Origin of the sequence: Halobaculum saliterrae, assembly GCF_009831625.1 — an archaeon.
GTDB lineage: Archaea > Halobacteriota > Halobacteria > Halobacteriales > Haloferacaceae > Halobaculum > Halobaculum saliterrae.
This window is the reverse complement of the sequence record NZ_WUUS01000002.1, coordinates 403,701-454,224: the sequence shown is the minus strand read 5'-3', so window position 1 is coordinate 454,224 and position 50,524 is coordinate 403,701. Positions and strand designations below refer to the sequence as shown.

Here is a 50,524-nt window from a genome sequence, read left to right as displayed (position 1 = left end):
CCGACGCCGCCGGGGCGCCCGCCGGGCGCCTCCTCCGGCCGGTCCGGACCGCCACCGGGGGCGGACGAGGGCACCTCGACGTCGTCCGGGTCCTCGCCGCGAGCGGCCGCCAGCGCGCGCTTGGCGGCCCGGACGACGTCCTCGCTGCGGTCGGTGATGCCCTGCGACTCCAGCGCCTCCTCCGCACGGTCGGTGCCGAGGTCGCCCAGCGCGGTCGCGGCGCCAGCCCGGACGAACGCCTCCGGGTCGCGCGCGAGCACTGCCGCGAGGACGGTCACGGTCTCGGACTCCTCGCCGGGGAACGTCGCGAGGTACTTCGCGGCGTACTCGCGCACGCCGGCGTGCGGGTCCTCCTTCAGTCGCTCCCGCAGCGTCCCCGCGTCGGCGGCGCCGGTCTTCGCCAGCGCGATGACGGCGTTGCGGCGGACGAACCCGGAGTCGTCCGCGAGGGCGTCCCGCAGTCCCTCGCCGGCCTCGTCGGGCGCCGCCCGCGCCAGCGCCACCACGGCCTCCGCGCGGACCCACTCGTTCGAGTCGTCGAACGCGGGCACGATCGCGGACTCGTCGGCTCCCGCAGCGCCGAGCGCCTCGACGGCGAACTGCCGCACGTCCGGGTCGCCGTCGCGTTCGACGCGCTCGGCGAGCCGCGAGGCGGTCTCCCCGGCCAGTCCGTCGGCGGCCGCGTCGACCAGCCCGAGCGCGGCGTCGCGGCGCGTCGCTGCCTCGGGCGCGCGCAACGCCGTTCGGAGCCCCTGTTCGTCCTCCGCCGGCGCCCGTCCCCGGGCGCTCCAGTTCGCGTAGTCGTCTGATTGCATGGGTGGTGGTGTCAGGACCGCCGTCTGATCGACCGGTACGCGACGAGGTACGTGACGACGACGACGCCGACCACGCCGGCGAGCCCGTTGCCGAAGCTCCGGGTGATCCAGAGTCCGTCACCCCCGTCGTCGCTCGCGGTCTGTTCGCCCTCCCCGCCCGCGGCGTCACCGCTCGAACCGCCGGAGTCGCCGGAGGAGTCGGACGGCACCGACAGCTGGTCGCTCTGCAGTTGGCTGAACCGGAGCGTGATCGACTTCTTGCCGTTCACCTCGTCGGCGCTTCCGTTCCACACGGCGAACGCCAGGTGGACCGGCTCGCCGGACGAAAGCCCGGCGTCGTGGGGGCCGTCGACCGTCCGCTCGCGGACGAACACGACCTGCCAGCCGTCGTCCGTCCGCCGACCGGACGCCCGGACGGGCTGGGTCTCCGCGTAGCTCAGCGAACCGTACCCCTTCGCGTAGTAGTTCTGGCCGTAGTCCGAGTAGCGCTGCTTCGACAGCGGGTTGCCGGCCGCCAGCCCGGGCTTGGTCTCGGCGTCTGGGTGCGGGTACGCGTACATGTCGCCGCCGACGGAGTCGTTCTCCTGCCAGCTCGCGCGCCAGTACCAGATGTTCACGGGCGCGTCACCGCCGCCCATCATGATCGGCGGCTGCTCGCCGCGACGCAGCATGATCGCCGCCGCGTCGCTGTAGGCCCCCGGCTCGGAGATGTTCGTGTCCGCCGTCGGGTCCTCCCACGTCAGCCTGAAGGCGACATGCGAGTCGTTCGCGGCCGTCTCGACGGCGAGTTGGCCGACGGTGCCGCCGCCGTACGGGAGCGCCATCTGCTGGGGGTTGAGCTGGACCGACCGCTCGGTGGCGTTCTCCCACGCGACCGCCCCGGGCTCCGTCGGTGCCGTGTCGACGGCGGCGACCGGCTGACTCCCGCTCGTCACGGCCGCGCCCATCGCCGCCTGCGCCGACAGGAGCAGCGCCAGCACGACGGCCGTCACCGCCGTCGCGCCCAGCGCCGCGGAGGTGTCGACGCGTTCGGCCACGAACCGTCTCGCGTCGCCCGCTCCGGTGCTCACGCCGGCTCACCCCCGAGTCCGGTGTCGGTCTCCGGCGGCTCCGGGTGTCGCGCCCGGTCGCGCTCGATCAGTTCCGTCGCGAGGTCCGCGGCGGCGACGTACACGTCGGCGGCGGCCTCGGGCACGTCCTCGTCGTCGACGGCCGCGCCCAGATCGTGTGCGAGGCCGGGGAGGAAGTCTGCCAGGTGCGTCTCCAGCACGGTCGCCTCCGCGAGTTCGAGCGAGCGGGCGTCGTCCGCGCCGTCGGTGTCGGCCTCCGCGACGGCGCGCCGCGCCGCGAGCACCTGCATGACCTCGAGTTCGACGGCGACGTGGTCGTGGCGGTCGTGGAACTCGTCGCCGCGGTCGAGGTCGAGCGCGTCGAGCAGCCCGGAGACGGTCGCGATCCGGCGCTGCTTCGCGCTCAGGTCGTCGCGAACGGTGTATGACGCCTCATAGGGGACGACTGGGTACTCGCCCTCGTCGCCCGGGAGTCCGAACAGCGCGTTGTAGCCCTCCGCGAGGGTCTCCGCGTCCAGTTCGGGGGCCTCAAGCGCGGCCGCGAGGTCGGCTGCCGCGTCGCCGCAGCCGAGCCGCTCGGCGGCCTCCCGCAGCCCCTCGATCGCCTCGGGGGCGGTCAGTTCCGCGAACCGATCCGCCTCCGGGTAGCAGAACGCCCCGGCGACGACGGCGTACAGCGCCGCCCGGCCGCCGTGGCGCCGCTTCACCTCCTCGAACTCCTCCGGTGTGGTGGGTGTCTCGGTCATTGCGATCACCTCACGGCTGGTTGGTCCACTGTTCGCCCTCTCGGACCTCCATGGGCTCCTCGATGGGCATGTCGACGACCTTCTTCCCCTTGCGGTCCCAGCCCTTCACGCGGTTCTCCTTGACGTTGTACGTCTCGATGAGCCGGGTGGTCGCGCCGAACAGCTGGAGGATGCCGAGCACGTGGTGGCTCGGGTCGCGGGCGCGCTGCTGGACGATCTTCACCGACTCCTCGTAGGTGGAGCCGGGCCAGTCGTTGCGCTTCTCCTCGACGTTCGGCGTGAACATCTGCGTGAGGAACTCCGGCGGCACGTGGTACGGCGGCATGTAGAACACCTGCGGCCGGGTGCCGAACTGCGGGTACAGCGGGAGCGCGATCTTCTCGTCGGACTTGACGAGGTAGTTGATCGGCGAGCGCCCGTCCGCGGCCGAGGAGACGCCGCCCGGGTGGCCCGCGTCCGGCCCGCGGTTGATGTTGCCGTGCAGGCGCGTCTTCCCGATGCACGAGGAGACGCACCGCGGGACGTTGCCGTCCTCGATGCGGGGGAAGCAGCCGACGGGCTTCTCGGAGATTCCCGTCTCGGGGTTGTACATCGGCTTGTGGTACGGGCACCCCTTCACACAGCGGCGGTAGCCCCGGCACCGCTCCTGGTCGAGCAGGACGATGCCGTCCTCCTCGCGCTTGTAGATGGCCTGTCGCGGACACGCCGCGAGACAGGCGGGGTTCTTGCAGTGGTTACAGAGTCGCGGCAGGTAGAACTGCCACATGTCGTGGTACTGCTCCTCGTGGGGGTCGGACTCGACGACCTCGCCCGTCGGGTACTCCCCGTGGGACTGGTCGTCGCCGAGGGCGGGGTACTCCCACTCCTCCTTCTCGGCGACGTAGCCGCGGACCTGCTCGCCGTCCTCGGCGGCCTCGAAGATCGTCTCGTCGGGGCCCAGGTCGTCGAGCAGGCGCATGTCCCAGCCCATCGGGTAGCCGCCGTACGGCTCCGTCTCGACGTTCATCCACCACATGTACTCCTCGCCCTCGCCGCTGGTCCACGTGGACTTGCAGGCGAACGAGCAGGTGTTGCAGTTGATACACCGGTTCGTGTTGATCACCATCCCCCAGTGCCAGTCGCGCTCCTCCTCGCGGTGCTCGTAGGGGTAGCTCTGCTCGCGGCCGAGTTGCGGGTTGTAGGTCTGAGGCATCAGGAGTCACCACCGTCAGTGCCGCCGTCGGTCTGCAGACTGCCGTCGATGTAGTCGCTCACCAGATCGTCCTTCCGGGCGTCGCCCGGCCACCAGTCCGCCTCCTCGTACTTCTCGACGTCGACGAGGTCGTCGCGGTTCGTCCCCGTCGGCGCCCACACGGTCTCCTCGTACCCCGCCTCCAGCGTGGCGCCGTGCCACGCGAGGTCCTCCTCGACCTCGTCGGAGATGTTGGGGTCGCCGAAGACGCCCTTGTGGACCAGGTCGTCCGTCTCCTGACCGGGGTCCAGCCAGATGTTCGTCGTGACGTTGTACCCCTTGATCGAGTCGTCGTTCTCCTCGTCGTCGGGGAAGTGCTGGGGCCACCAACCGTGCCAGATAGTGAGTTGGCCCATGTCGCCGGCCGAGCGGGGTCGCTGTCGCTCGCTCACCATCACGCGGACCACGAGATCGCCCCGTTTGCCGGAGATCCGGACGTAATCGCCGTTCTCGACGTCGATGTTCGCGGCGTCCTCGGGGTGCATCTCGACGAACGCCTCACCCAGCGGCGGCGAGTCGTTCGTCTCCCCGTCGCCGGTCGGGAACGAGAAGTCGTCGACAAGGCGCTCGGTTCCCTCTGGGTCGGCGTTGGTCGACCCGAAGTCCCGCGAGGACCAGATGAGGTTCCAGTCGGTCATCCCCCACGACGAGTGGGTACGGTACTTCGGATGAGGCGTGTTGTAGTAGAACTGGTAGCCCTCGTCGTGGTAGAGCGGGTTCTCCTCGTCCTTTGCCTCCTCCCACTTCGCGTTCGTCCCGTAGGGAGTCCCCTCCGGGCTCTCGAAGTGGTCCAGGTCGGACCGGCCGAGCTCGAGGAAGCGGTCCTCCTCCTTGTGGAACTCCATCCGGCCCGTCTTGGTGTAGAAGGGCCGGTCCTCGTTGATCTGCGAGTAGAACGGCACCCGCGGATACGTCTTGAGCTGGAGCCGTTCGGGACCGTCCTCGATGTCCTCGACGTCGATGTCGCGGGTGGTCATCCCGGCGTCGAGCGCCTCCTGGATGTAGTTGCGCACGTCCCCGTCGTCGTCGAGGAACTCCGCGAAGTACTCGCGGTAGGAGTCGACCTTCCGCTCCTCGGGCGGGATCTTCTCGTCGAGCTTCTCGGCGACGAGCGCGCAGATCTCCCCGTCCTGTTTGGTGTCGTAGATGGGGTCCATCACCCCGCTGTCCATGTGCAGGAAGGGGTTCTCCGGGCCGACGGTGATGTCGGGGTAGTCACACTCCAGCCACGACGGCACCGGCAGGACGATGTCGGCGTGCCGGGCGGAGTACGTCATGTGCATGTCCGACACGATGAACAGCTCGTTGCCCGTGTCGGGGTGTTTCACGAAGTTCTCGATGACGTGCTCCTGATGTTTCGTCTGGTTCAGGAGGTTGCAGTTCATCGTCCACAGCACCGCCGGCCGCGACATCGTGTACGAATCGGCGCCCTCGGGCATCACCGGCTCGTCGGCGTCCCCCTGTGGCACGAGGTCGAGGTCGCGGTCGAAGTCGCCGCGGATGTCGTGCGGGTCGAGCTGCTCGCCCCCGAAGAACGCGAACGCGTAGCCGGGGTACATCCCGTGGGCCGAGTGGCCGTCCGGGTTGACGTAGGCCGGGTAGCCGTCGAGCAGTTCGATCTTGTACTGCCCGGAGTAGTTGTAGTAGCCGGCGCCGCGTTCCCCGATGTTCCCCAGCATCGACTGGATGAAGAAGATCGTCCGCTGGAGCGAGTCGTTTGAGTGGAACCAGTGGTTGATCCCCTCGCCGGTGAACCACTGCCCCTTCTCGGCGGCGGCGAACTCCCGGGCGGTCTTCCGGAGCGCGTCGGCCGGGATCGTCGTGATGTCCTCGACCGTCTCGGGGTCGTAGCTGTCGAGGATGTTCGCCTTCTGCCGGGCGAAGTCTGTACGGACCGCGACCGAGGAGCCGTCCGCCAGCGTCACCTCGGTGTCGACGTCCAGACGCGTATCGGCGGGCGTCTCACCCCCGACCTCCTCGCGGGTGACGGCCGTCAGATCGCCGTCGGCGTCGACGGCGACGAAGTCGCCCCAGTCGTCGCCGCCGCCGTGGTGGGCGAGCCCCTCCTGGCCCTCCGTGCCGCCCTCGGGCGGGTCGTGGTCCTCGAACACCTCGTGGGCGCGGAGGTACTTGCCCGTGTCCTCGCGCACGAGCAGCGGGAGGCTCGTGAACTTCCGCATGAAGTCGGGGTCGTACAGCTCCTCGTCGATGATGACGTGCGCGACGCCGAGCGCGAACGCGGCGTCGCTGCCGGGGCGGACCGGGAGCCAGCGGTCGCACTTCTGGACGGTCGGGGAGTAGTCGGGGTAGACGCCGACCATCTTCCCGCCGCGCTCGCGGGTCTCCTGGAGCCAGTGGTTGTCCGCGAGCTTGTTGTGGATGAGGTTCTTCCCCTGCATGATCGTGTAGTCCGCCTGCCGCCAGGCGGACGCGTCGGCGTCGGACGTCTGGTATCCCGTCGTGATCACGTGACCCGGCGGGAGGTCGGCGTACCAGTCGTACTCGGTCCACTCGCAGCCGCCGAAGATGGAAGCCAGCCGGCGGCCGGCGCCGTGACGGGTGATCAGCCCGTCGGACTTGATGGCGTTGAACACGTGGAAGCGCTTCTGGTCCTCCAGGTTCGCCATCTTCTCGGCGATGAGGTCGATCGCCTCGTCCCAGGAGACGCGCTCGAACTCGTCCTCGCCGCGGCCCTCGGGGCTGGGGTCCTCGGGGTCCCACCCCTTTCGCACGAGGGGGTACTTGATCCGGCTCGGCTCGAACGTCCGCCGGTGGAGCGTGAGCCCCTTCATGCACCCGCGGGGGTTCCAGTGGCGGCTGACGCCGGCCTCCTCGTATCCGCCGGGGCTCCCCGGACCGGGGCTTCCCTCCTCCTCGTGGTAGATCTGCTCGGCGCGGATCGGCACGCCGTTCTTCATGTAGAAGTTCAGCGCGCACGACTGCGTGCAGTTGGGGTGACAGACGGTCCAGTCGACGCTGTCGTAGGCGTAGATGTCGTGATACACCTCCTCCCAGTCCCTGTTGGGGTAGGACTTGAGGGGGTTGTCGACCGAGGTCACCGGGTCGACGGACTGGGTGGCCGCCCATCCGCTGGAGACGAGCGTCGAGACGGTTCCCGCGGCTGCCGCCTTCACGAAGTCGCGGCGGTTCAGTTTCACGTCGGTCCACCTCCGTGCGAGCTCGAACGCATAGCCGCCCCTTACGCCCGACCCACCACAATCACTACTCAGGTTCCGACCGACTGGGGACGGCGACGAACACCTTCGCGGGAGGAATAAAAACGGGCGACGGCGTCGCCGCCGACCGGGAGTCGATTGTCGTCGGTGGGGTCCCGCTGGAGGGAGTGAAGGGGTGGTTCGGTTCAGCAGCAGTACATGAACGGGTACATCAGCGCGACGCGGTCCCCGTCCTCCAACTCGGTGTCGAACCCACCGAGGTGTTCGTTGAATCGCCCGTTGATCGCGATCCGCGCATACGCACGCGTACGGTCGCCCTCTGGGTTGGCCGTGAAGTCGTCGGGAAGTTCGTCCGGAGCGGGCGCCCAGCCGTGGGCGACCTCCTCCTCGGGCGTCTCGGCGATGAGGAACTCCGCCACGTCGTGCTCGTCGAGGAAGGCCTCCAGGAACTCCCGCAGCGTCGTTCCCTCGAAGGAGTACTCGAACCGGTGCTCCGGCAGCGCGTCGTACAGCCGGCCGGTTCCCTTCACTTCGACGGTGGTGATCGCACGCTCGTCCTCGCGCTCGACGGTCTCTGTATCGACGGCGCTCATACGGGACTATTGGGAACAACTCACCCTCAGCGTCGCCCCGAACACGTTCGATCCCCTCCGACCGACGCTCGCCGGACGCCTCAGTCGGCGGAAGGCGACGGCGAGCCCGCAGCTCCCGCCGCGTCCCCCGCACGCTCCGCGGGCGTGAGGTAACACTGCGGGTCGCGGGCGCCGAACTCGCCCTCGACCGTGAGCGCGCGCAGTCGCGAGGCCCCGCGGCAGATGTCGCTGTACGTGCAGGACCGACACTTCTCGCCGAGGCTGTCCGGGCGATCGCGCAGACGGTCCAGCAGGGGGTTCGACTCGTCATCCCAGATGTCGCCGAACGGGCGATCGCGGACGTTCCCGAGCGAGTACGACTGCCAGAACTGCGTGGCGTGGACGTTCCCCTGATAGTCGATGTCCGCGACGCGCTCGCCGGCGGGGTCGCCGCCGTTGGTCTCGAGGTATCGCCGGACCCGCTCGGCGTGTTCGGCCCCGAACTCGCGGCGGGCGTACTCGACGAGGTAGGCGGCGTCACAGTAGTTGCCCACGAGCAGCGTCTCGATCTCCTCGCCGTCCTCGTGGTACTCTCGCGTGAGGTCGACCAGCCGCTTGACCGCCTCCCGGCGCGCGTCGGGCGTGATGTCGGCGTCGGGAACGCCCCGCCCGCCGTACGCGAGGTGGTAGAAGCAGAACCGGTCCACGCCGACGTCGGTCAGCAGGTCCACAACGTCCTCCATGTCCGGGACGGTGTCCTCGGTGACGGTGTAGCGCAGTCCGGTTTTCAGTCCCACGTCGAGACACGCCTCGATGCCGTCGACGGCGGCGTCGAAGGCGCCCTCCTGCCCGCGGAAGGCGTCGTTCACCTCGCGGCGACCGTCCACGGAGATGCCGGCGTACGCGAGGCCGGCGTCGCGAAGCTCGCGGGCGCGGTCGCGGGTGAGCAGCGTCCCGTTGGTCGAGAGGACCGGACGGATCCCGGCGTCGCTCGCGTGAGCGACGAGTTCCGGGAGGTCCTCGCGGACGAGTGGCTCGCCGCCGGAGAACAACACGACGGGGACACCGTAGTCCGCGAGCTCGTCGAGCATCCCCTTCGCCTCCGCGGTCGAGAGCTCGCCGGCCGCGGCGCCCACGTCTGCGCCCGCATAACAGTGAGCACACGAGAGGTTGCACCGCTTGGTCCCGTTCCAGACGACGACCGGCCGCTCCTGTTTGCGCTCGCGGATCTGCTCCGCCGTGGAGTCGGCGTCGCCGTATCGGAGCCCGTCGCCCTCGGCGTCGAGGTCGTACAGCAGCTTGCTGACTGAGATCACGACTCGACACCCCCGTCGAGGTCGCCGCCCTCGGCGACAGTGTCCGCGGTGTCGCCGGCGTCGGCCGACCCGTACTCTGCACCGAGATCGCGGTCGCTGAATCGGGCGACGCGGTCGCTGCGTGCCAGCCACAGCGTCGACGCGTCCGGGAAGAGCGTGCTCGCCTGTTCGTGCGCCACGTCGGACGAGGGCGCGGTGACGCTGCCCGCGTGTCGGAGCGGATCAGCCGCCGACTCGCGGAGGAACACCTCCCACTCCGGGGAGTCGTCCGCCCGTGGTTGGCTCACCGGCGTGCGCTGGTCGGAGTCTGCCATCACTCTCGTCACCGACGTGGAGCACCTACGTCGTTCACGCCGACTCCCAGCAACTGGGAAACGGGGAGAACCGCTTATTCACACCCCAATTACGAGGGAGTGATGTCTGATCGATCACTCGACCGGCGAACGGTACTGCGCGCGACCGGACTGGCGGCTGTCGGCGGTCTCACCGGGCTGGCCGGCTGTTCCGGGGGCGGCAGCTCCGACGGCGGGTCGGGAGACGACGCGGAGACCGAGGAGCCGACACCGACGCCGACCGAGGGCGGCGGCGACTCCGGCGGGTCCGGATCCGCCTCCTTCGACGGCTGGTTCGACGACGTGGACAACTACGACGGGGTCGTCGACGAGACGGGCTCGGACTCGGTGACAGTCGAGGTCGGCGTGGAGGCGAACGGCGGGGCGTACGGGTTCGGCCCCGCGGCGGTGCGCGTGTCCTCCGGAACGACCGTCACCTGGGAGTGGACCGGCCAGGGGTCGAGCCACAACGTCGCCGCCGACGACGGCTCCTTCGAGTCCGAGCTCGTCGCGGAGGAGGGACACACCTTCGAGCAGACGTTCGAATCCACCGGCACGACCAAGTACGTCTGCACCCCGCACGAGTCGCTGGGCATGAAGGGCGTCGTCGTGGTCGAGTGATCGAGGGACCGAGCACACACGACAGTCACGACGCCCACGCACTCGACAATGTTCGACACGAGCCAGCGCCCGATCGTCCTCGTGTGGGAGGCCTCACGCGCGTGCGATCTGGCCTGTGATCACTGCCGCGCGGAGGCGACGCCCGGACGCCACCCCGACGAGCTGACGACCGCCGAGGGCAAGCGCCTGCTGGAGTCCGCGAGCGAGTTCGGCGACGGACAGGTGGTGGTCCTCTCGGGCGGCGATCCGCTCAAGCGGGACGACCTCGCGGAGTTGATCGCGTACGGCGACGAGATCGGTCTCCGGATGGCGCTCACGCCCAGCGGGACCGCGTCGCTGACGCGCGAGCGCATCGAGCGCCTCGCGGACGCCGGTCTCCGCCGGGTCGCGCTCAGCATCGACGCGGGCGACCCCGCGGTCCACGACGGGTACCGCGGCGAGCCGGGCGTCTTCGAGGAGACGCTGCGGGCGGCCCGCTGGATCCGCGAGTCCGACCTCGGGCTGCAGATCAACACGACGGTCTGTGACCGAACCGTCGACGAACTCCCCGGCGTTCGCGAGCTGGTGGACGACCTCGACGCGGTGCGCTGGAGCGTGTTCTTCCTCGTCCCGGTCGGACGGGGAGCGATGCTCGATCCCGTCTCGCCGGAGCGGGCGGACGCGGTCATGGACTGGCTCCACAGCGTCGACGACGACTCCTCGTTCGCGATCAAGACGACCGAGGCGCCACAACACACCCGCGTCGGTCTCGAACGACGCGGCGTCGACCCCGACGAGATGGCTCCGGGGCGGGGCGCGCCCGCGACCCGGCCGAACGTCCGTGCCGGCGACGGGTTCGCGTTCGTGAACCACGTCGGCGACGTGACCCCCTCGGGCTTCCTTCCGGAGCCGGCTGGCAACGTCCGCGAGGACGACCTCGTGGACCTGTATCGGAACGCGGAACTGTTCGAGCGCCTTCGCGACCGTGACGCGCTCACCGGACGGTGCGGGGCCTGCGAGTTCCGCGACGTCTGCGGCGGGTCGCGCTCGCGGGCGTACGCGGCCACCGGCGACCCGCTCGCGTCCGACCCGCTGTGTCCATACGTTCCCGAGGGATACGACGGACCCGCCCCCGACCGCGTGGGCGACGTCTGAGTCGGCAGCCCGACCCGCGTCCGAGTACAGCCCGATTCGCTCCGCGGGCTACTTCTCCCGACGGCCGCCCCCGACGAGGCGCTTCAGGATCGACCGGTCGGAGGGCCGCTCGGCCAACAGCAGCGAGCCGTCCACGTCGTCGGCGATGTTCATGTGGAGGGAGTCGCTGACGAGCCGCGAGAGCAGCCCCTGCTCGGTGGCGCCGATGAGGATGAGGGTGTTGTCCTCGGCCGCGCGCTCGATCGATTCCTCCACGTCGCCGGACTCGTCGACGATCCGCTCGGCGTCCTCGAGGTCGTTCTCGACGGCCCAGTCCGCAAGGAACGCCTCCCCGCGATCGCGGTCGCCAGGACCGTCAGCGACGTGGAGCAGCGAGATCTCCGCGTCGAGGGCCTCCCTGAGTCCACGGGCGACCTCGGCGCTCAACACGGAGTTCGGACCGCCCGCCGTCGGGAGGAGCACGCGCGAGCAGTCGAGTCCGCGGTCCTTGACGACGAGGAAGTCACACGGCAGGCGGTTCGTCAGTTCGTCGATGGGTCGCTCTGCGCGGGCCGAGGCCCACACGCCGTCGTCGGCCCAGCCCATCATCACCAGATCGGGGCGGGTGCGGTTCGCGCGGTCGAAGACGTCCTCGAACGAGCGGTGGGTGACGAGCGTCGACGTCTCCAGGTCCGCATCGTAGCGCTCGCCGATACTCCGCACGTCGGAGAGCAGCTTCGACGACTCGGCGGTGATCCGGTCGTGGTCGGTTCGGCGGTTCCCCTGGCTGGGTCCCGAGGGGATCTGCACCACGTGAACCACGTGGACGACCCCCTTCTCCCGGGTCGACGCGAGCGCGCACGCCATCTCGACGAGCCGTGACTCCGTTCGGGGGTTCGTGATCGGGACGAGGATCCGGAAGGAGTCGGGGTCGCGAACGAACTCCTCGACGGTGTCGAACAGCGGCACGTACGACCGGCCCGCGAGGCCCCCGAGCAGCGTCTCGCGGATCGACAGCCTGCGAACGTTCTCGAAGCGCGCCGTCTCCAGTCGCTGTTCGGTGGTCTGGTAGTAGTTGACGATCGTGACGAGCACCACCCCGCCGACGGTGTTGCCGACCAACACCGGGATCACGAAGTCGGTCATCGCCAGCACGAACCCCAGGTCGCCGACGATCATGAGGTACACCGCCTCGGTGAACGAGACGACGCTGTGATAGAGGTTCCCCAGCGGGATAGTGAGGAACGCGAGGTAGACGATGACGAGTCGCGAGATGGTGTCCTGAGCGGCGAAGTTCATCCAGACGACGCCCGCGACGATCAGCCCGGCGAACGCCCCCTTGAAGAACAGCTCCCAGGGGGTGGTCTCGTACACGCCCGTCGCCGCCAGATCCGCGGCCACGGCGGCCGCCTCCGGGGAGAACACGCCGCCGTACGCGAGCACGACCGCGCCGATCGCGCCGCCGGTGAAGTTCCCGAGCGCGACGATGGTCCAGTGGCGCAACAGCGCCGGCACCGACGCCAGTCGCTCAAGGGTCAACGCGACGGGCGGAAGGGTGTTCTCGGTGTACAGTTGGTAGCCGCCGATGATGATGTAGATGAAGCCGATCGGGTACAGCATCGCCGCGACGACGCTGCTGTCCGTCTGGGGGTACATCGACGCGTACACCAACAGCGTGATCGTGATGGCGAACCCGCCCGCCAGCGCCGCGAAGAACAGTTCGCGCGCGCCCGAGGTTATCTCGTGGTCCGCGTCGGCGACGATCCGCTGGAACACCTCGTCGGAGGAGAAGCGGTCCGGAACGACCGACCCCGACTCCGGAACGCCGTTGTGGTCCGTGTGTTCCCGACCGTCGCCGTCGTCGGACGGCGGGTCGTCGTACGGAGTGTTCATTGTCGGTCCCACCGCCACCTGGACAAAGAAGCTTGGTTTCCCCGAACGATCCGCGCCCATGTCACTGATCCGAACAGTAGACACTCCGACCACGACCGCGGCGGGTGCCGCGTCCGGACGATCACTCGACCTCGCGGGACAGTCCGGCGTCAGTCCGCCAGCAGCCGACGGAGCCTCCCCCGGCGTTCGTCCTCACGGACGGCCTCGGCCGTGTGTTCTCCGCTGATCAGACACATCGGCACACCGATCCCAGGCGTCGTGTCGGAGCCGACGAGGTAGAACCCGTCCGGGCCCGCCCGGTGGCTCGGTCTGAGGGGACCAGTCTGCCGGAGGGTGTGCGCCAGCCCCAACGCCGTCCCCTCGGGTCGAGCGTAGCGCGCCGCGAACTCTGAGACACAGGCCTCCTCCTCGACCACGATCCGGTCCCTGAGGTCGACGCCGGCGTGCTCGGCGAGGTCCGCGAGGATCCGGTCGCGGAACCGAGCGCGCGCCTCCGCGTCGTCCCGGAGCCCCGGGGCGACGGGGACGAGCACGACCACCGTGTTGTGGCCCTCGGGGGCGACCGTGTCGTCGGTCACGGAGGGCGCGTTGACGTAGTAGGCCGGCTCGTCGGGCCAGCGCGAGTCCTCGAAGATCGCCTCGAAGTGGTCGTCCCAGTCAGTCGGGAGCACATGTGAGTGGTGCGCCAGCGGATCCACGTCGCCCTCGATCCCGAGGTACAGGAGGTACGCCGAGGGGGCATACGTCGCCGACTCCCAGCCGTCGGCGTCGCGGACCCGGTCGCCCGGGAGGAGCAGGTCGCGGTCGGCCGCCGCCGGCGGCACGTCACAGACGACGAGGTCGGCGCCCGCGTCGCGAGCGCCGTCCAGGGAGAGCGTGAAGCTCCCCCGGCGGCCGGTCACGCCGGTCACCTCGGTCCCCGTGCGGTAGTCGACGCCGAGCGAGGACCCGAGGTCCCGCAGCCCCTCGACGACGCTGTACATTCCCCCCTCCGGATAGCGGACGCCGAGGCCGTGGTCGGCCCACGAGAGCATGCTGTAGAGCGCGGGCGTGTTGTACGGCGACCCGCCGAGGAACACGAGCGTGTACTCCAACAGTTGTCGGAGCTTCGGGTGGTCGACGTACCGTTCGACGTGCTGGTCCATCGTCCGCAACAGCGGGAGCGCGCGACCCGATCGGAGCACGTCCACGTCGAGCATGTCCCGGAGTCGCGTGCGGTCCGTGTAGACGAACCGCTCCATCCCGAGCTCGTAGGACTCGCGAGCACGCTCGAGGTAGGCGTCGAACGCCTCGCCCGCGCCGTCCTCGTACGACTCGAACAGCGCCCGGACCGCCTCGCGGTCGTCCGGAACGGTCGCCCGGTCGCCGTCCGTCCAGAACACGCGGTACTTGGGGTCGAGCTCGACGAGGTCGTAGTAGTCGGAGGGCTCGCGCCCGAAGTGTCCGAAGAACCGCTCGAACACCTCCGGCTGGAGGTACCACGACGGCCCGGTGTCGAACGCGAAGCCGTCCCGCTCGATCCGGCCGGCGACGCCGCCGACCCGGTCGTTGCGTTCGTACACCGTCACGTCCGCCCCGTCGTCCGCCAAATAACAGGCCGTCGAGAGGCCGCCGACGCCGGCGCCGACCACGGCGACTGACTGCCCCGAGAGCGGCGCCTCCGGTTCGCGTGTCATCGCATATAAGCACGGAACGAGTTCGGGAAGGACCGACCCCGATTCCCAGCCGCTGGGAAGCGCGAGCCGACATTACGTCAGTGAACGACCCTATCGAACCTACGTATGTCGACCGGACTGGGCTCGTCGGTTCGGACGTGGCTCGCCGGCCCTCCGTCCGACGATGGGGAAGTGGAGCGGGGAGAACAGAGCGACGAGCTCGTCGCCGGGACCGCCCTGGCGCGGCGGGCCGTCCTCGGCTCGTGGGTCGTGTTCGCGGGACTGACCGTCGCGTTCGCCGCGTTCGCGGCGGCCGATGTGGCGGTCCCGCTTCGCTATCGTGCGCTGGCGTACCTCGGGCTGATGGGGACGATCAGCCTCTATCACGGCGGCTTCGAGCACGTCGTGAACCTCCGCGGTCGCGGCCAGGGGTTCCGGTTCCGCTACCTCCTCGCGTATCTCGCGCTCATCGTGATCGCGTACGACCTGTTCGTCCTCTCGCCCGTCGTCGGGCTGGCACTTGCGCTCTCGATCACGGCGCTGAAGGCCGGGCACGGCGGTCTCGCAGTCCTCGACGCCGTCGTCGGGACCGACCACCTCCGATCGCGGGTCCAGCGCGCGCTCGCGGTGGCCGTCCGCGGCGGCGCCGTCCTGATCCCGGCGTACGTCGTCGACCCCGGCCTGTACGCGATGTACGGCGGCTACATGGTGAACGTGTTCGAGCCGGGAGCGCTGCAACCGTTCCTGTGGCTGTTCGCCGACCCGACCGTCTCCCTGGTGGGCGGCGTGTACGCCGGTGCCGTGGGTGCACACCTGTCGCTCGGGGGGCTCCGCGGCCGCTTCAGTCGGTCGTGGCGCGTCGACGCCGGCGAGACGCTCCTGCTCGTCGCCTTCTTCCTCACCGTTCCGCCCGCGCTTGCCATCGGGGTGTACTTCCCCTGCTGGTACGCCGCCCGCGGCACCGCCCGCCTGACGGCCGGCGACGACGGGCCGTCGACCGCGCGGGCCGTCATCGGCCGCGTCGCACGCGGCGGGGCGCTCCCGTGGGTCGGGGCGCTCGTCCTGTTCGGCTTGGGCGCGGCGTTCCTGGCACGGACCCCCAGTTCGGCCGCCGGCTGGGTCGGCTTCTACAGCGTCGCGATCTCCGTCATCGCGGTCCCACACGTCGTCGTCGGCGCGTATCTCGACCGGAAGCGAGGTATCTGGTCGATCTGAACGGGAGTAGATCCGAGCGGCGGGCCGGTCGACACGAGTGACGGGGTCGTCGAGGTCCCCACGAGGACTCGGCGATCAGTTCTCGTCCTCGTCGTCGCCCTCGTCGGGCGGGGTGAGCGGCCGGATCGAGAGCGCGTCGATCCGGCTGTCGTCCATCGCGGTGACCTCGACGGTGTGGCCGTCCACCTCGAGCGAATCGCCCACTTCCGGAACCCTGTCGAGGCGATCCAGCACCAGTCCCGCGAGCGTCTCGAACTCGTCGCTGTGGAACGACGTGCCGAGAGCGTCGTTGACCGTCCGCAGGGCGACCGCGCCGTCGGCCCCGTACCCGCCGTCGGCGCGTCGGCGGATCGACGCCTCGCCGTCGTCGGCATCGAACTCGTCGCGGAGGTCGCCGACGACCGCCTCGACGACGTCCTCGACGGTCGCGATCCCCTCGAGACTCCCCCACTCGTCCACGACGCCGGCCATCTGCTGACGCTCGTCTCGGAACTGCAACAGCAGGTCGTCGACCGACGTCGTCTCCGGGACGACGAGCACGTCGCGCGCGATGTCGGCGGCGGTCGTCTCTGCCGCCGACTCCGACTCCTCGGCACGCATCACGTCCTTGAGGTCCACGAAACCGACGATCCGGTCGGCGTCGTCGGCGTCGACGACGGGATATCGAGTGTGCTCGGCCGACAGCGCGGTCGACCTGATATCCGCGAGCGTCGCGTCGGCGGGGATCGCTACCACGTCCGGACGCGGCACCATCACCTCCCTAATGACGGTGTCGTCGAGGTCGAACACTCGCTCGATCATCTCGACTTCGTTGGCGTCGACGTTGCCTTCCTCCCCCGCTCGCGACAGCACCATCCGGATCTCGCGTTCCTCCAGCGTCTCGTCCGTCTCGGAGGCAGGGGGGATGCCGATCAGGCTGGTGAAGGCGTTCGCCGTCCCGTTGAACAGGACGAGCCCCGGATAGAACACGTAGTAGAACAGCTTCAGCGGCGGCGCGACCAACAGGGCGATCCGCTCGGCTCGGGCGATTGCGATCGTCTTCGGCGCGAGCTCGCCGAAGACGACGTGCAGGAACGTGATGAAGGTGAACCCGAGCGCGAACGAGACGAGATGGAGGATATCGGGCGGAAGAACCGGCCCGAGAACCGGCTCGATGAGCGACGCCACCGCGGGCTCGCCGGCCCATCCCAGTCCGAGCGAGGCGAGGGTGATCCCGAGCTGCGTCACGGCGAGATAGTCGTCCAGCGACCCCATCGCCTGCTGGAGCGTGTCCGCGCCGGCGCGGCCCTCCTCGGCGAGCTGGTCGACGGAGGTGGATCGGACGCGGACGAGGGCGAACTCCGCGGCGACGAAGAAGCCGTTCAACACCACGAGCACCAGCGCCAGAAGCAGGCGACCGGCGGCGAAGACGACGTCTACCATCCGCCACCTCGGTGGCGCCGGAGACCGTGCGTGCCCGCGAGGACGGGGAGAGGAACTGACATACCACACCTCCACCACCGAGGCACTTAATTGCTCGATCCCCCGCGACGCCGTCTCCGTGATCCGGACGATGGAGGGCCTCAGCCCTCGTAGCCGGCGTAGTCCATCAGCGACGCGAAGATGTCGGTGTCCATCGCCTCCTCGTAGACGATCCCGGTGAGCATCCCGCCGGGGTAGCTGGTGCCGTTCATCACGTGGTTCACCTTGTGACAGTGCATGAGGTAGATCCCCGGCTCCGCGTCGGCGGTGAACTCGATGGTGTGGCGTTCCGCGGGCGCGATGTCGGTGATGTCCATCTCGTGGCGGGCCGCCTCGGGGATGGTACCGCCGTCCTTCTCGACGAGCTGGAACCGGTGGTTGTGGACGTGCAGCGGGTGGTTCATGTATCCGCCGTTGACGTAGTGGACGCGGACCGTGTCCCCCTGCGAGACGATCATCGGCGAGCCGTCCTCCGGGTGAAGCGTCCGCGGGGCTGCCTTCCCGTTGACCGTGAACACGTCGGGGTGGCGCGAGCGCGGCGAGTAGTCGGCGTCCTCGCCGGCCATCATCCGGGGCAGGCGCGAGTCCCAGTCCTTCACCGTCATGAAGTACTCACGGTCGGCCGGCTCGTAGCCCTCGGGGTCGACACGGAAGATGCCGTACATCCCCATGTCGATGTGGCGGTGGGTCTGGTAGTGGCAGTGGTAGACGTGCGTTCCGGGCACGTTCGCGGGGATCTCGTACTCGTGTTTCTCCCCGGGGTTGACCGTGATCCCGGTCGTCGTGGGGACGCCGTCGTTCTCCCACGTCTTCTGGGCGCCGTGGAAGTGGAGCGTGTGCGGCCGCTGGCCGTCGGTGTTGTCGAGGACGACCGTCATGTCCTCGCCCTCGGTCGTGCGGAGGATCGGTCCGGGCACCGAGGGGTCGCGGTCGTCGGCCTGGAACGCCCACACCTGCGGGAACTCGATGGGGCCGCCCATCGCCTCGCCCGGGTGAACGTCGTGGCGCGCCGGGAGCGTCTTCATCGTCACCGATCCGCCCTGCTCGTCGACGTTGACGACCTCGGGCGGCGAGGTGGTCGGAAGGTCCGAGTCGGTCTGCGGTGAAGCCGCGTCGGTCCCGACCGCCGTCCGTCCGCCAGCGGAGGTCGGTGCGTTACACCCCGCGAACGCCGCCGACGCGCCCGTCGCGCCGGTGGCCGCCAGGAACTCGCGTCGACTCATCTCGGATCCGGGTGCGCCGATATTCACCATGTACTTCGACGGTATGGGGGGAATATGTTAGGGGGTACTGCTGGTTTCCAATTACTGGGATTCGCGTGACCGAACCAAGCAACCTATACCACAGACCGAGTAACTCGCCCGTATGGTGCGCGACTCTCGGCCGGGGGCCGAACCCGGGCCGAACCTCCAGTCGGTCCTCGACGCGCTCGACGACGAGGACTGTCGGACGATTATCGAGCACCTAGAGGAACCCTTGACCGCGGGGGAGGTGTCAGAGGAGTGTGAGATACCCATGTCGACGACATACCGAAAGCTGGACCTGCTTTCCGAGGCACAGTTGTTAGCAGAGGGCGTTGAGGTCAGGCAGGACGGCCACCACGCGACCCGCTATCGAACGGACTTCAACGAGGTGATCGTCGCGCTCGCCGAGGACCGAAGCCTCGACGTGGAGATCGAACGCCCGGCCGAGGACGCCGCCGATCGCCTCGCGAGCATGTGGGGAGAGGTCCGCAGGGGTGCGGACCAATGAGCCACCTCACCATCGCCATCGCGGCGACCAAGACGCTGACGTTCGTCTTCGGCGCGACGATCACGTATCTCTCGTGGACCGCCTACCGTCGGACGGGCGCCGCGGAACTCCGCTCGCTGGCGCTGGGGTTCGCGATCGTCACTGCCGGAAGTATCCTGGGCGGCGGGGTCGACCTCGTGGGCGATCTGCTCCCCCTGAGCCCCTCGCAGCCGGTCATCCTCTATGGGGTGTTGGTCCAGAGCGCCCTCACCATGCTCGGGTTCGGGTTCATCACATACTCGCTGTACCGGGAGTGAGGTTCCCGAGGGCCGGTCGGCCGGCCGATCCCTGCGTCAGGTTCCATTCGCTCGTTCGACCCGTCCGATCCGACCGACACGTTTTCGAGCGTCCGGCTCACTCGCCGGCGACAGACGGCTCGAGGCGGATCTCCGTCGCCTCCACGTCCTCGACGAAGGCGCCCTTCCCGCCGACGGAGATCCGCTCGTCGTCGACCTCGATCGTCAGCGAGTGCTGGACCGGGAACTCGTTGTTCGCGGGCGAGACGAGTCCCTGACTGACCTCGACGACCTCGCCGCTCGTCTCGACGGGGTCGCCGCTGTCCGTTCGGCGGCCCGAGACGTGCGCGGCGACGGCGTCCGACGACCGACGGTGTAGCTCCGCCTGCAACACGGCGTGTCGGAAGTTCGTGTACGTCGCCGGCAGCGGCGCGGGCTCCGTCACGACCGCCTCGGCGGCAGCCGGCCAGTAGTTGCCCAGGAACGAGCCGACGATGACCGGACCGAGCTGCTGTTGGGTGAAGACGATGGCCTGCGTGCCGCTGTTCGTTCGTGCGACCATCTCCGCAGGGGCGACGACCCCCGTCCGCCCGTCGACGGTGAGCATCGACGGCATGGGCTGTCCCCACGTCCGAGCCGCGGTGGCGACGCCGGAGAGGCGTTCCCCGAGGTCGGCTTCGCCCTCGTCGGCGCCCGTGAGCAGTAACAACACCAGCACGCCCCGGTCGACGGCGTCCCGGAGGTCGTCGGTGACCTCGTCGAGGCGGTCCAGCGGGAACGACAGCGTCACCTCCTCGCTCGCCTCGGCGATGGCCCGACGGATCCGCTTGACGACCGTGACGCGGGACTTGACCACCTCGAACGGCTCGGTGGCGGCCTCCTCCCGGGAGAACCGGGCCTCCAGCGCCGGCCGCATCGACTTGGCGTCGTTCGCGAGGCGGTCGACGACCTCTCCGGGCGGGTTCGCGCGGATGGTTGTCGGCGTGACGTGGTCGTTGACGGTGACGAACCCCCGGGCCTCCAGCTCCTCGCTGGCGCTGTACACGTACCGCTTCGAGACGCCGGCCGCCTCCGCGACGGTGCTGGCCTTCGCCTCCCCGTGCTCGAGGAGCGTCAGATACGTGTCGATCTCCTTGTCGGAGAGTCCGAACCGCTTCAACAGCGCCTCCACGTCGACGTCGCCTGCCGCGTTCGCGCCGGAGAGGTCGCCGGGGCCCGTGGTCATAGCCCACACAGGCCGACGGGGAACCGTATAACTCCCGGTCCGTGCGCCCGCCCGCGTCGGCGTGTCCGCGCTATGGACTGGCGACTGTCTCCCCACAACGGTTCGGGTCTCACGGTCGTGGACGGCGAAGAGGACCGCGTGCGCTGACGCGGTTCGGAGCCACACGTGCCCCCGGGACCCGGTCAGTCCTCGCCGTTCTCGGCGGCGACCTCGGCCAGCGTCTCCCGTTCCTCGAAGTACGCGGGCGCGTCCCGTTCGACCTCGAAGGAGACGACTCGCGAGACGGCCTCGTCGGGGTCGGCGTCCCCCGACTCCAACGACTCGATCAGGTCCTCGGCGAGTTCGAGGTAGGCGGTCGACAGCTCCTGAAACAGCCGCATCCGCGACTCGGTCGCCTCGACCATCGCCTGTTTGCGCTGGAGGTCGGACTCCGCGTCCGCCAGCGCCGCCGCCATGTCCCCGTCGTCGCCGCCCGATCCGATCTCGCTCCCGTCTCCGTCGCCGCCGGCGACACCGTCGGAGACGTCACCGTCCGCCGCATCGAGATCCTCACGGAGGGCCGCGATCTCCTCGTCGATCTCGTCGATCCGGTCGGTCGCCTCCTCGGCCATCGTCTCGACGCGGCCCGCGAGCAGTCCGGCCTGAAGCCGACAGTACTCGACGAGTTCCCCGACGGTTCGGGCCGGCTCGTCCGGCCGCCCCTCCTCGCCATCGTCGGTGACTCGTGAGTCATCGACCGTGTCGATCGCGTCAGCCGTGTCTATCGCGTCGCCCGTGTCGACCGGGTCTGCCGCGTCCTCCCGATCGTCCGCCGGGTCGTTCATGGGGTCGACTTCGGCCCGACGGGGAAAAGGGAGTTCGGTCGGCGCCCCGGTCGGGAAGTTCCGTGTTCAACGGAGCCGGCACACGACGACGTCGTCGACGCGGACGACACGGGTCGAACCACCCTCGACACCGTCCTCGGAGCCGTCGTCACCGTCGGCACCCACGTCGTGTCCCGTGATGAGGTCGGTCGGATCGACCGGGTCCGCGAGCTCGACGGTCGCCTCCCCGGCGCCGAAGTTGATCGCGACTGCGAGTCGCTCCTCGCTCGACTCACGAACGTACGCGGTGACCGCCTCCGCGCCGGCGCCGCCGGCTCCGGCGCTCCCATCGTCGCCGCCGACGATCCCGAGGGCGCCGCCGGTTCCGTTCCCTGCTCCGACGTCGTCGCCACGGACCTCGTAGCCGATCCGGGCGACCGTCCCGGCGCGCAACGCGTCGTGCTCGCGGCGGGCAGCCGCCAGCCTGCGGTGGTAGTCGGTGAGTTCGGTGTCGCCGTCGTGCCACGACATCTCGCCGCGGTAGTCGGTCATTCCGCGCTCCTGTCCGTAGTACACCATCGGCGCGCCCGGGAGCGTGAACGTCGCCGCCGCAGCCGCCCGGAGCGCCTCGGTTCCGCACTCCGCGCGATACCGGTCCTCGTCGTGGTTCTCGACGTAGCGCATCTGGACGGCCGCACGCGGGAAGCCCTGCACCGCGGAGGCGTCGATCGCGTCGAGGACGGCGTCGGCGTCGACGTCGCCCGAGCCGATCCGGCGGAGCGTGTCGTACAGGGTCGTGTCGTAGTGCATGTCGAACTCCGCCTCGTGCATGAACGGATCCCGCGGGATCGTCTCGTCGAGCAGGAGGAACTCGGGGCTGCGCCTGCGAAGGCGCTCGGCGACCTCCTTCCAGAAGCCGTGCGGGACGCCCCACGCCACGTCGCACCGGAAGCCGTCGACCACGTCGGCCCACTCGTCGACGACCGACAGCATCCACGCGCGGACTGTCGGCGAGTCGTAGTTCAGGTCGGGGATCCGCTCCCAGTTGAAGCGGAACGAGGGCGTCCCCTCCCCGGCCCACTCCACGTCGGAGGGGTTCTCCGCGGCCGGGCGACGGGGGTACTGTTCGGCGAACGCGTCGACGCCGGCCGAGTGGAGCTGGAACGCGGGATGGTCCCGCGAGGTGTGGTTGATCACAAGGTCGAACACCACCCGGATCCCGTGGTCGTGACACGTCTCGACCAACGACTCGAACTCCGCGCGCGTGCCGAGGTCGTCGGCCGTCCGGGAGAAGTCCGTGATGTGGTAGCCGTGGGTCGTCGGGCTCTGGAGCACCGGCGTGAGCCACAGCACGTCGACGTGGAGGGAATCGATGTACGGCACTCGCCGCTCGATCTCCCGGAACGTCGTGTCGGGCGTCTCACCCGCGAACGACCGGACGAACACCTCGTAGATCGTCGGCGACGACGCCCACTCCGGCGGGTCGTTGGGTCGGACCGCCGTCGTCGAGTCATCCCCGTGGGATCCGCCGTCCGTCGCGGAGAGTTCGACGGTGTCCATCACGCCGTACCGGTCGGCGACGGGCACGGCATGGACCCGCGCGACGCCGTCGGCGGGGAGCGCCGTCCGGTCGATGCGCACCGTGTCGCCGTCGATAGTGACCGACTCGTGGTCGGCCGAGAGGCCGTCACGACCGTCGAACAGCCATTCGACGGTCGGCTGCTCGCCTTCGGGGGTCGCCGCCGGATCGGGACCGCCGGGCGCCGCCTCCGCGTCCGCGGAGACGACGACCTCGTCGCCCTCGTCCGCGGCGTCGAGGTGGAGTCTGGGACGGCCGGGACCGGGGACGGCGTGTTCGCCCATCACGCCGTCCGCGAGCCGGTCGTCCAGCGCGAACGAGTAGAGGTGCTCTCCCGGCGGGAGGCGCACGTCGATCGCGAGGAACTCGCCGTCGTCGTACGGCCGGATCTCGGCGACGTTCCAGTCGTTGAACGGCCCGGCGACAGAGACCCGATCCGGGGTCACGCGCGCCGTCGGCGCGTCGAAGTCGCCTTTCCCGACGCGCAGCGTCGCGTCCGCCCGCTCGTCCGGGTACGCACGGACCGTCTGTTCGTGGGCGCCGTCGGGAGCGGTCAACTCGACCCGGTAGGTGCCGGGAACGTCCGGCGCGAAGTGAGTCACGGCGCTGTCACCGGCGGCCTGGCCGGATGTGTCGGCGGGGTCGAGTGACGCATCGCTGTCGGCCGGCGCGTCGACGATGACCCACGAGAACCGCCCGTGTCCGTCGTTCTCGGTCGCCGCCCCGTCCGGCCCGACGTCGACGACGGCGTCGAGGTTCCGCGGCGCGAGCTCGATCGACTCGCCCACGCTGGTCGTGCGCGGCGGCCCGGGATGGTGCGTCGGGTCGTCTGGGGCTGGGCTCGGACCCCCTCCGTCGCGTGCGGCGGAGTCGGCGTGTTCGGTCATGGCCGTGTGCGCTTCCCCGTGGTGCTTGAGCGTTCCGGAATCGTGAACGATTGAAATAGGATTACAACAAGTATTATGACCCGGGACCCACCCGATCGCAACATGCGACTACGTGACGCACTCGACGACCACAAACGCAACCGGGATCACCCGACCCGGTTCCCCGGCGAGCGGCGTACCACCGCCGGGCTGTTCTCGGGCGCCGGCGGCCGCCTGCTCCACGTCGCGCCCGACGGGGGGGTCCGCGACTTCGGGTACCCGCTGTCCGGGCGCTTCGGCCTCGCCGACTCCCGGTTCGCGCTCCGGATCGATGACCCGCCCGCGGATCTCGACTGGGACGACGACGCGGTTCGGCGCGCCGACGACGGGACCGCCGTTATCGAACCCGGCGAGGGCGAGCAGTCGTATCACGCGTCGACGACGCTGGTCGAGACCGTTCACGAGACGCCGGTCGGCGGCGTCCGTCGGTTCGACCTCGCAGTCGAGACGGACGCGGGCGAGGCCCACGTGACGCGCGTCGCGTTCGACGACGCCGAACTCGCGGACAGCCTCGACGCGTCGCTGCTCGTCGGCTGTACGTTCGCCCCCGAGGGCCGCGACGCGCGAGTAGGGCAGCTCCATCACTCGCGCGCGGTGGAGGTGTTCCACGACCGCGAGCGCGACTTCCTCGCGGCACCAGACCTCGACGTGATCGGCGGCGGGCTCCCGGCCGGCCCCGACGCCGTGCTCGCCCCCGAGCCACACGAACGTGGCGCCGACTCCCTCGGCGATCGACGCGAGGAGGACCACCTCGGCGGCCACGTCGTCGCGTCGACGGGGTTCGCCGACGGCGTCGCCGCGGTCGCGACGCTGCTCACCGACGGCGTTGAGACCGACCGCGAGGCGGCACTCGAGACCGTGGACGACCTGGTCGAGGACGTCGCCGACGTGCAGAAGCTCCGAGACCTCGCAGTCGACGGCGACGCCGCAGTGACGGTCCCGTCGGGCGTACCGCGCACGAACGCGGCCGTCGACGACCTCCGCGTGCTGTCGCTGCTGTCGGCGCCGACCGGGATGCGGATCGCCGGCCCCGACTTCGATCCGCACTACGTCCACTCGGGCGGGTACGGCTACACCTGGTTCCGGGACGACGCCGAGATATCCGGGTTCCTGCTGGACGCCGACGCGGCGTTCGACCTCGGCCTCGAGGACTGGCACCGCCGGAGCGCGCGAGCGTATCTCGACACGCAGCTCCCCGACGGCACCTGGCCCCACCGCGTGTGGCCACGCAACGGCGCGCTGGCGCCGGGGTGGGCGAACGCCCGGATGGAGGCCGGCGAGAACGTGGAGTACCAGGCGGACCAGACAGCGAGCGTCGTCGCGTTCCTCGCTCGACTGCTCGACCGCCTGCCGGAGGACGACCCGCTCGCCGGGGAGATCGCCGGGGCCATCGACGACGGTCTCGACGGACTGATCGCGTCGGTGGCCGACGACCACCGCCCGGTCGCCTGTCAGAACGCCTGGGAGGACGCGGGGGGCCGGTTCACCCACACCGCCGCGCGCTTCCTCGCCGCGTTCTCCGCGGTCGCGGCGCTGGGGGCGGAACGGTTCGGGCGGGCGGTCGAGGCGGCCGATCGCGCGGCGCTGCTGTACGACTCCCTCGACGACCTGTGGGTTCCCGACCGCGGCGCGTTCGCGGTGCGCGAGCGCGACGACGGCAGCCTCGACGGACGCTACGATTCGGCGACGTTCGCGCTCGCCGACGCCCACCGCGCGTACGCCGCGATCGGCGATGTCGACGACGTCCGTCGCGACCGACTCGTCTCGCACGTCGACGCGACGGTCGACGGCCTGTTCCACGATCCCGACGCGAGCGACGTCGCCGGGTTGGTCCGCTACGAGGGCGACGGCTGGCGCCAGCGCGGTCAGGGGCACGAGAAGATCTGGACCGTCTCGACGGCGTGGGGCGCGAACGCCGCCGCGGAGGTCGCCGCGCTCCTCGCCGACGCCGACGACGCCAGATCCGAGGCGTTCGTCGACCGGTCGCGCGAACTGCTCGATCTCGTCGGGCCGGACGGCCCGCTCACGGTTCCCGGCGGGTTCCTCCCCGAGCAGTTCTTCGACGACGGGACCCCCGACAGCGCGACGCCGCTGGGCTGGCCTCACGCGATCAGGCTGGCGTCGACGGCGCTGTTGAACGATCTCGGCGCGTTCGCGGACCGCGACGAGGACCCGGTTCCGGCCGACGACTGAACCGGCCGCTCGGGACCCACGGGCCGCGCCTCTCAGAACGGAGGGAGGAATCGAGTCGGTCTATTCAGTACCCGAGCTGCTCGCGGACGAGCACCACTGTCGTCCGGTCCTGCTCGAGTTCCTGCCGGAAGATGAGCTGTTTCGCGATCTCGGACTCGACGCCGTACGCCTCCTTCGCACGTTCGTTCTCCAGCGGATACGCAACCGACTCCAGTCGGTCGAGGGCGTCGTCGAGCGTCGGCACGATCTTGTTGACGCCGCTGACGATGAGGACGTTCCCCGCGGCGAAGGGGTACGCGCCGATCCGGCTTCCGGAGCGGTCCGCAGCGACGAGCTCGCCGGTCCGGGCGATCGCGTTGATGCCGCCGAGGAAGTAGTCCGCCGTCTGGGACTTCCGTCGGGCGGCCTGCCGCTCCTCGTCGTCGTCGATGCCCCAGATCTCGTCGGCGAGGCTCTCCCACTCGTGGTCGCCCTCCGAGAGGTACTCGGCGAAGCCGACCTCCTCGAGCGTCGTCGAGTGCCCGTTCATCACGGAAGCGCCGGCGGGGATCCGTGACTGGATCGTCTCCAGGGCCTCGTCTGCGGAGTCCACGACCACGACCTCGAACCCGTTGGCTCGGAGGTTGTCGGCGGTCTCCTCGATCGTCCCCTCGTCCGGGAGTTCGTCGAGCGTCGCGTCGAGGTCGGTGTCGTCAGCGTAGTCGGATTTCTCTTGAGACATGGTCGAAATCGGCTGTGTACGCGTAGCGTCGAGACCGGCATAAGCGCTCGCGGACATCGATGACAGGCGGTAACTCCGGTGTCACTCATCGGATCGGCTGACAGGTCGATCGTGGAGAGGCCTGTCGCTGTCCACGGAGACTCGGTAGCCGCCGCCGAACGGTCGGAGCCGTCAGTCCGCGGTCGGCTCGGCCTCGGCGGGCGTGCTGGCGTCCGAGCCCGCGACGGCGACGCCGTGAGTGAGCGACTTCCCGGTGCTCGGGTCGAAGAGGTGGACGTCGGTCTCGTCGAACGTGATCTCGATCCCCTCGCCGGCGTCGGGCGTGATCCCGCTGGCGACGCGGGCGATGAACTCCGGGCCGAGGTCGAGGTAGAGGTAGTTGTCGGAGCCGATCGGCTCGACCACGTCGACGGTCGTGGCGATGCTGGCGTCGCCCGCCTCCGCGACGCGGATGTCCTCCGGACGGATGCCCATCCGAACCTCCTCGACACCCTCGAGGACGTCCGCGAACTCGGGGGAGAGGTCGTAGGCGAAGTCGGCGGAGACGCCGCGGATGGTGACCCCGGCGTCGGTGTTGTCGACGACGGCGTCGAGCACGTTCATCGACGGCGACCCGACGAAGCCGCCGACGAACTCGTTGGTGGGGTCGTCGTACACGTCGGTCGGGCGGCCGGTCTGTTGGAGTTCGCCGTCGTCGAGGATAGCGATCTTGTCGCCCATCGTCATCGCCTCCTCCTGATCGTGGGTGACGTAGATCGCCGTGATGTCCAGTTCGTCCTGGAGGCGCTGGATCTCGGTGCGCATCGAGGTTCGGAGCTTCGCGTCGAGGTTCGACAGCGGCTCGTCGAACAGGAAGACGTCCGGCTCGCGGACGATGGCGCGCCCGAGCGCGACGCGCTGTTTCTGCCCACCGGAGAGCTCGCTCGGCTTGTCCTCCAGCAGCTCCTCGATGTCCATCATCTCGGCCGTCTCGCGGACCCGCTCGCGACGGTCCTCCTTCGAGAGGTCGGTGCTCATCCGGAGCCCGAACTCCATGTTCCCCATGACCGTCTTGTGGGGGTACAGCGCGTAGTTCTGGAACACCATCGCCACGTCTCGCTTGCGCGCGTGCTGGTCGGTTACGTCCTCGCCGTCGATGACGACGCTCCCGCTGGTCGGGCGCTCCAGCCCGGCGATCATCCGGAGGGTCGTCGACTTCCCACACCCGGACGGCCCGACGACCGTGAGGAACTCCCCGTCGTCGACCGACAGCGAGAGGTCGTCGACCGCGACGAGCCGGCCGCTGTCGAAGGTCTTCCGCAGGTTCTCCAATCGGACGGTGGCCATGGTCCGATGTGATCGGGTACCACGGTTTAGCTCTTTCCCTCTGACCGCGATTTGTGAAGTGGTATTTCGTCGTTCTTTTTACCTATGGGCGTGGGGTGGCACGTCATGACGGGACGCGACACGGAGCGCGACGAGACGGAACCGGGCAGTCGTGGCGCCGATCGGGAGGGTATCCCGGCTCGCAGGGAGTTTCTCGCGGGCGCGGCCGCGACCGGGCTCGGGGGACTCGCCGGCTGCGGCGGGTCGGGCTCCGAGAACGCCGGTACCGGCGCCACGGATTCGGGTGAGGGGACGCGGACACCCTCCGACGGCGGCACCTCCACTCCGCGACCCGAGGCGGACGATATCGAGCTCGCCCCGTTCTGGACGACCGGCGAGAAGGTCGGCGTCGGCACCGCGGTCGGCAACGGGTCCGGTGCCGGCGCCGCCGGCGGCGACGACGACGGGCGAGTCTGGTACACCCTGACCCGCGGCGCCCTCACCGGGGTTCGGTTCCCGCGCGTCGACCTCCTGAACGTTCGACGGCTCGACTTCCTTGTCGCCGACGGCGAGGGGTACGCCGCCCGGACCGCCGAGTTGGACCGGCGGGTCGAGGATGACGTCAAGCGAACGGTGGTCCCGACCGCCGACGACGCGCTCTGTTACCGCCACGAGTTCGAGTCCGCCTCTCGCGCGTGGACGCTCGACGTGGAGTACGTCGCCGATCCCGAGCGAGACGCCGTGGTCGCGGACGTGACATTCGACGCCGGCGGCGAGGACCTCTCCGTGTACGCTGTCTGTCGTCCCGCCGTGACGACCGGCACGGCCGGGGACCGCCACGCCCGGGCGACCGCCGACGGCCACGCCGTCCTGTCGGTGACAGACACGAGCGACGGCGGCGTCGTCCGCGATGGCGACGGCGACGGGTACGACGTGTCGCTCGGCCTCGCCGCGGATCCAGGGTTCGAGTGGGCCACCGTGACGCCGGTGGGCGATCCTGCGACCGCGCGGCTGTTGCGACGTGGGATCGAGAGCGAGCGCTCGCGCGAGGCGTCGGGGAACGCCGCGTTGGTCGGGCGGTTGGGGTCCGGATCGACCGACGCGACCCTCGCGCTCGGGTTCGCAGAGGGACCCGATCCGACCGCCGCCGTCGCAGTCGCGCGCGAGTCCGTCGCCGACGGGTTCGAGGACGCGCGGGAGTCGTACCGCGCCGGGTGGCGCTCGTGGCTTGACGGCGTCGACGTGCCCGACAGCGTCGCCGGGGACGCGACACTCGAACCGCTGTATCGGACGAGCGCGATGGCGCTTCGTGCCGCCGAGGACGCGACGTATCCCGGCGCCGGCGTCGCGAGCCCGTGTGTCCCGTGGGGCGAGGTCGTTCCGGCGACGGATCCGTCGGACGTGGGCTATCATTACGTCTGGTCGCGGGACCTCTACCAGTCGTTCACTGCGCTCGAGGCGATGGGGAAGCCGGAGGCGGCGATCGCCGCGGCCGAGTACCTGTTCGACGTGCAACAGCGGGAGGGCGGGTTCGTTCCACAGAACACCTACGTCGACGGTCGAACTCGGTGGGGCGGCGAGCAACTCGATGAGGTCGCCTTCCCGCTCGTGTTGGCGCGGCGCGTCTCCGGCGAACACGGGCGCTCGTTCGACGACCTCGCGTTCGGCTACGCCGACGTGGCCACCTCCGCGGACTACGTCCTCCGGAACGGACCGGGTACCGGGCAGGAGCGCTGGGAGGAGGAGGGCGGACTGTCTCCCTCAACCATCGCCGCCGAGATCGCGGGGCTCGTCTCGGCCGCCGACGTCGCAATCGAGCGGGGAAGAACAGCGGACACACTGGTGTGGCTCGCGACCGCCGACCGCTTCCGCCGAGGGGTACGGGAGTGGTGCGTCACCCGCGAGGGAACCGACCGGCACAACCCGCCGTACTACTTCAGGATCAACGGCAACCGCGATCCCGACGACGGAACCGAGCGGTCGCTGGCGAACGGCGGTCGCACGTTCGACGAGCGGAACGTGATCGACGCCGGCTTCCTCGAACTCGTCAGGTTGGGCGTGTTCCCGGCAGACGACGAGGTGATCGAGCAGTCGGTCGCCGTCGTCGACGAGGACATCCGCGTGGAGACACCTCACGGACCGGCGTTCCACCGCTACACCGGCGACGGCTACGGCGAGGGCGAGAACGGTGCGCCGTTCCCCGTTGGAACCGACACGCACGGTCGCCTGTGGCCGCTTCTCACCGGAGAACGCGCCGAGTACGAGCTCGCCGCCGGAACCGAGTCCGGACCAGACCGCCCGACGGCCCTGCTCTCGACGCTCGCGGGCTTCGCGAACGAGGGACGACTGCTCCCCGAACAGGTGTGGGACCGCGAAGACGGAACCGACTACGACTGGGCGTTCGGTGAGGGGACGGGTAGCGCGACGCCGCTGTCGTGGAGCCACGCCGCGTTCGTGCGCCTCGCCAACGGCATCGACGCCGGCCGACCGTCCGGAACTCCGGCGGCCGTCCGAGAACGATACGACTACGGTCCGCCGGAGGAACCGACGCTCGACGTGTCTCTCCCGGACAACACCGTCGACTCCACGGAGGTGACGATCGCTGGCGAGACGGACGCTCCGGTCGTCGCGGTCGCCGTCGACGGCGACGCCGAACTCCTCTCCGTGAACGGCGGGTCCTTCGAGACATCCGTGTCGCTCGATTCCGGTCGCAACACCCTCGTCGTCGCCGCCGGGGATCCCGGTCAGTCCGCGGCGGAAACGGCCGTCGCCGGTGCCCGTGCGGTCGTCTCGGTCGTCGAGTGACACGGGAGAGTAGGACGATCCTACCGATCCTGCACGGTCGTACCCGAAGGTTTAAGGTATGAACTACTTATTCATCGGGTGTTCACACCATGACAACAGATCGCAGGAGGCTGCTGAAGATGGGCGGCATGGCGGCCGTTGCAGCGCTGGCGGGCTGCGTCGGCGTCGAGGAGCAGGGGACCCCGACGGCGGGTGGATCGGACGGAGGGGACGGCGGAGACGGTGGAGACTCGACGGCGACACAGACCACCGAGCCGGCCGTCGACCCGGGTACCGCGACCACGTGGTACGCACGCTCCTCCGCGGAGGGTGAGACGCTGAAGGGGCTGATCGAGGAGTTCAACTCGCAGTCGCGACACACCGTCGAGGGGTCGGACCTCTCGGACCTGGAACAGAAGACCCAGTCGGCGATCCCCGCCGGACAGGGGCCGCAGGTGTTCGAGTGGGCACACGACTGGGTCGGCGACTACTACCAGCGCGGGTTCCTCTCCGACCAGAGCGGGAACCTCTCGGTGAGCATGGACACGTTCACCGATGCCGCCGCCGAGGCCGCGCAGTTCGACGGCGCGACCGTCGGGCTCCCGTTCGCCGCCGAGACGGTCTCGCTGCTGTACAACAAGGAGTACGTCGACTCGCCGCCGGAGACGGTGAGCGAGATGGTCGACGTGATGGAGGAGTACCACGACCCCGACAACGGCACCTACGGACTCGGCTACCCGCTCAACGCGTACTTCATGAGCGGCTTCGCCCAGGCGTTCGGCGGCTACTACTTCGACCCGGAGGCCGATGAGATGTTGGGCCTCAGCAACGATGAGACCGTCAAGGGCTTCCAGTACATCCTCGACACGTTCGTCCCGTACATGCCGAACGACACGCAGTACGGCCCGCAGGCGGCCGCCTTCTCCGAGGGGAACGCGCCGTTCGCGATCAACGGCCCGTGGTTCCTCGGCACGGCACGGGAGAAGGGGGTCGACGTGGGCGTCACGAGCTTCCCGACCGCCGACGGCTCCGAGCCGAGCCCGTACACCGGGATCCAGCTGTGGTACTTCGCGAAGGGGATGGAGAAGTCCGAGTCCGACGCCGCGGCCGCACGCGAGTTCGTCGAGTGGTACGTCACCAACGAGGAGCAGCTGCTGGCCGACGCCGAGAGCCACGGCTTCATCCCGGTCCACGAGAACCTCGCCGGCGATGACGACCTCCCGGCGTCGGTGCAGGGCTTCTCGGAGGCCGTTCAGCAGGGCGTCCCGATGCCGACCCATCCGCGCATGGGCGACGTGTGGGGGCCCCTGGAGACCGGGTTCGGCAAGGCCCTCGACGGCAACATGTCCGTGAGCGACGCCATGGTCGAAGCGGAGGAGACAATCCGGAGCAACTGGGAGTAGGTCCATGAGCACCACAAGCCGAATCGCCGACCGGGCGGCCGCGATCCCGGCCATCGAACGCGAGGACGTGTCGCTGCTCCTCGTCCTTCCGGGGTTGTTCCTGTTCGCGGCGTTCATGTTCTTCCCGATGCTGTACCTCCTCGGGATCTCGTTCACGAACGCCCGGCCGTCGAACCTCTTCGCCGGCGGCGGGTTCCTCACCTTCGGCGAGGCGACGTTCGTCGGGCTCCAGAACTACGCGGCCGTGCTGTCGGACGGGAAGTTCTGGAACTCCCTGGGCACGACGTGGCTGTTCGTCGCCACGAGCCTCGTGTTGAAGATCGGGCTCGGGCTCGGCGTGGCCCTCGTCGTCACGAACCGGCGCGTTCGCGGGGCTCGGTACCTCCGGTCGCTGCTCATCGTTCCGATGGGGCTCCCCGCGATCTTCACGATCACCATCTGGCGCGGGATCTTCAGCTCCGCCCAGTTCGGGCTCGCGAACCAGCTCCTGAGCTGGCTCGGCGCCGGCACCGTCGCGTGGCTGAACGAGCGCTGGGCGGCCTTCTTCGCGTACAACGTCACCGAGATGTGGCTGGCGTACCCGTTCATGGTGATCATCACCGTGAGTGCGCTTCAGGACGTGCCGAAGGAACTCCACGAGGCGGCGATGGTGGACGGTGCGGGCTACTTCTCGCGCTTCCTCCACGTGACGTTGCCGAGCGTGAAGCGGCCGGTGCTGTTCGCGTCGATCCTGACCGCTGCGGCGTCGTTCCAGCAGTTCCTCATCCCGTACGCGTTCAACGAGGGCGGCCCCGCCAGACTGAACGAACTGATCATCGTCTACGGCTACCGCGAGGCGTTCCAGTTCAGCCAGTACGGGCAGGGCGCCGCGATCATGCTCGTCGCCGTCGCGTTCATCGGCGCGTTCATGTGGCTGAACGTGAAGAAGGGTCGGCTCGCAGACGGGGTGGACGAGGCGTGAGTCTCGTCTCGCTCGTCGCCGAGAAGATCGCCGACGACCTGCGTACCCTCGCGAACACGCCGCGGGAACTCGCCGTCGAGGCGCGGTACACCGTCAGGGCGTATCGCCGTGGAGAGCTGTCGGCGCTCCAGATCGGACGGACCGCGGGAGCGACGGCGTTCGCGATGCTCGTCGTCGCCCTCCTGTTGTTCCCCATCTACTGGATCGCGATGTCCGCGATCTCTGGCACTGGCGGCAGCGTCTACGCCGCCGGCGGGTTCAGTTTCTTCCCGGAGAACCCCTCGATACAGCCGTTCGTGTGGGTCCTGGGAGACCTGATCGTGCCGGCGTTGACCATCTCGCTGAACGTCCCGTTCAGCGATCTGGCGCTGGTGTTCAACACGCCCGAGATCGCGTTCCTCGACGCCAGCGACCACGGCGTCGACAACCCCTCGGACTTCAAGCAGTACTTCGTGAACAGCGTCATCGTGTCGGTGCCGACGCTCATCCTCGCGATGTGCGTCATCGTCCCGGCCGCGTACGCGCTGTCGCGTCGGAAGTTCATCATGCGCCGGAAAGTATTGTTCGGGTACGTGCTGTTCACGCAGGTGGGCGGCGGCCTCGGTATCGCCTCGCTCATCGCCCTGTACGCGATGTTCGTGCAGGTGGGGCTGAACAACAACCGACTCGCGCTCGCCGCCTACTACGCGGCGACGGCCGTGCCGTTCAACACGTGGCTGCTGAAGACGTACATGGACGGCATTCCCGTCAGCTACGAGGAGGCCGCCCTCGTCGACGGCGCGCCGCCGTGGCGCGTCGTCACGGAGGTCATCCTCCCGCTGTCGGCGGCCGGACTGGCGACGGTCACGATCTTTACCTTCCTCACGGGATGGATGGAGTTCGTCGTCGCGCAGACGATGCTGTCGGCCGACAAGTTCACGCTCCCGGTCGGGTTGTTCGCACTGATCGACGAGTACTCGATCCCGTGGGCGCGCTTCTCGGCGTTCGCGCTCACGTTCGCGTCTCCGGTCATGCTCGTGTACCTCTTCGCACAGCGGTACATCGAGGGCGGGCTCTCCTTCTCCGGGATGGAGGGCTAGCGGCCGGTCGGGAAGCGCCGTCGGGATCCCCCGACGCTCACTCCTCGACGGCCGCCTGAAACCCGAGCCAGTTCACGACGGTTCCGGCGCGGTCCGTGACGGGGACGAGCGTCACGCGGTTCCGGAACGTCGATCCGTCCGCCCGGTAGTTCGTCACCGTCGTCGTCACTCGATTCCACGTCGACAGCGCCTCGCGAAGCTCCGACACGGGTTCGGGGTCCGTGTCGGGGCCCTGCAACACTCGGAGGTTCTCTCCCCGGAGGTCATCGAGGGAGTAGCCCGTCAGCTCACGGAGCGTCCGGTTCGCGTACACGACCGGGTTGTCCGCGTACGCCGGTCCGGCGAGCGTGATTCCCACCGACGCGTCGTCGAGGACGCGGATCCGGTCCACGTAGGCCCCCTCGTGAGCCGCGAGCGATCCGGAGTCGCCATCCACGACCGCTTCGTGGTCGGGAGGTCTCGAGTCCCCCAGTCGGTCGAGCCGCTCGGTGTCGTACTCGTCGACGTCCAGGACCGCGGGAACGCGGGTGCGGAAGCGGTCGTGGTCGAGTTGAAGCAGGTCGGCGAGGTCCTCACGTGGGAGCATCACTGGCGCCGATGTGGATCCGGGAACCGACGGACAAACGTCTGTCGGCAGCGGGTCCGAGCACAGGGAGACGGAGGCGGAAACCGAACGGGAGATCCCACCCAACCCGTCGGCTACGCGGAGGCCGGCTCCGTGCTGTCGCCCGCCGCCGGGACCTTCCGACGGTTTCGCACCGCCAGCGCGACGAACACGATCAGTCCGGCCGCACGGAGCGTCAGGTCGAGCAGGAGCGCGTTGACGGTGACGGTCACGCCGACGAACCCGAGAAGGTCGAAGACGGCGGTCGAGAGCAGTCGCGGCGCCATCAGCAGGAGGGAACTGAGCCCGAACGCGGCGCGTTCGACCCGGCCGATACGTGTGTACATCGTTCCGATGACGGTCCCGCCGAGCGCGACGACTCCGAGGAAGACGCCGACGACCGGGATCAGTATCTCCGGAACCGAGTAGGACAGCTCCGCGAGATCCGCGAACCCGACGACGCGGTACTGCTCGCGAACCGGGAGGTTCGCCGCGTCGGCCTTCTCGCGCAACAGGACGACCCCCGGCGCGAGCACGAACGCGAACGGCACGATGGCCTTGTTCAGCGACAGCGAGAACGCCTTCACCCCCGTCTCGAACGGGTCGGACTTGGCGACGCCGCTGGCCGCGTAGGCGGCGACCGCGACGGGCGGGGTGATGTCGGCGATCACGCCGAAGTAGAGGATGAACAGGTGCGCCGCGAGCAGGGGGATGCCGAACTCCACCAGCGGCGTCGCGAGCATCGAGATCAGGATGATGTACGTGACGGTCGTCGGCATCCCCATCCCGAGGATGATGCTGGAGATGGCCGTCACGACCAGCATCACGACGATGGAACCGCCCGAGAGCGCCAGCAACAGCGAGGTGAGGTTCGGGCCGAGCCCGGAGACGCTGATGACGCCGGGAATGATACCCGCGGCCGCGACGGCGACCACGACCGGCACGGCCGTTCGGGCGCCCTCCTCCATCGAGGTGACGACGAACGTGCCGACCCGGAACAGTTGGTTGTCGCCGAGGTCACGTCCCGTCCGCTCACCCGCCGACTCCGCCGCGTTCTGCACGGTCGGGTTCAGATCGAGCACCTTCGACTGCACGTCGCTGTGTATCAGCATCGTCAGGATGCCCGCGAGCATTCCATACCAGCCGATCCGACCGACGAGCGCCGAAGCCGCCTCCGCGGGTGGGAGTCCAGCTCCGCCGTCACCGCCGAGGAGAGCGATGACGGGGACACCCGCGACCACGAGGCTGGCGAACTCGGCGCCCACGAGGACTGCGAGCGTGGCGGCGAGGGTGACTCGGGTCTCGTCGCTGTAGGCGGCGATCACCGTGATCAGCGCGACGAGCGCGACGAGGGTGAACCACGCCGACCGCGAGACGGAGAGGCGCTCGATGATGAGGTAGTACAGCAGGAGGAAGATCGGCACCAGATAGAACCACCCGTGCTTGAGGTGGTCGACCATCGATTCCTGGTCCGCATCGGGGATGCCGCCGATCCCCTGCTGGACCGCCTTGAAGTGAACCATCACCCAGACGCCGAAGAAGAACACGATCGCCGGGATCGTCGCGAGGATGATGATCTCCGCGAACGGCGTCGCCGTGTACTGGACCATGAGGAACGCCGCCGCGCCCATCACGGGCGGGAGGATCTGGCCCCCCGAGGACGCCGATGACTCGACCGCCCCTGCGAACTCCGGCGAGTACCCGGATCGCTTCATCAACGGGATCGTGAACGCGCCGGTCGTCACCGTGTTCGCGATCGACGAGCCCGAGATGGTGCCCATGAATCCGCTGGCGAGGATACTCGCCTTCGCCGGTCCGCCCTTGCGCCCGCCGGTTGCGGCGTACGCGAGATCGATAAACCACTGGCCAGCGCCGCTCATTTCCAGGAACGACCCGAACAGGATGAAGATGTAGATGAAGCTGACCGAGACGGTGACCGGTATCCCGAAGACGCCGTTCTCCGTGTTGTACCAGAGGTTCTGGACGATGTCGGGCCACGTCAGCTCCGGGATCGCGAGGAGGCCGAGAAGCGGCGTGTTCCCGCTGATGAGGTAGCCCCACCGCGCGTAGACGATGAACGTCGCCACGATGATCATCAGGGGCAGTCCAAGCGTCCGTCGGGTCGCCTCGAGTACCAACAGGACGCCGGCGATGCCCAGCGCGAACGCGTAGGAGAACTCGTTGACGACGGGGACGCCGCCGAGGACCGGCTCGAGGAACGGGTACACCTCCGTGACTGGGCGCCCCGCCTCGAGCCCGAAGAAGCGGATGTCCCGGATCTCCGAGAACTCCGTCATGAAGTAGATCGCCGTGAGAATAGCCGTGGCGATACAGACGACGTCGAAGGGAGTGACTCGGTCGCGATCCGGGTCGACGAACCCCCACCGGAACCCGCGCCGAACTCCATCGAACCCGCGAGAGGCCGGGTTGTCCCGTCCGAGACGGTTCCCGGTCCCCTCGACGGAGCGTCCCAAGGTACGGGCGACGAACCCGTCGCCCATGCTCGCCGGGAACAGGAGGAAGGTGAGCACCAGCGCGAACGCGACGTGGATCGCGTTCGCCTGGAGTAGTTGCAGCGACACCTGGATGTCCGCCACGAGCGGGAGCGGGATCGTGAAGGTGAAGCTCCGTGCCGCGAGGTACAGTTGGAACACCGAGAAGGCGATCCCGATGACCGACACCGCGACGGCCGCGACGCCCGACAGCGACCGTCGGCGTTCGATCTCGTCGATGAGTTCATCCGCCTCCTCCGCGGAGAGCTCCTCGATCTCCTCGTCGGTCACGGGCTCGGTGCCGTCCGTCCTGTCGTCGTTCGGTGGGTCGTTTGTGCTCATGGGGGTCCGTCGTTCGGGCTCATGGGGGTGTCAGTCGTTCGTGCTCATCCGAATACGTCCGCCAAGGTGCGCCGCTCGACGTGGATCCGAACGTCTCTGGCGTCCGTTTCGGAAACCAAGTCGTACTGTCGTCCGTCGACGATCAGCGTGTGCCCGGCTATCCGACCGGGGGATACCAGCAGCGTCTCGAGTTCGGTTATCGGCTCGTCCGGCTCGTACACCAGCGTCCCGTTCCGGTTCGTGACGTTCGCCCCGGAGGGCAGGCCCCAGCCGTACGACTCGAACTCCATGCGGGTGTTCACGAGGGACTCGCCGTCCACACGGTACTCGTCGTACACGCGGGACTTCTCGACGCTGTGCATGTATTCCAGAGCGACAGTGCTCCCGTCGTCGACGGGGTGGGTGACGTAGTGTTCGCCCGTTTCGGCGTCCTCGACGATCAGAACCAGTCCGGTCGGGGGCGCGGCGGCGGCACCGACGACGACCCCCGCGACGACGAGGGCCGCCGCTATCAGCAGCGCGACGCCGTGCCGTCGGAGGGTCCGTGTGTGAGTCACCGATTGGATCGAGTTCGATCGTCTCGTTGTCGGCACCGGTATGACGGTCTCCGCCGGGGTCGGCGGACGGGGCACGTCTCATGCCCGCGCCCACGCCGCCCCCGTCGCGACCACGTGCCGACTCCGGGTCGAGTCAGTCGCCCGTTCAGGCGTCGAAGTACGCTGCTGCCCCCTCGTGGAGTTCGATCGACATGCCGTCCTGAGCGCTGTCGACGGTGATGAAGTCCGTCTTGATCGACAGCTCATCGAGGTTGTCGAAGATGGCCGCTGTGACCGCCTCGACCGTCCCGGCCTCGACGCCGGTGTGAGTGGCGATCATCGCCTGAACCGCCACCGTCTGGACGTCCTCGTCGACGCCGCTGTAGGTTCCGCCGGGGATCGTGTCGTCGGCGAACCAGGAGGCGTCGTCCTTGACAGCCTGGCGGTTCTCCCCGTCGATGGGCACGAACTGGACGTCGTTCGTGTTCGCGAGGTCCTCGATCGCCCCGACTGGCCAGCCGCCGACGACGAACGCCGCGTCGATGTCGCCGTTCGCGAGCTGTTCGGAGGCCTGTGCGAACCCGGCGTTCTGCTCGGTGTAGTCGGTGATGCCGACGGACTCGAGGATCTGGTTCGCATTCACCTGCGTCCCGGATCCGAGGTCGCCGGTGTTGATCGTGGCGCCGCTGAGGTCGCTCAGCGTCTCGATCCCGTTTCCTTGGAGCGTGACGATCGTGATCGTCTCGGGGTAGAGCGTCGCGACCCCTCGGAGGTCCTCGATCGCGTTGTCCTGGAACACGTCGATGCCGGTGCCGTTCTTCGCGAAGTACGCGATGTCGTTCTGGATGAGCGCGAAGTCGGCGGAGCCGCTCGCGAGGCTCCCGACGTTCTCGACGCTCGCGCCCGTGGACTGGACGTTCAACGAGAAGTCCGTGTTGGCCTCGACGATCGTCTTGATCTCGTTGGATAGCGGGTAGTACGTGCCGCCCGTGCCGCCCGCGTGCCAGCTCAGGCGACCACTGGTTCCCCCTCCATCGCTGTCGTCTTCCGTGGGCGTCTCGGTGTCGCCGTTTCCGCCGCCGTCGCCGTCGGCCTCGGTGTCGCCGCTTTCGTTGCCCCCGCCGTTGCCGCCACACCCGGCGAGCGCTGTGATACCGCCGACGCCGGCGATGCCGGTCGTCCGCATGAACGTCCGCCTTGTCTCTTCAGATGGCATACCATTTCGAGGAAACACGTCCCACATTATATTTCTAGTTCAATTATATTTGAATTTTGTTACAGTATTTCATATAAGATAGTGGTTGATAGCCGATCACTTCGTTTCGGATGCAGTTTGTTGGATAGCAGATTGCATTCGGAAAGTATCGTCTCGGCTCTGGTTCGTGGATACTTCAACTCCGATTCCGGATCGTAGCCACCCGGTTCGGACGGGGTTTCGTCCGGTTCTGCCGAGTTGACTATCGGATCTCGGTAGAGTATCCACCGGATTTCGGCGGTTTGCAGTTTTACGACAGGCCCCGTGTGCGACGTACACGTTCGCTCTCGGCGGTCAACAGTCCTCCAGATAGTGGGACGACTTTCGGGTTCGGCCGTATTCGAAGCGGATCACGTCCGCATTCAGAGGTTCCGTCGTTCAATTCACGCCTCGACTGGCTCCGACGGGGACGTGTCCGATATCCGCCGACGGGGGTGGGTTGCTCCATACGGAACTGTCTCAGTGCCAATAAGTGTAGAATAACTGATAGCATGTCCGCAGGATCGAGAGTCGTAGGAGGAACGTTGCGAACGAGGATCCGGACGCCCGGCTCACAGCGACCCATCGGCGGGCCCTGACGTTACTCGTAGTGGTGCCGTTCGACGCGCTCGACGACCTCCGCGAACGCGACGTTCTGCTTGACACTCGTGACTCTGATCTGTACCCGTTCGCCCTTCTCCGTGTCCGGGACGATGATAACGTACCCACGGTCGACGCGGGCGATCCCGTCGCCTTGATCGCCGATCCCCTCAATGTCGACGGTTACCTCGTCGCCTCGATCGACCGGGGGCTCCGGCTCCGCCGTCCGTTCGGTGTCGCTCGTACTGCCGGACGATCGCGCTCCCTGTTCGGTATCCTCTCCAGGGTTCGACTCGGGTCCCGTGTGATCCGATCGTCCGGTCGCCGCTGAGTCCATTCCCTCGCTCCGCTCCGCAGCGGGAGACGATGAATCGATCGCCTCGGCGACACCTTCCTTGCCGCCGTCCCCCTTGTGTCCTCCCAGAATGGCGACGCGATAGACACGGTCGGGACGAATCGTGTCGAGTTCGACCTCCCGCTCCGGCACCTCGACGACGTACGTCCCGTTGCGACGTTCCACCTCGCCGCTGAATACACAGCGTAGATCCTCTGATATCTCCATTCAATCAGGATTCACGCCGCAGTTATGTTAATCCTACCTGTTCGTAAAGCAGGGACCGTTCAGTGATTCGACCAGAAAGCACACTACCCGGTTCCTTTCGTCGGGGAGACATCACGTTCTCGTTCGGGGTCGATTCCTCCACCGGTTCGTTGCCTACACCACAATGTCCGCAGTAACTGGGGTTCCGTGATCGAAACTCTGTTCGACTGAGGAAGCCGGGGAGGAGTTCACAGAGACCCCACGATGTCCGCAGTTCCATACGAACACGTCGGATCGATTTCACGGTCCACACCTCTCAGTCGTTCCGGATCCACCGAGATTGGTGCCAACTCCGATCGAGACTCGACTGATGGGCGGATCGAGACGATCAGGCCCCCGGACTCAGTGGAAGCTGGAGTATAGCTGCGGACACGGTGGTGTTCGAATCGGACACTAGATGCCGCATCAACGTTCGACCGAGACACCGGAGAACCATCGGACTGCGGCGGACGTTGCGAAGAACACACCACTATGTCCGCTGTTCTATCGGCTGTCGTGTCGGGAGAACAGCGGACATGGTGGTGTTCTCTCGGAGGTTCGAAGGCTGGGTGGGAAAGCAACAGACGATATCGGCGTTCTCACGTCATCTGGAAGAGTTGTTCACAGTCGAAGCCACTCGAACACCCTCCCCCCACTATGTCCGCTGTTCGAGTGAGAGAACGGACGGGTCGACCGTGTCGCGGAGTTCTTTGCCGTAACTTCCGAGAGAAAGATCGAGGGATCCCCGAATCGGTCGTGTTCGCTCGCTCTCAATCTACTTCTGCCAAACCAAATGATACTACTAGGTTGTCGTACGGACTAGCTCTCACAGATAGGTATTAAATATTTCTATTTATTAAGGCTCCGACGCCCCCTCCCCCGGCTTCGATCTCAACAACTGCGGACATGGTGGGGTGGGTGTGTGATCACGGGCCTTTAAGAAGTATTTAAGTAACGTCGGAACAGCGGAAACAGCGGACGCTGCGGACACGGTGGTTTTATCACTCATCCCATGTATCGTTTGACAACCACCAATGGGGATGTTCGAGCGGGACACAGACATCTACCGCGACCGCGACGCACTCCGTGAGGACTACCAACCCGAGCAGTTGGTCGGTCGCGACGAGGAGCTCGACACCTACCGCGCCGCGCTTCAACCCGTGATCAACGGGGAGCAGCCGAACAACGTCTTCCTCTACGGCAAAACGGGCGTCGGGAAGACCGCGGCGACGCGGTACCTGCTGGAGCACCTCAAGGAGGACGCCGCCCAGTACGACGACATCGAACTCACCGTCATCGCGCTCAACTGTGACGGGCTCACGTCGTCGTATCAGGTCGCGACCAGACTCGTCAACGAGTTCCGCGACGACACCGAACAGATATCCACGACCGGCTATCCGAGGGCGAGCGTCTACGAGATGCTCTGGAACGAACTCGACGTGTGTGGCGGCACGATCCTCATCGTTCTCGACGAGGTCGACCACGTCGAGGACGACTCCATCCTCTATCAGCTCCCCCGCGCTCGAGCGAACGGGAACCTCTCGACGGCGAAGGTCGGCATCGTCGGCATCTCCAACGACTTCTCGTTTCGCGACGACCTCTCCCCGAAGGTCCGATCCTCGTTGTGTGAACAGGAGATCCACTTTCCGGCCTACGACGCCACCGACCTCCAGAAGATCCTCGAACAGCGCGTCGAGGTCGCGTTCCACGACGGGGTCCTCGATCCCGGCGTCATTCCGTTGTGTGCCGCCTACGGCGCGAAGGACGCCGGCGACGCTCGCCAATCTATCGACCTCCTGATGAAGGCTGGCGACCTCGCTCGCGACGACGAGACAGAGCGAGTCGCCGAGGAACACGTCGAACGTGGACGACGGGCGCTCGAGCGGGGTCGAATCAAGGAGGGGATAACCGGCCTAACCCAACACGGGCATCTCGTCCTCTACGCCCTCCTCACGTTGGATCTCGAGAACGAGGCTCCCGTTCGCTCACGAGATATCCGTCCGCGATACACGCGCTTCGCCGAGATGGCCGATCGCGATCCCCTCGTCCCCCGTCGGATGCGGGATCACCTCTCGGAACTGGCGATGCTCGGGATCATCTCGGTGACCGAACGGAACGAGGGCCGCCGCGGCGGTACCTACCGCGAGTACGCGCTCGACATGGACGTCGACCTGCTCCTGGACGCGATGGCGGACACCGTACAGGACGTCGGCGTCCACCGATCGGTGAAGGACTTCCTCGCCGACGATCCGAGCGACGAACTCAACGACGTCCGCATCACCGACTTCGTTTCGGAGGACTGACTTGACTATAGTCAGGCGTCCCTGATTTCGGTGATAGAACGCCTCCCGTAACGATATACACTACGAACCTAAATCTAGATCCTACCTCTCTCTGAGTCCATCACTCGTAGTCAGACCTGCTGCTCCCCAAGGGGACCCGTGCCCAACAACGGCGGACGAGCTGGTGTCCAATCGAATCCGGCTGTCCCGACTCGAACGACTATAACGATGGATTCGATGGGGTCGACGACCCGGGTAAACGGCGGACACCGTGGAGTCGACGACCTGGACAAACGGCGGACACGGTGGAGTCGACGACCCGATCGAACGGCGGACACGGTGGAGTCGAAGACCCGGGCAAACGGCGGACACGGTGGTGTCGACGACCCGATCGAACGGCGGACACGGTGGAGTCGAAGATCCGGACAAACGGCGGACACGGTGGGGACGATGACACGGTCGAACAGCGGACACGATGGTGTCGTCTCTCGTCTCCGTCCGAACGAGGGCGTGCTGAGATCCCTTGTCGGACACGATAACGGTTGCTTCCGACGGTCTCGATACTCTTCACCGTGGTATTCTGTGATAACCTGTCCCGGGTTCCTCGGTCGAACCCCTCTCGAAAAAACACCACTCCGTCCGCCGTTCTCGCCATCGGTATACAGTAACAGCGGACACGGTGGTGTGATCCCCCACCGGTCGTGACTGCGCCCCCGGCTCTACACTGTGGTGATCAGATCGCTAGAGGTGGTTCGTTCGTACTCCGGACATCGTGGTGTCGCTAGCCTGCGACCTGAGAGCGTGCCGACTCACTGCCGATCCACGGAAACCAACAGGTAGGAGGAGGTCCAAGGGTGACGTATGGACCACGACACTCTCGAATCGCGCAGGGTTCCCGAGGAGTGGATCACGCTCCTCGAACAGATGATCGACGAGAGCATCGAACGTGAGGGCGGGATCCAACTCTCGGCCGAGGACCTCCAAGTGGACGTTCCCTTGGCCTTCGGCGAGGACGCCGACCGCGCCGAGTGGGGATTCGATGGATCGGTAACGGTCGAGACGAAAGGGACGCGCGGATCGCTCGCTGAGTGGTTTCACCTCCATCACGAATCGCTTCCGGCCCCCGGAGAGAACGGCCTACGCCGACCGTCCGACACCGGCGATTCCGACGAGTAACGGCCCGTCGTCCAGTTCATGTATGTCACTGTCGCCGGGTGAGACCCCCTTCCGGTTGAACCACGACTATAACCGTGCGAACCGATCCTACGTGTGTGACTGATGTCGTTATCGTCGGCGGCGGCCCCGCCGGCCTGACCGCAGCGTTGTTCGCACAGAAGAACGGACTGGAGTCGACGGTTCTCGACACGGACGGGACGTGGATGCACAAGGCTCACCTGTTCAACTACCCCGGTATCGGGTCGATCGACGGCTCCGCATACATGGAGACGCTCCGCGAGCAAGTCGACTCGTTCGGAGTCGATCGGCGTCAGGGAACCAAGGCGACCGGCGTCGAGGAGACCGATGACGGCTTCCACGTCGCCACCGACGGGGACGCGGTCGAGGGACGGTATCTCGTGCTCGCGACCGGCGCGAACCGCGATCTCGCGGAGTCGCTCGGGTGTGCGTTCGACGGCGACGTCGTCGACGTCGACGTGACCATGGAGACGAGCGTCGACGGCGCCTACGCGACGGGTGCGATGGTTCGCATCGAGGAGTGGCAGGCGGTCATCTCCGCCGGCGACGGCGCCGCCGCGGCACTCAATATCCTCTCGAAGGAGAAGGGCGAACACTACCACGACTTCGACGTCCCGAGCGACGCGGAGGCAGTCTTCGGCGGGATGGCCGACGAAGCGTAACGGGTCCCCGATAACCGCCCGAGTACTGCCCGATCGACGTACGGTGGTGTGTTCGTTCATATGCTCTCTGCGAAGTAAATAGACTCGAGGGTCCCGCGATCGCTTCGCGGCTACTTGCCACAGGTCAAGCTACCGGAACCGTTCCGAAAGACTGGCCAATAGCGCCCTGAATCGACCGCACGAACCGGGGGCCGGTCAGACCTCGGTACCGTTCACGCCTCGAGTTCGACTTCCGATCCGTCGCCGACAGTTGCCCCGGCGTCGGTCAGCGAGTACACGCGCTTCCGAGCGTCGCGAAGACAGATCGACTCGTCGACCAACCCGGCGTCCTCGAGTCGACCGAGTGCCGTTCGAACGGTGCGTGCTGACAGTGCGGTTTCGTCGACAAGCTGGGTCTGAGTCCGCTCGTCGTCACGGTCGAGAACGAAGTGTACGAGCTTCGCACTCGGCGGGAGATCCGCGAACGGTTCGGAGTCCGATGCGGACGTATCGGTGGTCGCCTCCGTCGTCGCCGCTCCGTTCTCGGTCGATTCCGTCGTCGATTGCGTCTGATGGGTTCCGGTCATTGATTCGAATGTCCGCCGTCCGGTGTCGGACAGCGGTTGGATAGGAGTTCTCAAGGACGACTACGACCCGAGACGACTTACCCGTTTCCGGGCGTTCACGTCACCCAGTTACACCCGTGTTACCGCCGTCGGAAATCGAATCGACACCGCAGTCGACCACCGTGGCTCGGGGATCACAGACTCGAACGATGAGGCGAAGACCTTGGTCCGTCTATCAATCACTGTCGCGATTAACCGAACGCTCTCCGTGATATTGGGTTGAGACGGAGGAATACCCGTTTATATAGTCGTTGAATTGTTCATCCACACTTGAGACTCGACCAATTCGCTGGTCTACTAAGCAGTGGATTCTGATCTTGTACCTATGTAACATCTCACCGTCGCAGTAGACACAGCGACCTGCGAATTGCTAAGACTAGACGAGGGACTTGGCAGACGCCGAAGAGAAAGTAGAATATTTAAAGTCAAACACATAAAAACTTCATTTCATGAGTGTATATTCGGTACCGAAACACGTTGTTGACGAGAAAGTGGGGATAGCCGTGTCTCTGGTAGGTATCTTAACGGTTTGTACAGCCACCTATCATGCGGCGAAGACAGGGAGCTGGGAAACGTTGTCGGCGACATCTGCTGGACTGGCACTTGTCGTCCTGTGCGTCACGTCTGAGCGATAAGCACCCCTACTCATCGGTACTTCCTATATTTCCGTTCGAAACAAACACAGAGATTCTGCAGAATTCACCCTTCAGGTCACTACTGAGCAGACATCCACCTCGGTCGCCGACAGTACGGACTCAAGCAGCGGGAGACAGACGCTGGCCTCAGCTTCCATCATTTCCTCTCGCAGGCCCGCGAGCGGGACACCGACGTGATACTCATCCCAGGTGACCAGTTTGACTCTCGGAATGTTCGTCCGCAGACGCTTCAGAAAACACTCGAAACCTACGTGAGATCGGATGTCAGACCGCAATTTGACCTGGCAGACACGTTAACGAACCAGTAAGGGTATCGCAGTCGGTTCGCTCGTCGTCCATTCAAAATCATTGCATTTTATTTTGTCTAATTGTCAGTAAGAAACAATGTCTTTAGGTCCTCAGGGCTGAACAGAGACCAGTTGTCGTTGAGTTGATCGGCAATCCCCTCGGCGAAACCACTCCTTGAGAAGAGGGCGAACTCTTCGTCCCGAGTAGGTGGTCCCCACAGGACGCGGTCCGCTTTGTCACGCAGCGAGCTGACGAGTGAGTGGCCGACCGGTTCAGTCGTCCATTTGCACTCGGCGAGCAGAATACGATCATCGTCTGGAGCAAGTCCGACGATGTCGATTTCGTCTTCTCCGTACCACCACCGCCCAACCTCAGCGTACGGTCCAAGTTCGCTACGCCGGATCGCTTCCCACACGCCTTCTTGACAAATATCCTCAAATGTCGTTGCGACGTGATCGGGGAAATTTGGTTCGATTGTCCCCTCGTAGACGATTTCTGGGGCCTCTTCGATACTGGAGCGATTCGGTTCGACGAAACGGAACCAGAACCGAAGGAGCTCGTCGGCAACCCGGTACCGCGACCGCTTCGACTGCTTTGCCGAAGCAGTCACAGGAACGTCGCGGTCGATGAGACGCAGACGCCGGAGCGTTTGGAGGTACTTCGATAAGGGACCGGAACCGATTCCGGTAGTACCGGCGATCTCGTTGGGGGTCGTATGCCCGGTAGCGACAGCCTCGAGGATGCTCATGTATCGGGCAGGATTGCGCAGCTCAGTCCGGAGCAGGAACTCGGGTTCGTTGTAGAGTACGGCTGTCGGCGAGAGGATCTGTGTTCTGATGTTCTCATCGAGGGATCGGTCATAGTCGATGAGTGTGAGATACATCGGCGTTCCACCTGTGACCGCGAACGACCGGATCGCGTCCTCGATATCGTATGCGATTACGTCTCGGGCTTGCTGGAATGAGAAGGGCTGCACGTCGATCTGCCCCGTTCGCCGACCATACAACGGGCCCTCGTAGCCGAGTACCTCCGACTCCATCGTACTCACGCTGGAGCCACATAGTACCAGCATCGAGTCCGTATCTTAGAGTTGCTCATCAACGAAGGACTGGAGGTAGGACGGAAGCGAGTCGTTCTCATCGACTAGGTAGGGGAACTCGTCGATGACGACGACGTGTCGTTCAATAGCGAGTTTGTCGCCGAGAGTAGTCAAAGGCCTCGTCCCAGCCGTCAATGCGGGGGACGCGGTCGTCGAAGTAATCAGCAACCTTCTCAACGAACTTCTCACGCTGTCGATTTTCAGCCTCCTGGGACGCGAGGAAGTAGATGTGCGGCCGGCCGGTACAGAACTCTTTGAGGAGTTCCGTCTTTCCGACGCGGCGGCGACCGTAGACTACGTAGAAGTCATGCTTCGGTGATTCGAACGCCGTTTCGAGGGCGTCGAGTTCACCGTGCGGTCGTAAAAGGTCATACTCTAAATAATGATTACCGCGATAATGACTTACAACTTCTCCTCAGCGAGGTACACCGTCTTCATGAGTTGGTGATAGCATTCTACCGTCATGGCAAGTGCGGCGTTGCCGATGTCGGAACCGCGCGTGCTGGCGCACACGAAGCGCTGCCTGTTCCCCGCCGACGCCGAAGACGAGTACGTAGTCGTCGATACATAGTTCTCGTCCGACCAGTGGCTCGCTCACGAGTCCATCGATTCGGCCATCACGGACGAACTGGCGCCCTTCAACCACGTCCAACGTCCGCGTCGGCTCCAGCTACCCCGACCTCGTCGGCATTCGACTGCTAAGTGACGAGTTACTGACCGTGGACCGCCTCGGTGAGATCCGCCGCTGGTGGTCGTCGAAGCGAAAGGCCACACGAATCGAAGGGTCGCCGACGTCGAGTGTGGGATCGTCCAGGCATACGACCGACTCCACGAAACAAACGTCGCGAACGATGCAGCACCAGCCGACACCGTCTCAAAGTCCGTGCGGACGCTAGCCCGTGAATTGAACGTCGGCATCCTGCTGTTCCACGACGCGGGCAACTCACCGGCGGCGACGGCAGCATTCGTCACGGCCGTACGGGATCGGGGGATCGAGTTGGGGGACCGCTGAGACTCTTGGAGTGACCCGATCCCAGCGCGGATCGTGCGAGGCGAACGTGGGCTCCGATCACTGAACACGGTTTCGTCGGTGAGTGTCGGTGACTGCGAGTCGGTTATCGCCGACTCGACTCCGCGCACGTCCGTTCGGGTCGGTGCCCGGACTCTCCGGCTCGGTCTCGGGGACGAAACGGGCGTTCTCGGTGGACATTGGGGGATTCGATACTGAATTCCTTGGTACAGAGCGGACATGACGAACACAGGGATGAGATCTCACAGAGATAGCGTATTCAACGAGGTGGACGAGATTAATAGCGGTAAAGGTGTACCCGGCAGGTATGAACAACCCGTTGTTGATTCGGTTCCTGATATTCGCTGTATTGTTGGTGAGCCTCGGTTTTGCCATAGGGGCCATGCTCACTCCTCCTGACCCGTTCACGCAGCTGCTCACCGTTCCAGTCATCCTGCTGGTAACGATTCCGCTCTCGTACTGGGTGGTCTACAAACGGGGGCTTCCTGTCTGACTCGGGGGTCGGTGGTTGCCCTGTACGTAGCGGTCTGTGGTTCGTCTTAACCAACCGACATCGCAATGTTATCGATTTCCGTTGATGGAAGTGCGGCTGAGGGCTTTGTATATTCAGCTGGTAATTATTCTACTAATGCTTGGATATGATGTCAATAGAGGGCTCTAATCTCTGTTTTACCGCGATACGTAGAACTGCCTAATCTGATAGGTCGTAGCTTCATTTCCATCGAACCATTCTGTAGAAACAGGCAGTCAACCACTCAGCCAACACGTTGCCAGCCACCCCGTGTGACAAAACGATCATGACACCCACAGCCATGAATTTCCAAACGACCGCGCGGAGCCTGCGCGGACTGACAGACGACGACACATATGACGTCCTGCGATCCGAGCGACGGCGCTTGGCACTAGCTGCCCTCGATGAACGGTCTCCCCCCATGGATCTTGGAAATGTGGCTGCGGAGATCGCTGGCCGAGAAGTCGATACTGATCACCCCGACGAGGAGAACGTAACACACGTGGAGATCTCTCTCCACCACAATCACTTCCCAAAGATGGACGAATTGGGTGTACTCGAGTACGACAGGGATTCACAGCAAGTCATCCAGGCAGGATAAATGATGAGTTACAGACCGTGGGTCTCCGAACCCGCACGTAACGGGAGAGTATAATGCCGGGAGCGTTCAAAGCGGAGAAGGAGCGAGTCATTGTTCGGTGCAATGGGTGCAACTCAGCCTATACAGCGTGGATGTGGGAGGACGGGCGGGTGAGTATCATTGGGATCAGTGGCTGCCACTGTGGGTCGGAAGAACTGAACGCCTTGACTGGTAGGGTGACTAGTCCCTCCGCCTGAGCAATACAGTGTACGAACGTACCACCGAATTGCTCCCGGTATCGTGGACCGTCACTGAACAGACTGATTCACGGATCGAGTACAAGCGGCTGGCCGAGTACGGGGCCGAGACAAAGGCCGTCCGAGTTTCTGGCAAGCGAATCTGCTCCGGCGGTCAGAACAACGTCGATCCGAGATGGGTACTCGGGCTGACGACGGGGATGTATGAATTCGAGACGACGGATAGATTCGATACCGCTTGCTGTCGCGAGGACGCCGATAGGAAACTAGTGAACGCGATGGAGGTGATCAATCGAGTACTTGATCGTTCCGACGACGGATACGTCAGCCACAAGCGCATGGTAGAACCTCTCAATACCCGTCCGTCGGTTCGTCTCAGGTGACTCGGCTGAAAACCGAGTGATCTCAGTAGAACCTACACTGTCCCCCTCGCGGGACTCTGAGATTACTGCGGCGATAGGTGGGTACAGAAACAGAAGACCGATTCTGCGAAGTGGGTCTGCGCACGTAGCGAAGAGATTTGCCCACAAAGCACCGTGGAGACATATGAACAAGCGTCCACGGACTATCGTCAACCACGTCGTTGAGTTCGTGGCGGAGACCAGGCGTCGTCGTCTACTCGTGATCGTCGGCGTTCCGACGGTATTCGCAATACTGTTCGATCTCATCGCCAACTACGGGATCCTTATCCCTCTACTCGCTGTGGGTTTGGCTACAGTTCTCTACACCCGATCGACAGCTAAAGAGACG

Annotated in this window: 40 protein-coding genes and 2 pseudogenes (1 of these 42 running past the window's edge); 18 read left to right on the top strand and 24 right to left on the bottom strand. The window is 66.7% G+C overall.

Annotated elements, in window-relative coordinates; translation table 11 throughout:
* From GRX01_RS04975 to GRX01_RS04940, 8 genes are all read right to left on the bottom strand, one after another.
* A partial coding sequence (locus tag GRX01_RS04975) for a HEAT repeat domain-containing protein (protein WP_159663997.1) occupies nt 1-815 on the bottom strand: 815 nt, incomplete at its 3' end.
* 11 nt (nt 816-826) lie between these two features.
* Nucleotides 827-1,885: an ethylbenzene dehydrogenase-related protein gene (locus tag GRX01_RS04970; protein WP_159663995.1), complete on the bottom strand. Its 1,059-nt coding sequence runs from the start codon at nt 1,883-1,885 to the stop codon at nt 827-829.
* Nucleotides 1,882-2,631 carry a TorD/DmsD family molecular chaperone gene (locus tag GRX01_RS04965; RefSeq protein WP_159663993.1) on the bottom strand — a complete coding sequence of 250 codons (750 nt, stop codon included), beginning with the start codon at nt 2,629-2,631 and terminating at the stop codon, nt 1,882-1,884. Before GRX01_RS04965 ends, GRX01_RS04970 begins: the two co-directional genes overlap by 4 nt.
* A gap of 10 nt (nt 2,632-2,641) precedes the next feature.
* Nucleotides 2,642-3,823 carry a 4Fe-4S dicluster domain-containing protein gene (locus tag GRX01_RS04960; protein ID WP_159663991.1) on the bottom strand — a complete coding sequence of 394 codons (1,182 nt, stop codon included), beginning with the start codon at nt 3,821-3,823 and terminating at the stop codon, nt 2,642-2,644.
* The gene (locus GRX01_RS04955) at nt 3,823-7,020 is read right to left on the bottom strand and encodes a molybdopterin-containing oxidoreductase family protein (protein WP_201289509.1); all 3,198 of its coding nucleotides are present in this window, start codon (nt 7,018-7,020) and stop codon (nt 3,823-3,825) included. Before GRX01_RS04955 ends, GRX01_RS04960 begins: the two co-directional genes overlap by 1 nt.
* A gap of 203 nt (nt 7,021-7,223) precedes the next feature.
* Entirely contained in the window at nt 7,224-7,631 is a 408-nt protein-coding gene (locus tag GRX01_RS04950) for a MoaD/ThiS family protein (RefSeq protein WP_159663989.1), read from the bottom strand.
* An 80-nt stretch (nt 7,632-7,711) separates the two neighbouring features.
* On the bottom strand, nt 7,712-8,926 hold the full coding sequence (locus GRX01_RS04945; RefSeq protein ID WP_321167913.1) for a TIGR04347 family pseudo-SAM/SPASM protein: 1,215 nt from the start codon (nt 8,924-8,926) through the stop codon (nt 7,712-7,714).
* Complete coding sequence (locus GRX01_RS04940) at nt 8,923-9,240, bottom strand: Htur_1727 family rSAM-partnered candidate RiPP (protein ID WP_159663987.1); 318 nt, start codon at nt 9,238-9,240, stop codon at nt 8,923-8,925. Before GRX01_RS04940 ends, GRX01_RS04945 begins: the two co-directional genes overlap by 4 nt.
* Nucleotides 9,241-9,342: 102 nt before the next feature.
* Here GRX01_RS04940 and GRX01_RS04935 point away from each other — a divergent pair, with 102 nt between their 5' ends.
* Together GRX01_RS04935 and GRX01_RS04930 are read left to right on the top strand one after the other, a co-directional pair.
* A complete protein-coding gene (locus tag GRX01_RS04935; protein WP_159663985.1) occupies nt 9,343-9,879 on the top strand; it encodes a halocyanin domain-containing protein in 537 nt (178 codons plus the stop codon).
* Between the two features lie 48 nt (nt 9,880-9,927).
* Nucleotides 9,928-11,013 carry a TIGR04053 family radical SAM/SPASM domain-containing protein gene (locus GRX01_RS04930; RefSeq protein WP_159663983.1) on the top strand — a complete coding sequence of 362 codons (1,086 nt, stop codon included), beginning with the start codon at nt 9,928-9,930 and terminating at the stop codon, nt 11,011-11,013.
* 48 nt (nt 11,014-11,061) lie between these two features.
* Here the strand turns inward: GRX01_RS04930 and GRX01_RS04925 are convergent, their stop codons facing one another.
* Together GRX01_RS04925 and GRX01_RS04920 are read right to left on the bottom strand one after the other, a co-directional pair.
* A complete protein-coding gene (locus GRX01_RS04925) occupies nt 11,062-12,885 on the bottom strand; it encodes a formate/nitrite transporter family protein (RefSeq protein WP_159663981.1) in 1,824 nt (607 codons plus the stop codon).
* Nucleotides 12,886-13,034: 149 nt separating this feature from the next.
* On the bottom strand, nt 13,035-14,561 hold the full coding sequence (locus GRX01_RS04920; RefSeq protein WP_159663979.1) for a phytoene desaturase family protein: 1,527 nt from the start codon (nt 14,559-14,561) through the stop codon (nt 13,035-13,037).
* 105 nt (nt 14,562-14,666) lie between these two features.
* Between GRX01_RS04920 and GRX01_RS04915 the strand changes: the two genes are divergently transcribed.
* Nucleotides 14,667-15,755 (top strand): Brp/Blh family beta-carotene 15,15'-dioxygenase, encoded by a 1,089-nt coding sequence (locus tag GRX01_RS04915; protein WP_159663977.1) that lies wholly within the window; start codon nt 14,667-14,669, stop codon nt 15,753-15,755.
* Between the two features lie 75 nt (nt 15,756-15,830).
* Here GRX01_RS04915 and GRX01_RS04910 read toward each other — a convergent pair whose 3' ends face one another.
* Together GRX01_RS04910 and GRX01_RS04905 are read right to left on the bottom strand one after the other, a co-directional pair.
* Entirely contained in the window at nt 15,831-17,177 is a 1,347-nt protein-coding gene (locus tag GRX01_RS04910) for a hemolysin family protein (RefSeq protein ID WP_159663975.1), read from the bottom strand.
* A 140-nt stretch (nt 17,178-17,317) separates the two neighbouring features.
* The gene (locus GRX01_RS04905; RefSeq protein WP_159663963.1) at nt 17,318-18,469 is read right to left on the bottom strand and encodes a multicopper oxidase domain-containing protein; all 1,152 of its coding nucleotides are present in this window, start codon (nt 18,467-18,469) and stop codon (nt 17,318-17,320) included.
* 112 nt (nt 18,470-18,581) lie between these two features.
* Between GRX01_RS04905 and GRX01_RS04900 the strand changes: the two genes are divergently transcribed.
* Both GRX01_RS04900 and GRX01_RS04895 read left to right on the top strand, forming a co-directional pair.
* Complete coding sequence (locus GRX01_RS04900) at nt 18,582-18,968, top strand: winged helix-turn-helix domain-containing protein (RefSeq protein WP_159663961.1); 387 nt, start codon at nt 18,582-18,584, stop codon at nt 18,966-18,968.
* On the top strand, nt 18,965-19,264 hold the full coding sequence (locus GRX01_RS04895; protein ID WP_233740863.1) for a DUF7521 family protein: 300 nt from the start codon (nt 18,965-18,967) through the stop codon (nt 19,262-19,264). The genes GRX01_RS04900 and GRX01_RS04895 overlap by 4 nt, the downstream gene beginning before the upstream one ends.
* Nucleotides 19,265-19,361: 97 nt before the next feature.
* Here the strand turns inward: GRX01_RS04895 and GRX01_RS04890 are convergent, their stop codons facing one another.
* The 3 genes from GRX01_RS04890 to GRX01_RS04880 all read right to left on the bottom strand — a co-directional run bounded on the left by GRX01_RS04890 (nt 19,362) and on the right by GRX01_RS04880 (nt 23,737).
* Nucleotides 19,362-20,468: a TrmB family transcriptional regulator gene (locus tag GRX01_RS04890; protein ID WP_159663959.1), complete on the bottom strand. Its 1,107-nt coding sequence runs from the start codon at nt 20,466-20,468 to the stop codon at nt 19,362-19,364.
* A gap of 182 nt (nt 20,469-20,650) precedes the next feature.
* The gene (locus GRX01_RS04885) at nt 20,651-21,292 is read right to left on the bottom strand and encodes a hypothetical protein (RefSeq protein ID WP_201289508.1); all 642 of its coding nucleotides are present in this window, start codon (nt 21,290-21,292) and stop codon (nt 20,651-20,653) included.
* A 66-nt stretch (nt 21,293-21,358) separates the two neighbouring features.
* Nucleotides 21,359-23,737 (bottom strand): alpha-amylase family glycosyl hydrolase, encoded by a 2,379-nt coding sequence (locus tag GRX01_RS04880; protein ID WP_159663957.1) that lies wholly within the window; start codon nt 23,735-23,737, stop codon nt 21,359-21,361.
* Nucleotides 23,738-23,839: 102 nt separating this feature from the next.
* On the opposite strand from GRX01_RS04880, the gene GRX01_RS04875 reads away from it, so the two are divergent.
* On the top strand, nt 23,840-25,969 hold the full coding sequence (locus tag GRX01_RS04875; RefSeq protein WP_159663955.1) for a glycoside hydrolase family 15 protein: 2,130 nt from the start codon (nt 23,840-23,842) through the stop codon (nt 25,967-25,969).
* A 64-nt stretch (nt 25,970-26,033) separates the two neighbouring features.
* Here GRX01_RS04875 and GRX01_RS04870 read toward each other — a convergent pair whose 3' ends face one another.
* On the bottom strand, nt 26,034-26,690 hold the full coding sequence (locus tag GRX01_RS04870; RefSeq protein WP_159663953.1) for a lactate utilization protein: 657 nt from the start codon (nt 26,688-26,690) through the stop codon (nt 26,034-26,036).
* 171 nt (nt 26,691-26,861) lie between these two features.
* Nucleotides 26,862-28,016, bottom strand: coding sequence for an ABC transporter ATP-binding protein (locus tag GRX01_RS04865; RefSeq protein WP_159663951.1), 1,155 nt, complete (start codon nt 28,014-28,016; stop codon nt 26,862-26,864).
* 105 nt (nt 28,017-28,121) lie between these two features.
* Here GRX01_RS04865 and GRX01_RS04860 point away from each other — a divergent pair, with 105 nt between their 5' ends.
* From GRX01_RS04860 to GRX01_RS04845, 4 genes are all read left to right on the top strand, one after another.
* A complete protein-coding gene (locus GRX01_RS04860) occupies nt 28,122-30,800 on the top strand; it encodes a glycoside hydrolase family 15 protein (RefSeq protein ID WP_159663949.1) in 2,679 nt (892 codons plus the stop codon).
* Between the two features lie 89 nt (nt 30,801-30,889).
* Nucleotides 30,890-32,182, top strand: coding sequence for an extracellular solute-binding protein (locus GRX01_RS04855; RefSeq protein WP_159663947.1), 1,293 nt, complete (start codon nt 30,890-30,892; stop codon nt 32,180-32,182).
* A 4-nt stretch (nt 32,183-32,186) separates the two neighbouring features.
* Nucleotides 32,187-33,143, top strand: coding sequence for a carbohydrate ABC transporter permease (locus tag GRX01_RS04850; RefSeq protein WP_159663945.1), 957 nt, complete (start codon nt 32,187-32,189; stop codon nt 33,141-33,143).
* Nucleotides 33,140-34,222: a sugar ABC transporter permease gene (locus GRX01_RS04845; RefSeq protein ID WP_321167912.1), complete on the top strand. Its 1,083-nt coding sequence runs from the start codon at nt 33,140-33,142 to the stop codon at nt 34,220-34,222. Before GRX01_RS04850 ends, GRX01_RS04845 begins: the two co-directional genes overlap by 4 nt.
* Nucleotides 34,223-34,259: 37 nt before the next feature.
* Here the strand turns inward: GRX01_RS04845 and GRX01_RS04840 are convergent, their stop codons facing one another.
* From GRX01_RS04840 to GRX01_RS04820, 5 genes are all read right to left on the bottom strand, one after another.
* Nucleotides 34,260-34,808, bottom strand: a complete 549-nt coding sequence (locus GRX01_RS04840) for a PAS domain-containing protein (RefSeq protein WP_233740884.1) — start codon at nt 34,806-34,808, stop codon at nt 34,260-34,262.
* A gap of 113 nt (nt 34,809-34,921) precedes the next feature.
* A complete protein-coding gene (locus tag GRX01_RS04835; protein WP_159663941.1) occupies nt 34,922-37,660 on the bottom strand; it encodes a TRAP transporter permease in 2,739 nt (912 codons plus the stop codon).
* A 44-nt stretch (nt 37,661-37,704) separates the two neighbouring features.
* Nucleotides 37,705-38,217 carry a DUF1850 domain-containing protein gene (locus tag GRX01_RS04830; protein WP_394351367.1) on the bottom strand — a complete coding sequence of 171 codons (513 nt, stop codon included), beginning with the start codon at nt 38,215-38,217 and terminating at the stop codon, nt 37,705-37,707.
* A gap of 145 nt (nt 38,218-38,362) precedes the next feature.
* Nucleotides 38,363-39,412 (bottom strand): TAXI family TRAP transporter solute-binding subunit, encoded by a 1,050-nt coding sequence (locus tag GRX01_RS04825; RefSeq protein ID WP_159663939.1) that lies wholly within the window; start codon nt 39,410-39,412, stop codon nt 38,363-38,365.
* A gap of 619 nt (nt 39,413-40,031) precedes the next feature.
* Nucleotides 40,032-40,592: a TRAM domain-containing protein gene (locus GRX01_RS04820; protein WP_159663937.1), complete on the bottom strand. Its 561-nt coding sequence runs from the start codon at nt 40,590-40,592 to the stop codon at nt 40,032-40,034.
* Between the two features lie 1,052 nt (nt 40,593-41,644).
* Between GRX01_RS04820 and GRX01_RS04815 the strand changes: the two genes are divergently transcribed.
* From GRX01_RS04815 to GRX01_RS04805, 3 genes are all read left to right on the top strand, one after another.
* Complete coding sequence (locus tag GRX01_RS04815; protein WP_159663935.1) at nt 41,645-42,913, top strand: orc1/cdc6 family replication initiation protein; 1,269 nt, start codon at nt 41,645-41,647, stop codon at nt 42,911-42,913.
* Between the two features lie 840 nt (nt 42,914-43,753).
* A complete protein-coding gene (locus GRX01_RS04810) occupies nt 43,754-44,068 on the top strand; it encodes a hypothetical protein (RefSeq protein WP_201289507.1) in 315 nt (104 codons plus the stop codon).
* A gap of 95 nt (nt 44,069-44,163) precedes the next feature.
* Nucleotides 44,164-44,748 carry an NAD(P)/FAD-dependent oxidoreductase gene (locus GRX01_RS04805; protein ID WP_321167911.1) on the top strand — a complete coding sequence of 195 codons (585 nt, stop codon included), beginning with the start codon at nt 44,164-44,166 and terminating at the stop codon, nt 44,746-44,748.
* Nucleotides 44,749-44,960: 212 nt separating this feature from the next.
* On the opposite strand, the gene GRX01_RS04800 is transcribed toward GRX01_RS04805, so the two are convergent.
* Together GRX01_RS04800 and GRX01_RS04795 are read right to left on the bottom strand one after the other, a co-directional pair.
* Entirely contained in the window at nt 44,961-45,314 is a 354-nt protein-coding gene (locus GRX01_RS04800; RefSeq protein ID WP_159663933.1) for a winged helix-turn-helix domain-containing protein, read from the bottom strand.
* Nucleotides 45,315-46,373: 1,059 nt separating this feature from the next.
* Nucleotides 46,374-47,768, bottom strand: a pseudogene (locus GRX01_RS04795) (ATP-binding protein).
* A gap of 91 nt (nt 47,769-47,859) precedes the next feature.
* On the opposite strand from GRX01_RS04795, the pseudogene GRX01_RS19585 reads away from it, so the two are divergent.
* The 5 genes and pseudogenes from GRX01_RS19585 to GRX01_RS04770 all read left to right on the top strand — a co-directional run.
* A pseudogene (locus GRX01_RS19585) lies at nt 47,860-48,318 on the top strand (hypothetical protein); the annotation flags it as partial.
* A gap of 415 nt (nt 48,319-48,733) precedes the next feature.
* Nucleotides 48,734-48,919, top strand: a complete 186-nt coding sequence (locus GRX01_RS04785) for a DUF7534 family protein (protein ID WP_159663931.1) — start codon at nt 48,734-48,736, stop codon at nt 48,917-48,919.
* Between the two features lie 304 nt (nt 48,920-49,223).
* On the top strand, nt 49,224-49,538 hold the full coding sequence (locus GRX01_RS04780; RefSeq protein WP_449271449.1) for a DUF7344 domain-containing protein: 315 nt from the start codon (nt 49,224-49,226) through the stop codon (nt 49,536-49,538).
* Nucleotides 49,539-49,782: 244 nt separating this feature from the next.
* The gene (locus GRX01_RS04775) at nt 49,783-50,157 is read left to right on the top strand and encodes a hypothetical protein (protein ID WP_159663927.1); all 375 of its coding nucleotides are present in this window, start codon (nt 49,783-49,785) and stop codon (nt 50,155-50,157) included.
* A gap of 163 nt (nt 50,158-50,320) precedes the next feature.
* On the top strand, nt 50,321-50,524 hold the 5' portion of the coding sequence (locus GRX01_RS04770; RefSeq protein ID WP_159663925.1) for a hypothetical protein. Its footprint extends 186 nt past the window's final position; the window shows 204 of its 390 coding nt (coding positions 1-204); the start codon lies at nt 50,321-50,323; its stop codon lies beyond the right edge, outside the window.

Bases quoted from the DNA above. Each gene is read 5' to 3' on its own strand.
- GRX01_RS04850 (WP_159663945.1), top strand. From the start codon at position 32,187: ATGAGCACCACAAGCCGAATCGCCGACCGGGCGGCCGCGATCCCGGCC.
- GRX01_RS04930 (WP_159663983.1), top strand. From the start codon at position 9,928: ATGTTCGACACGAGCCAGCGCCCGATCGTCCTCGTGTGGGAGGCCTCA.
- GRX01_RS04800 (WP_159663933.1), bottom strand. From the start codon at position 45,314: ATGACCGGAACCCATCAGACGCAATCGACGACGGAATCGACCGAGAAC.
- GRX01_RS04810 (WP_201289507.1), top strand. From the start codon at position 43,754: ATGGACCACGACACTCTCGAATCGCGCAGGGTTCCCGAGGAGTGGATC.
- GRX01_RS04935 (WP_159663985.1), top strand. From the start codon at position 9,343: ATGTCTGATCGATCACTCGACCGGCGAACGGTACTGCGCGCGACCGGA.
- GRX01_RS04910 (WP_159663975.1), bottom strand. From the start codon at position 17,177: ATGGTAGACGTCGTCTTCGCCGCCGGTCGCCTGCTTCTGGCGCTGGTG.
- GRX01_RS04840 (WP_233740884.1), bottom strand. From the start codon at position 34,808: ATGCTCCCACGTGAGGACCTCGCCGACCTGCTTCAACTCGACCACGAC.
- GRX01_RS04880 (WP_159663957.1), bottom strand. From the start codon at position 23,737: ATGACCGAACACGCCGACTCCGCCGCACGCGACGGAGGGGGTCCGAGC.
- GRX01_RS04870 (WP_159663953.1), bottom strand. From the start codon at position 26,690: ATGTCTCAAGAGAAATCCGACTACGCTGACGACACCGACCTCGACGCG.
- GRX01_RS04965 (WP_159663993.1), bottom strand. From the start codon at position 2,631: ATGACCGAGACACCCACCACACCGGAGGAGTTCGAGGAGGTGAAGCGG.
- GRX01_RS04960 (WP_159663991.1), bottom strand. From the start codon at position 3,823: ATGCCTCAGACCTACAACCCGCAACTCGGCCGCGAGCAGAGCTACCCC.
- GRX01_RS04855 (WP_159663947.1), top strand. From the start codon at position 30,890: ATGACAACAGATCGCAGGAGGCTGCTGAAGATGGGCGGCATGGCGGCC.
- GRX01_RS04835 (WP_159663941.1), bottom strand. From the start codon at position 37,660: ATGAGCACAAACGACCCACCGAACGACGACAGGACGGACGGCACCGAG.
- GRX01_RS04780 (WP_449271449.1), top strand. From the start codon at position 49,224: ATGACACCCACAGCCATGAATTTCCAAACGACCGCGCGGAGCCTGCGC.
- GRX01_RS04885 (WP_201289508.1), bottom strand. From the start codon at position 21,292: ATGAACGACCCGGCGGACGATCGGGAGGACGCGGCAGACCCGGTCGAC.
- GRX01_RS04940 (WP_159663987.1), bottom strand. From the start codon at position 9,240: ATGGCAGACTCCGACCAGCGCACGCCGGTGAGCCAACCACGGGCGGAC.
- GRX01_RS04900 (WP_159663961.1), top strand. From the start codon at position 18,582: ATGGTGCGCGACTCTCGGCCGGGGGCCGAACCCGGGCCGAACCTCCAG.
- GRX01_RS04920 (WP_159663979.1), bottom strand. From the start codon at position 14,561: ATGACACGCGAACCGGAGGCGCCGCTCTCGGGGCAGTCAGTCGCCGTG.
- GRX01_RS04905 (WP_159663963.1), bottom strand. From the start codon at position 18,469: ATGGTGAATATCGGCGCACCCGGATCCGAGATGAGTCGACGCGAGTTC.
- GRX01_RS04895 (WP_233740863.1), top strand. From the start codon at position 18,965: ATGAGCCACCTCACCATCGCCATCGCGGCGACCAAGACGCTGACGTTC.
- GRX01_RS04815 (WP_159663935.1), top strand. From the start codon at position 41,645: ATGGGGATGTTCGAGCGGGACACAGACATCTACCGCGACCGCGACGCA.
- GRX01_RS04950 (WP_159663989.1), bottom strand. From the start codon at position 7,631: ATGAGCGCCGTCGATACAGAGACCGTCGAGCGCGAGGACGAGCGTGCG.
- GRX01_RS04915 (WP_159663977.1), top strand. From the start codon at position 14,667: ATGTCGACCGGACTGGGCTCGTCGGTTCGGACGTGGCTCGCCGGCCCT.
- GRX01_RS04890 (WP_159663959.1), bottom strand. From the start codon at position 20,468: ATGACCACGGGCCCCGGCGACCTCTCCGGCGCGAACGCGGCAGGCGAC.
- GRX01_RS04785 (WP_159663931.1), top strand. From the start codon at position 48,734: ATGAACAACCCGTTGTTGATTCGGTTCCTGATATTCGCTGTATTGTTG.
- GRX01_RS04925 (WP_159663981.1), bottom strand. From the start codon at position 12,885: ATGAACACTCCGTACGACGACCCGCCGTCCGACGACGGCGACGGTCGG.
- GRX01_RS04875 (WP_159663955.1), top strand. From the start codon at position 23,840: ATGCGACTACGTGACGCACTCGACGACCACAAACGCAACCGGGATCAC.
- GRX01_RS04825 (WP_159663939.1), bottom strand. From the start codon at position 39,412: ATGCCATCTGAAGAGACAAGGCGGACGTTCATGCGGACGACCGGCATC.
- GRX01_RS04865 (WP_159663951.1), bottom strand. From the start codon at position 28,016: ATGGCCACCGTCCGATTGGAGAACCTGCGGAAGACCTTCGACAGCGGC.
- GRX01_RS04820 (WP_159663937.1), bottom strand. From the start codon at position 40,592: ATGGAGATATCAGAGGATCTACGCTGTGTATTCAGCGGCGAGGTGGAA.
- GRX01_RS04860 (WP_159663949.1), top strand. From the start codon at position 28,122: ATGACGGGACGCGACACGGAGCGCGACGAGACGGAACCGGGCAGTCGT.